We start from the raw sequence: 57671 nt of genomic DNA, 5'->3' as shown, positions 1-57671 counted from the left end.
CGGCCCAGCATGGTCGCCGCCTACCGGGCCAATCCCCGGGGCGCGGCACCCGCCGGGTTCGACGCCGGGCGCATGACGCCCCGGTGGCGCTGGGCGGTGATCGGCGCACTGCTCGTCGTCGCCACCGTCGTGGCGGGACTGCTCGTCCGGGTGCCGGTCGGGCCGACCGGGGTGCTCGCCGGGACGACCGGCCGCGAGGCCGTCCTCGCGTTTCCGAGCCTCAAGCCCCCGGCCAAGGGCAGCGACGTGGCGCTGCGGCTCGACGACAGCCGGACGGTCTCGGCACGCGTCAAGGACACACAGGCGGGCCAGGGCGGGAGGCAGGTCACGATGGTGCTGGTCGAACTGCCCGCCTCGTTCGACCTGCGCAGCGTGGAGGAGGGAGCGGAGGCAGTCCTCGACCAGGGCACCCGCCCGCTCCTGCTCGACCTCTGGGAGAGGGGGAACGACCAGTGAGGTTCACCCGCCGTAGGGTTCCCGTACGGCTTCAGTCGACATCGGTCGAATGCGGGGTCGCCGCTCTGGCGATGGTGCTCGGCTACCACGGCCGGGGCACCGCCGTCGCGGAACTGCGCGACCGCATGGTCCTGGCCCGCGACGGAGCGAGCGCCGCCGCCATCGCCCGGCACGCCCGGGAGCTAGGCATGCGGGTGCGTGCGTACCGCGCCGAGCCCGACGCCCTGCCGGACCTGGTGCTGCCGCTGATCGCGCACTGGGGGATGAACCACTTCGTGGTGATCGAGCGCCTCACGAGCCGCGGCGCCGACATCGTCGACCCCGCGTCCGGCCGGCGCCGTGTCACCCACGCGGAGCTGGACGCGTCGTTCACCGGCGTGGTGCTGGAACTGGAGCCCACCGAGACGTTCGAACGGCGCCGTCTCGCCGAGGCCGGCCTGTGGTCGTTCGTCAAGCCGTTCCTGCCCCGCCGCCCCGGCGTCCTGTCGGCCATCGTCGGGGCGTCGGCCGCACTCACCCTGTTCGGACTGATCCCGGCGTTCCTGACCGCCTACGTCGTCGACCAAGTGCTGCCCGGCCGCCGGGAGAACACCCTCCTGATCCTCGCGGCCGGGCTGGTGGCCTACACCGTGAGCCACGCCATGACGACGCTGGCACGGGCCGAGCTGCTGCTGTGGCTCCAGACCCGCATCGACTGGTCGATGATGGGCTCGTTCCTCTGGCATCTGATGTCGTTGCCGTACAAGTTCTTCCAACTGCGCACCGGCGGTGACCTGCTCGTCCGGGTGTCGAGCATGACGTACGTCCGCGACGCCGTGTCCAGCCAGCTCCTCGCGGTTCTCCTCGACACGGCGCTGCTGGGCGTCTACCTCGTGGTCATCGGCACGAAGTCGCTGCTGTTCGTCGCGGCGATCCTCGCCATCGCCCTGGCGCAGCTCGCCCTCATGCTCTTCTCGGCGCCGGCCGCCCAGCGGCTCACCGAGCGTGAACTCCAGGCCCTCGGGGAGGCGCAGAGCACCCTGCTGGAGGCGGTGACCGGTGCCGAGACGGTGAAGGCGTCGGGCGCCGAGCACGTCGTCGTGAGCCGGTGGTCGCGGAAGTTCTCGGAGCAGCTGGAATCGTCGGTGCGGCGCAGCAGGCTCGACAACGTCATCGACAGCCTGCTCGGCATGCTGGGCACGGCGTCCCCGCTGATCATGCTCGTCCTCGGCGCGTATCTCGTGTTCAGCGCCGGCCTCTCGCTCGGGACGATGCTCGGCCTGATCTCCCTGGCCGGCGCCGCGCTCTCGCCGGTGGCCCAACTCGGCCGCAGCGTCAAGACGTTCCAGACGATCCGGGTCCATCTCGACCGGCTGCGCGACGTACTCGACGAGCCCGACGAAAGCGTCGGACAGGGCAGCGAGAAGGTGACCCTGGACGAGCCGATCACCCTGGCCGACGTCAGCTTCCGCTACTCCGGAGACGGCCCCGACGCGCTCTCGGGCATCTCCCTGACCGTCGCCCCGGGCGAGAAGATCGCCATCGTCGGGGGCAGCGGCTCGGGGAAGTCCACCCTGGCACGGCTCATCCTCGGCCTCTACGACCCCACCGGCGGCGAGATCAGCTACGGTTCGACGCCGCTGCCCGACATCGACCTGGGGCATCTGCGGCGCCAGTGCGGCGTGGTCACGCAGGACGCCGACATCTTCAGCGGATCGGTGCTGACCAACATCGCCCTGGCGAAGCCCGAGGCGCCCCTGGACGACGTCGTCGCGGCCGCCCGCCTGGCGGCGATCCACGACGACGTCATGCGCATGCCGATGGGGTACGAGACGATCCTCGGCGAAGGCGGCAGCGGCCTGTCCGGGGGCCAGCGGCAGCGCATCGCCCTGGCCCGGGCCGTCGTGCACCGGCCCCGGGTGCTGGTGCTGGACGAGGCCACCAGCCACCTCGACGCGACGACCGAGGCGGTCGTGAACGAGAACCTGTCCGGGCTGGACTGCACGAGGATCGTCATCGCCCACCGGCTCAGCACCGTCCTCGACGCCGACCGGATCCTCGTCCTCGACCACGGCCGCATCGTCGAGGAGGGGGACCACGACCACCTGGTCGCCCGCGGCGGCGCGTACGCCGAACTGGTCGGACAGCAACTCGTACACGACTGACCCGACGGACCGGACCGACACGACTGACCCGACCGACCCGAACGACACACCGACACGAACGACACGACCGAAAGCCGACCGCGTCCCTGCGACGCGGTCGTGCCCGTACCCGATGCTCGGGGGCATGACGTCCGTGAAGCACCGTCCACGCCACGCGCTCACCGCCCGTCTGCGTACCCTCGCCGTGCTGGAGGCGGCGAACACCGTCTGGATCGCCTGGGTGGTGTTCGCCGCCTTCGACGCGCCCCGGAGCGCCGCGAACACCACGGGGTACGCCCTGCTGGCGGTGCTGCTCCTCACCGGCTCCGCGTACTGGGCGGTCAAGCTTCGCCAACTGCGGCTGAGGCTGCCGAGTCCGCCGCTGATCGGACTGTTCCGACGGCTGCGACCCGCGTGCGCGGCGGCCCTGGCCGCCGGCGCCGTGGTGCTGGGCGCGGCCGTCGCGCGCCGGCCGGAGGCGGCCGAGGTCACGCCGGGCCTGCTCCTGTACGGGCTGGCCTGGGCCGAGTACGTCAACTACTTCCACCGGCAGTTGATGCACGACACCCGTGCGGACTGGCGCAGGCTGCTGGCCACCCGGCGCCCGCACCGCTCCCACCTGCACGAGGACCTGAGGGCCCACCGGGACAGCACGAGGGACCCTTAGGGAGCCTTCCCCATGACGTCGGCCCGGGCAGGCCGGGTGTCCCGGAACACCTTCCGGAACACCCGGCCGTGCCCTGTCCGCTCAGACTGACGGGTGCTCCCTCCTGCTCGGCGGGCCGACCTGGTCGCTGCCCGGGACCTGCCGGGCCACCAGGCGCAGTGCCTGCTCCCGATCCCAGTTCAGCGCGGCGGAACGCATGGCCTCCACACTCGGCGGCAGATCCAGCCCCAGGTCGTCGGAGAGCAGTTCCTGGCAGCGTTTGATCACGGTCAGGGCACTCACCGCGTCGCCGTTGACGCAGTGCACGGCGGCGAGCAGCTCCCACAGGCGCTGCCGGTACGGCGCCTCGGCGACGGCACTCTCGATCCGGTACGACAGCATCTCGAGGCGGCCGGCGAGGATGCAGGCGGCGAAGAGATCCTGGCACGCGTCGAGCCGCGCGTTGTTGAGACCGGCCACATGGGCGCTGAACCACCGTGTCGCGGGCAGATCCTGCCCGAACGGACCGCGCCACACGGCGACGGCCTCCTCGAACGAGTCGATCGCCCCGTCGAGTTCGCGGTGCAGGAGCCGGGTCCGTCCACGACACACGGCCGCGGTGAACCGCGACAGGTCGACGTCGACGGGATCGGCGCTGAGCCCGTATCCGCTCTGGGCACCCCTGACGGTTTTCAGCCGGTCGCTGAGCCCCGGTTCGGCCCGGTCGAGATCACGACGCAGACCGGCCAGGTGGGTGCGGATATTCGCGGTGGCCGAGCGGGGCGGCTCGTCCCACAGTAATTCCGAGAGTTCGGCCGCTCCTATTGCCCGGCCGTCCATCAGCAGAAATGCCGTGAGAAGCGCACGCCGAAAGGGTGAGGCTATCTCGACTCCGCCGCAGACCTGCAACGGGCCGAGAATCTTGAAACGCATGGTCTGACCCGTGGCCACGGCAAGGTACCGGGAGGACGAGAGGGCATGCGGTGTCCGGGTCAGCAAGCCCGGTCCAACGAGACGGTGCGAGCGGAGCGGCTCAGGACCGAGCCGAGCGGGCGGATAGCGGATCTTCTCTTTTCGGCCGTAGTGGTCCCGCGGTCCGCGGTCTGTGAGCGGTGGATCTTCGACACGATTCTCCTCCTGCGCGGTGACGGCAGGGGGGACGGCAGGTCGACTGCCTATTCCTTACTCCCCCGTTACAAATCAGTCTTTACGTTTCCATGGGGGTGAGATAAGTGTCAATGATGATACAGGAATGGCCTGAAGTATGTGTTTCGAAGAAGAAGGAATGATGTATTCCGCTTATCCGTTGGCCTCGGCGCCCGGGGAACCCACACGAGCGCCGCCGCACCCGGCCCCGGTCTACTCGGTGGAGCAGCAGGCGGGCCAGGATGCGGCGGCACCGTCGAACACCGTCGTGTCAGATGTCCCGGAAGATCTCGATCTGCGCCCCGATCGAGTTCAGCCGCTCGGCCAGGTCCTCGTAGCCGCGGTTGATGACGTACACGTTGCGCAGGACCGACGTGCCCTCGGCGGCCATCATCGCCAGGAGGACGACCACGGCGGGGCGCAGGGCCGGCGGGCACATCATCTCGGCGGCGCGCCAGCGGGTGGGGCCCTCGACCAGGACGCGGTGCGGGTCCAGGAGCTGGAGGCGGCCGCCGAGGCGGTTCAGGTCCGTGAGGTAGATGGCGCGGTTGTCGTAGACCCAGTCGTGGATGAGGGTCTGGCCCTGGGCCGAGGCCGCGATGGCCGCGAAGAAGGGCACGTTGTCGATGTTCAGGCCCGGGAAGGGCATGGGGTGGATCTTGTCGATCGGGGCTTCGAGCTTGGAGGGGCGGACGGTGAGGTCCACCAGGCGGGTGCGGCCGTTGTCGGCGAAGTACTCCGGCGTGCGGTCGTGGTCGAGGCCCATCTCCTCCAGGACCGCCAGCTCGATCTCCAGGAACTCGATCGGCACCCGGCGGACCGTCAGCTCCGACTCCGTGACCACGGCGGCGGCCAGCAGGCTCATCGCCTCCACCGGGTCCTCGGAGGGGGAGTAGTCCACGTCGGCGTCGATGACCGGCATACCGTGCACGGTGAGGGTGGTGGTGCCGATGCCCTCGACCCGCACGCCCAGGGCCTCGAGGAAGAAGCAGAGGTCCTGGACCATGTAGTTGGAGGAGGCGTTGCGGATGACGGTGACGCCGTCGTGCCGGGCGGCCGCCAGCAGCGCGTTCTCCGTGACCGTGTCGCCCCGTTCGGTCAGGACGATGGGGCGGTCCGGGCGGACGGCGCGGTCGACCACCGCGTGGTAGTGGCCCTCGGTCGCGGCGACGTCCAGGCCGAAGCGGCGCAGCGCGATCATGTGCGGCTCGATGGTCCGGGTGCCGAGGTCGCAGCCGCCGGCGTAGGGCAGCCGGAAGCGTTCCATGCGGTGCAGCAGCGGGCCGAGGAACATGATGATGGAGCGGGTGCGGACGGCGGCCTCGGCGTCGATGGCCTCCATGTCCAGCTCGGCCGGCGGCACGATCTCCAGGTCGGTGCCGTCGTTGATCCAGCGGGTGCGCACGCCGATGGAGTTGAGCACCTCCAGGAGGCGGTAGACCTCCTCGATGCGGGCGACCCGGCGCAGCACCGTGCGCCCCTTGTTGAGCAGCGAGGCGCACAGCAGGGCCACGCAGGCGTTCTTGCTGGTCTTGACGTCGATGGCGCCGGACAGGCGACGGCCGCCGACCACGCGCAGGTGCATCGGACCCGCGTAGCCCAGGGAGACGATTTCGCTGTCCAGCGCTTCGCCGATCCGGGCGATCATCTCAAGGCTGATGTTCTGGTTGCCGCGCTCGATCCGGTTGACGGCGCTCTGACTGGTGTTGAGCGCCTCCGCAAGCTGTGACTGCGTCCAGCCGCGGTGCTGCCGGGCGTCACGGATGAGCCTGCCGATGCGTACGAGGTAGTCGTCTGCCATGGGGTTGAGGCTATCTCAGATATGAGATCGCGCCTCTCGGGGGGTCTGTTCGGGTGACGTGACGTCAAGAAACCCCTGGTGACGGCTCAGCCGCGCCTGCTCCTCGTCGTGCGGCGCCAGCCGAAAGGTCCCGGCAAGTCCATCGATGTCGTACGACGTCCGGTGCTGCTGCGGGTGTGGCGCGGACCGCTCTTGCCGCCGGTCGTGATGGACCACGAACGTTTGTTGATGTTCAGCCGCACTCCGGGGAGGATCCGGAAGCTCTTGCGGAACGTGAGTGGCATCGTGCCCCCTTCCGAGTCGTGCCGGGTCGGTCCGGCACGCATCGGATACCCCCGTTCGGCGTACTGATGGCCGCACGGGTCACCCGGGATGGGGCGTACGCCACACGGCGCCCGGACATGACCGGGCCGCCCCCATGTACTAGAGTTATCTCGACATCGAGATATCTGCCGAGGCGTACCGCAGCCGCACGCCGCTGCCGAGTCTGGCGGTAAGGGTTACCTAACTTAGCCTTACCTTAGCGGATCGGCCAAGCGGGCGTGGCGGCAGGATGCGGTGGTACGCGCACATAAATGAAGGAGACTGTCGTGTCGGCGAACAGCTTCGACGCCCGCAGCACACTGCAGGTGGGCGACGAGTCTTACGAGATCTTCCGGCTGGACAAGGTCGAGGGCTCCGCGCGCCTTCCCTACAGCCTGAAGGTGCTGCTGGAGAACCTGCTCCGCACCGAGGACGGCGCGAACATCACCGCCGACCACATCCGCGCCCTCGGCGGCTGGGACTCGCAGGCCCAGCCGTCGCAGGAGATCCAGTTCACGCCGGCCCGCGTGATCATGCAGGACTTCACCGGCGTGCCCTGTGTCGTCGACCTCGCCACCATGCGGGAGGCCGTCAAGGAGCTGGGCGGCGACGCGGCGAAGATCAACCCGCTGGCCCCGGCCGAGCTGGTCATCGACCACTCCGTCATCGCCGACAAGTTCGGCACCAACGACGCCTTCAAGCAGAACGTCGACCTGGAGTACGGCCGCAACAAGGAGCGCTACCAGTTCCTGCGCTGGGGCCAGACCGCCTTCGACGAGTTCAAGGTCGTCCCGCCCGGCACCGGCATCGTCCACCAGGTGAACATCGAGCACCTGGCCCGCGTCGTCATGACCCGCGACGGCAAGGCCTACCCGGACACCCTGGTCGGCACCGACTCGCACACCACCATGGTCAACGGCCTCGGCGTCCTCGGCTGGGGCGTCGGCGGCATCGAGGCCGAGGCCGCCATGCTCGGCCAGCCGGTCTCCATGCTCATCCCGCGCGTCGTCGGCTTCAAGCTCACCGGTGAGCTGACCCCCGGCACCACCGCCACCGACCTGGTCCTCACGATCACCGAGATGCTGCGCAAGCACGGCGTCGTCGGCAAGTTCGTCGAGTTCTACGGCGAGGGCGTCGCCGCCACGTCGCTGGCCAACCGCGCCACCATCGGCAACATGTCGCCGGAGTTCGGCTCCACCGCCGCGATCTTCCCGATCGACGACGAGACGCTGAACTACATGCGCCTGACCGGCCGCTCGGACCAGCAGGTCGCGCTCGTCGAGGCGTACGCCAAGGAGCAGGGCCTCTGGCTGGACCCGAAGGCCGAGCCGGACTTCTCCGAGAAGCTGGAGCTCGACCTCTCCACGGTCGTGCCCTCCATCGCCGGCCCGAAGCGCCCGCAGGACCGCATCGTCCTCGCGAACGCCGCCGAGCAGTTCAAGCAGGACGTGCGCAACTACGTCGACAGCGTGGACGAGGCGGGCCAGGAGTCCTTCCCGGCCTCCGACGCCCCCGCCGTCACCAACGGCGTGCCGTCCAACCCGGTCCCGGTCACCGCCCCCGACGGCACCACCTACGAGCTGGACCACGGTGCGGTGACGGTCGCGGCCATCACCTCCTGCACCAACACCTCCAACCCGTACGTCATGGTCGCCGCCGCCCTGGTGGCCAAGAAGGCGGTCGAGAAGGGCCTGACCCGCAAGCCGTGGGTCAAGACCACCCTCGCCCCGGGCTCCAAGGTCGTCACCGACTACTTCGAGAAGGCGGGCCTGACCCCCTACCTCGACAAGGTCGGCTTCAACCTCGTCGGCTACGGCTGCACCACCTGCATCGGCAACTCCGGCCCGCTGCCGGACGAGGTCTCCAAGGCCGTCAACGACCACGACCTCGCCGTCACCTCGGTCCTCTCCGGCAACCGCAACTTCGAGGGCCGCATCAACCCCGACGTCAAGATGAACTACCTGGCGTCCCCGCCGCTGGTGGTCGCCTACGCGCTCGCGGGCTCCATGAAGGTGGACATCACCAAGGAGGCCCTGGGCGCCGACCAGGACGGCAACCCGGTCTACCTCAAGGACATCTGGCCCACCGAGGCCGAGGTCAACGAGGTCGTCGCCAGCGCCATCGGCGAGGACATGTTCTCCAAGTCCTACAGCGACGTCTTCGCGGGCGACGCCCAGTGGCAGGCGCTGCCGATCCCGACCGGCGACACCTTCGAGTGGGACACCGAGTCCACCTACGTGCGCAAGCCCCCGTACTTCGAGGGCATGGGCATGGAGCCGGCCCCGGTCGAGGACATCTCCGGCGCCCGGGTGCTCGCCAAGCTGGGCGACTCGGTCACCACCGACCACATCTCCCCGGCCGGCGCGATCAAGGCCGACACCCCGGCCGGCAAGTACCTGACGGAGCACGGCGTCGAGCGCCGCGACTTCAACAGCTACGGCTCGCGCCGCGGCAACCACGAGATCATGATCCGCGGCACCTTCGCCAACATCCGTCTGCGCAACCAGATCGCGCCGGGCACCGAGGGCGGCTACACCCGCGACTTCACCCAGGACGGCGGTCCGGTGGCGTTCATCTACGACGCCTCCCGGAACTACATCGAGCAGAACATCCCGCTCGTCGTCCTGGCCGGCAAGGAGTACGGCTCCGGCTCGTCCCGCGACTGGGCCGCCAAGGGCACCGCGCTCCTCGGCGTCAAGGCCGTCATCGCCGAGTCCTACGAGCGCATCCACCGCTCGAACCTCATCGGCATGGGCGTCCTGCCGCTCCAGTTCCCGGAGGGCCAGACCGCGGCCTCCCTCGGTCTGACCGGCGAGGAGTCCTTCTCCGTCTCCGGCGTGACCGAGCTGAACGACGGCACCACCCCGCGCACGGTGAAGGTGACCACCGACACCGGCGTCGAGTTCGACGCGGTCGTCCGCATCGACACCCCGGGTGAGGCGGACTACTACCGCAACGGCGGCATCCTGCAGTACGTGCTGCGCAGCCTGATCCGCAAGTAGGCGGCGGCGCGCACAAGCCGAGGGCCGCACTCCCGTCGCCGGGAGTGCGGCCCTCGCGTCCGTTCGCCTCAGAACATCAGGCGGTACGTGTTCCAGCCACCGCTGCCGATCTTCACGCGGGACTTGAACGGGGAAGCGGCGTTGCCGGTGCCCTTGTACAGGTACAGCGCACCGTTCTTGTCGCGCGCGACCAGGTCGGTGATGCCGTCGATGTCGATGTCGCCGACGGAGACGATGTTGTTGTACGTGTTCCAGCCACCGCCGACGCGGGTGCGGGACGTGAACGGCGCCTTGTAGTTGCCGGTGCCCTTGTAGAGCCACAGCACGCCGGACTTGTCCTTGGCGACGATGTCGGCCTTGCCGTCACCGGTCAGGTCGCCCTTGCCGGTGATGTGGGTGTAGGCGTTCCACCCGCCGCCGACCTTGTAGCGCTGGGTCAGCTTCCCGTTGCCGTAGCCCAGGTACAGGTACAGGTTGCCGGAGCTGTCGCGGGCGAGCAGGTCGTCGGCGCCGGCGCCGGCCAGGTTGGCGCCGGAGAACAGCTGGTTGTAGATCTTCCAGCCGTTGCCGACGAGGGTGTGCTCCTCGCTGTTCCAGGGGGCCCAGTAGAGCTGGCCCCCGGACGTGACGTGCCAGATGCCGTCCGAGAATCCGTCGGCGTCCTGGTCGACCTGCGTCATGGCGCGGGCCGTCTGCCAGCCGTATCCGGCGTCCCAGCGAGCGTCCAGCCCGCCCTCGAAGTCGGGGTCGTAGCTCCACAGCTCACCCGCGCTGTCCACGCCGAACAGCGGGTTGATCGGCGCGTCTCCGGGTGCGGCGGAGGTGCCGTACTTCTCGGCACCCGACGGCTTCACGTCGAGGTGCGACCGGGAAGCGCTGGCTCCCGGTTCGTCGGCGGCGACGGCGCTGCTCGCACCCGTCGCCACCAGTGCGGCAGTGAGCGCCGCAGCCGTGGCACGCGCCAGCGTGCGACGCGTGTTCAGGCCAGAGCTTTTGACCACGTGGGTCCTCCATTTGGTCATGCGGAAGGGACCACGGACGGGTGTGTCCGCAGGATCCCGGGAGACTTCGTGATCCTTACACATGACATTCACAGGTCAATCAGTTTTACGGCCGGGGACGAGAGCGGTACAGAACAGGTACGCAAGCGCAACGTGGGGCGTACAACCTTTTGCGGGGTACGCCGGTCACCCGGCGTACCCCGCAGCGTCATTCCACGCTCACCTTCGGGTTCAGGCCAGCAACTCCACCTCCGCCAGCGTGTGCTCGCCGTCCAGGACCAGCCGGTACTTCGCGTACGTGCCCGGCGACTTCACCGAGAACGCGCGCGTCTGCCGGTCCCAGGCGAAGGACTCGCCGGAGCGCTCGTCCAGCGTCCGCCAGGTGGTGCCGTCGGCCGAGCCCTGGAGCTTCCAGCCGGCCGGGGCCTTGGTGCGGTCCGCGGACGAGGTGAGCGTGTACTGGACCGCCTTGGCGCCCTCGCCGGACACGGGCAGGTCCACCGACGTCACGCTCGCGTCGGTCGCCGAGGTGTTGTCGAACAGCGCGCCCCGGCCCGTGATCGCGTCGGTGCGCGGGGTCGGCACCTCGTCGTCCTGGGTGATCGACGGCGGCGCCGCCTTCTCGCCCGTGCCCCACGAGGAGGGCTTCGGGCCCATGTCGAACTCCAGGACGCCGCCCTTCGCGATCAGCGCGTGGGGGAGCGAAGTGGAGTTCCAGCGCTTGCCGTTGACCTTCAGACCCTGCACGTAGACGTTCTTCGTGCTGTTCTTCGGCGCCTTGACGACGAGCTTGCGGCCGTTCTCCAGGTGCACCGTCGCCTTGGTGAACAACGGGGACCCGATGGCGTACTCGCCGCTGCCCATCACCAGGGGGTAGAAGCCGAGCGAGGAGAAGAGGAACCAGGCCGACTGCTCGCCGTTGTCCTCGTCACCGTGGTAGCCCTGGCCGATGTCGCTGCCGGTGTACAGCCGCTGGAGCACCTCGCGGATGTTCTTCTGCGTCTTGTACGGCTGCCCGGCCGCGTCGTACATGTACAGCGCGTGGTGGGCGACCTGGTTGGAGTGCCCGTACATGCCCATGCGGACGTCCCGCGCCTCGACCATCTCGTGGATGACCCCGCCGTAGGAGCCCTTCAGGTCCGGGGAGGCCGTCTCCGGGGTGGAGAGGTACGCGTCGAGCTTGTCGCCGAGGCCGCGTCGGCCGCCGTAGAGGTTGGCCAGGCCCCGGCTGTCCTGCGGGGCGGTGAAGGCGTAGCCCCAGCCGTTGGTCTCCGTGTAGTCGTAGCCCCACACGCGCGGGTCGTACTTCTCGGAGTCCACGCGCCAGTTGCCCTGGTTGTCCTTGCCCTGGAAGAAGCCGGCCTTGGCGTCGAAGAGGTTGACGTAGTCCCGGGCGCGGTTGAGGAAGTACGCGGACTCGTCCTTGTACCGCTTCTTGCCGGTCTCCTTGTAGAGTTTCTCGCCCATCTTCGCGATGCCGTAGTCGTTGAGGTAGCCCTCCAGCGACCAGGACAGGCCCTCGTGCGTCTCGGTACCGGCGTAGCCGAGGAACGGCGAGGTCGCCATGCCCTTGCGGCCCACGCCCGAGGACGGCGGCACCACGGTGGCGTTCTTGACCGCCGCGTCGTACGCCGCCTTCGCGTCGAAGTCGACGCCCTTGACGTAGGCGTCGGCGAAGGCCACGTCGGAGGAGGTGCCGGTCATCAGGTCCGCGTAGCCGGGGGAGGACCAGCGCGAGGTCCAGCCGCCGTCCTTGTACTGCTGCACGAAGCCGTCGACCAGCTCACCGGCCTGGGAGGGGGTGAGGAAGGAGTACGCGGGCCAGGCGGTCCGGTACGTGTCCCAGAAGCCGTTGTTGACGTAGACCTTGCCGTCCACGATCTTGGCGCCGGTCTCGGTCGGCGTGTTCTCCTTGACCGCCTTGGAGAACGGGGAGGCGTACTTGTACTTGCCGCCGACCTTCTCGTGGCCCGCGTTCGGGTACAGGTACAGCCGGTAGAGGCCGGAGTACAGCGTGGTCAGCTGGTCCTGCGTGGCGCCCTCGACCTCGACCTTGCCGAGGATCTCGTCCCACTGCTTCTGGGCGTCCCGCTTGACCTTGTCGAAGGAGGCTCGCTTCGGGAGCTCCTGGCGCAGGTTGTCCTTGGCCTGGTCGACGCTGATCAGCGAGGTGGCGATGCGCAGCGTCACCGCGCGGTCCCGGCCGGCGTCGAAGCGCAGGTGGCCCTTGACGCCGCTGGAGTCGCCGCCGGTGACCAAGCTGTCGAACTCGCCGTAGACGAAGAGGCGGGTGGCACCGGCGGAGCCGCCGGACTTGACGTCCGAGTAGCCGGTGAAGGTGCCGTTCTCCTTGTCCAGCGTCAGGCCGGCGTTGTCCTCGACGTTGTCGAAGATCACGCTCGCGTCGTCACCGGGGTAGGTGAAGCGCATCATCGCCGCGTGGTCGGTCGGCGTCATCTCGGCCTTGACGCCGTTCTCGAACCGCACCCCGTAGTAGTACGGCCTGGCCGTCTCGTTCTCGTGCCGGAAGGCCAGCTCGCGGGCGTCGCGGCCGGTGTCCGGGGTGCCGGAGGCGGCCGAGGGCATCACCTGGAAGGTCTGCCGGTCGCCCATCCAGGGGCTCGGCTCGTGGCTCGCGGAGAACGCCTGCACGGTGGGCAGGTTGTTGTCGTTGTTGCCGCTCGCGTACTCGTAGATCCAGCTGAGCGAACCGGCGTTGGTCACCGGCGTCCAGAAGTTGAAGCCGTGCGGCACGGCGGTCGCGGGGAAGTTGTTGCCGCGCGAGAAGCTGCCGCTGGAGTTGGTGCCGCGGGTGGTGAGCGCGTAGTCCGACAGGTGCGCCTTGGGACGCTCGGGCGCGGCCCGCTCGATCTCCACGTCGTCCAGCCAGCCGCGGAACTTCGCCGGGCCCTTGGGGGAGTCGTACGCCACCAGGATCCGGTCGACGGTCTTGCCGGCCGCGACCGAACCGATCCCGGACTTCACGCTGTTCCACTGGTTCACGTAGAGGACCTTGGCGTCGCCCTGACCGCGCGGCGTCAGCGGGAACCCGTGCTGGTCGGTGGCCTTGAGGTCGCTCAGGTAGGTGCCGTCGGTGAAGGCGAGGTCGACGGAGACGTTCGTGGCGTCGTAGTCGAGGTCGCCGTCCGCCATCGACGGGAAGATCTTGTACGACAGCTCGGTGCGCCGGTCGACCTCGACGTTCACGTCGAAGACCTTGTTGTACGAGTACGCCCGGCCGTCCGCGGTGTGCCGGCCCGCGTAGCGCAGCGCGTGGGTCCCGGTGAACCCGGCGTTCGCCTTCGCGGTCGGCGAGCCCACCGGGCCCTCGTCGACGAAGGAGAGCATGTCCTCGGGCGTGGGGACCTCGGTGGCGCTGGTGGCCAGCTGCACGTCGGCGAGCTGGAGTGCGTCGCCGGCCCCGTTGTTCTTGGTGATCTCCAGCCGGAAGTGCCGGAACTCGGCGCTCTCGGCGAGTTCGTACGTTTTCGTCTGGAAGCGCTCGGCGAAGTGCTCGCCGGAACGGGTGTCCAGCGTCTGCCAGTTCTCGCCGTCGGCCGACCCCTTCAGGGTCCAGTCCAGCGGGTCGCGTTCGTCGTGGTCGTTGGCCGAGGTGAGGGCGTACTTGGCGATCTTCGTCGGCGCGTCGAGGTCGAACTCGACCCAGCCGGTCGGCGCGAAGGTGAGCCACTTGGTGGCCGGCTCGTTGTCGACGAGGTTCTCCTTCACCTCCCGGCCGCCCGTGTTCTCGGCGCTGGCACGCACGCCGGTGACGTGCTCGGTGACGTTGCCGGGTATGCCGGTGCTGTAGCCGCCGTCCACGCCGGAGGCCCGCTTGCCGCCGTCCGCGCCGGTGTCCACGGTGTCGGTCCAGTCCGGAGCCGGGTCGTCGCTCTCGAAGGACGACGCGAACTCCCGGTCGGCCTTGGCGGGCGCGTCGGGCAGTGCGACCGCCGCCCCCTGGGACCCCACCGCCAAGGCGAAGGCGGTCGTCATGACGACCGCCGGACCCCATCTGTGCCGAACTCTGTACTGCATGTCCTGGCCACCCTCCCTGCGCGTGGGACAACGTTGTCAAATCAACTGCGCAAGGACCAGTAGGGGTCAAGTGGCATGTGATGTCAAGGGTGTTGGATGTGGCGTTCGGGGCTTATGGCAGGGATTCCTACGGCACGCGGCACACCGGCCGCTCATATTTCCGGGAGGTCTCAACTCGGAAAAGACGTACCGCCAACCTTGCATTCGATCTTGCTCCGCCGACGGAAAGTGGACTATACCTGTCGGCCACCGGGGGATACGGGGGGAACCGCGACGAGGAACCGTCCAAGGCGCCCGAACAGCGGTGACAGTATCTGTGACCGCACAGCAGTACCCGCATTTCCTGCACGACCCAGCGTGACCCGATCGCGGTGCCGGGAGGATCCGGTTCACCGCCTGAGTCCTGGAGAAGGCGAGGACTTGAGCATGGGATCCACTTCCGCCGAGAACAACGGTACGGGCGTCGGCCGCCGCGATCTGATCAAGCGGTCCGCCGCGCTCGGCCTGATCTCCGTACCCACGATGAGCTTCCTGTCCGCCTGCGCGAGCGGCGGCGGGGACGACCAGGAGAAGGCCGAGGCGGGCGAGAAGTCCGCCAAGAACCCGCTCGCGGTCAACGACAGCGCCCAGATGGAATTCGTCCTCTTCGACGGGGGCTTCGGCAAGGAGTACGCCGAGGACGCCGTGAAGCTGTACGAGAAGGCCTTCCCGAAGGCCAAGGTGAAGTTCGCCGCCACCCAGAAGATCCAGTCCACCCTCCAGCCGCGCTTCAACGGCGGCAACCCGCCCGACCTCGTCGACAACTCCGGCGCCGAGCAGATGGACATGGGCGTCCTGGTCGGCAAGAAGCAGCTCGCCGACCTCACCCCGCTGCTCGACGCACCGTCCTACGACGACCCGAACAAGAAGGTCCGCGACACGCTGCGCCCCGGCATCGTGGAGATGGGCCAGTTCGACGGCGACCCGGTCTGGATCATGTACTACGCGTACACGGTGTACGGCAACTGGTACTCCCGCAAGGCCCTGGACTCCCTGGACGCGGAGTACCCCAAGACCTGGGACGAGATGCTCGCGGTCTGCGAGAAGGCCAAGAAGAAGGGCATGGCCGGCTGGACCTACGCCGGCAAGTACCCGTACTACATCCCCTTCTCGATGTCCCCGATGATCGCCAAGGTCGGCGGCCGCGAGGTGCTCGACGCGATCGACAACCTGGAGCCGAACGCCTGGAAGCACCCGGCGGTCAAGACGGTCTTCGAGGCCTGGTACGAGCTGTACAAGAAGGGCTACATCCTCAAGGGCACCCCGGGCCTGGACCACATCCAGTCGCAGACCGCGTGGGCCAAGGGCAAGGCCCTGTTCCTCCCCAACGGCTCCTGGGTGGAGAACGAGTCGGCCAAGGTCATCCCCGCCGACTTCGACCTCGCCGTCTCCGCGCCGCCCGGCATCGACGACTCCGACAAGATGCCCTTCGGCACCATCTGGGCGTCCGGCGGTGAGCCCTTCATCGTCCCGGCCAAGGCGGCCAACGGCGCCGGCGGCATGGAGCAGCTGCGCATCATGCTCAGCGAGGCGTCCTCCAAGAACTTCACCAGCAAGGTGAAGTCCCTGAGCGCCTACAACGGCGGCACCGACGGCATCGAGCTGACCCCGGGCCTCAAGTCCGGTGTCGAGGCGCTGGAACTGGCCGGCGACAACGTGGTGAACCCGCGCATGCAGGACTGGTACGTGCAGCTCCAGAAGGAGAAGATCGGCGTCTCCTGCCTGGGCGAGATGATGGCGGGCCGGATGACCCCGGCCGAGACCATCAAGAAGATCCAGGGCTACGCCGACGAAGCCGCCAAGGACTCGTCGATCAAGCACTACAAGCACCAGTGAGGACGCGTCACCAGGGCCTGTCCGGCGCCACCGCGCCGGGCGGGCCCTGGCGGCGCCACCCGCGCGCAGATCGGGGTCGGTAGCAATGCAGCACGGCAAGTACCGGTTCATCGTGGGGTTCCTGGCGGTTCCCCTGGGACTGTACGCGCTCTTCGTCGTCTGGCCGTTCATCCAGTCCATCTACTACTCGTTCACGGACTGGACGGGGCTGAGTCCCGAGTTCAAGATGGTCGGCTTCGACAACTACTCGCGGATGCTCGACGACGACATCTTCTGGAAGTCGTTGCAACACAGCGTGATGTTCGCGCTGCTGGTGCCGCTGGTGACACTTGGCCTGGCGCTCTTCTTCGCCTTCATGATCAACGTGGGCGGACGGCGCCGCCGCGGCGGCCCGGCGATCACCGGTGTGCGCGGCTCCGCCTTCTACAAGATCGTCTACTTCTTCCCGCAGGTGCTGTCGATCGCGATCGTCGCCCTGCTGTTCCAGTTCGCGTACAACCCGGACAGCGGCGCGATCAACTCGCTGCTGCGCGGGATCGGCCTGGGCTCCGTCCAGCCGCTGTGGCTCGGCGACCCCGACATCGCCCTGTGGTGCGTGATGGCGGTGCTCGTCTGGTCGACGGTCGGCTTCTTCGTGGTGCTCTTCTCCGCGGGCATGGCCTCCATCCCGGCGGAGCTGTACGAGGCCGCGCTGCTGGACGGCGCGAACCGCGCCGCCACCTTCTTCAAGGTGACCCTGCCGCTGCTGTGGGACACCGTGCAGTCCGGCTGGGTCTACATGGGCATCCTCGCGCTGGGCGCCGAGTCGTTCGCGGTCGTGCAGATCATGACGACCGGCCCCGGCGGACCCGACTACTCGACCACCGTCATGGTCCTGTACGTGTACCAGAAGGCGTTCCGTGACGGTCAGGCCGCCTACGCCACCACCATCGGCGTCGCCCTGCTCCTCGTCACGCTGGCCTTCGCCGCCGTCGTGCTGCGGCTGGGCCGGCGCGAGCGGCTGGAGTACTGATCAATGAAGACGACCGAGACCCCCGCCCCCGTACCGGCCGAACCCGGTACGCCCGTCATCAAGGCCCAGGCCGCCCCCGGCGGACTGAAGGAGGGGAAGAAGGAGGGCACCGCCCTCAACGTCTTCTCCCACGGCGTCCTCGTCATCTGGGCGATCATGGTCAGCCTGCCGCTGGTGTGGGCGGTGATGACCTCCTTCAAGGACGACGCCTCCATCTTCGGCTCGCCCTGGGCGCTGCCCGACAAGCTGCACTTCGACAACTGGTCGCGGGCCTGGTCCCAGGCGCACATGAGCGACTATTTCCTCAACACCGTGCTGGTGGTCGGCGGTTCGCTCGTCGGCACCCTGGTGCTGGGGTCCATGGCGGCCTATGTGCTGGCCCGGTTCGACTTTCCGGGCAACCGGTTCATCTATTACTTGTTCATCGCCGGCATGAGTTTCCCGATCATGCTCGCCCTGGTCCCGTTGTTCTACGTGGTGGACAACATGGGACTGCTGAACACCATCCACGGGCTGATCCTGGTCTACATCGCCTATTCGCTGCCCTTCACGGTGTTCTTCCTGACCGGGTTCTTCCGCACCTTGCCCACGTCGGTGGCGGAGGCCGCTTTCGTGGACGGCGCCTCCCATTCGAGGACCTTCTTCCAGGTCATGCTGCCGATGGCCAAGCCCGGTCTGATCAGCGTGGGAATCTTCAACTTCCTAGGCCAGTGGAACCAGTACATGCTGCCGACCGTGCTGAACACGGACCCGGACAAGCACGTCCTCACCCAGGGCCTGGTGCAGCTGGCGGTCAGCCAGGGGTACAAGGGCGACTGGTCGGGCCTGTTCGCCGGCCTGGTCATGGCGATGCTGCCGGTGCTGGCCGCGTACATCATCTTCCAGCGCCAGGTGGTCCAGGGCCTCACGGCGGGCGCCCTGAAGTAGCGCACCGGACACCGCACGCATGCCGCTCCCGACGACCGGGGGCGGCATGCTCGTCTGGGCGGGGACGACCCCGGAGGAGACCCGGATGCGGTTCAACCTCTTGACGGGAGGTGACCCGAACGGCTCAGCTTAGAGTTCACTAGTTGGACATGGAAGGGGCCTCATCGAAGCGGCCCCGCGCGCAGGAGGTCGTCGTGGAGACTCCGGGGTCGCAGTCGTCGCTGCACCGAGCCAACCTGGAACGCGTCGTACGGGCGGTACGGCTCGCCGGTTCGCTCACGCAGGCGGAGATCGCGAGGACGACGGGCCTGTCCGCGGCCACGGTCTCGAACATCGTCCGGGAACTGAAGGACGGCGGGACCGTCGAGGTCACGCCCACCTCCGCGGGCGGCCGCCGGGCCCGCAGCGTCTCGCTGAGCGGGGACGCCGGCATCGTCATCGGCGTGGACTTCGGTCACACCCACCTGCGCGTCGCCCTGGGCAACCTCGCCCACCAGGTGCTCGCCGAGGAGTCCGAGCCGCTGGACGTCGACGCCTCCTCGGACCAGGGCTTCGACCGGGCGGAACAGCTGGTCAGCCGGCTGATCGCGGCCACCGGCGTGGACCGCGCCAAGATCGCCGGGGTGGGCCTGGGCGTGCCGGGACCGATCGACGTGGAGTCGGGGACGCTCGGCTCGACCGCGATCCTGCCCGGCTGGGGCGGCACCCGGCCCGCCGAGGAGCTGCGGGGGCGGCTCGGCGTGCCGGTGCACGTGGACAACGACGCCAACCTGGGCGCCCTGGGCGAGCTGGTCTGGGGCAGCGGCCGGGGGGTGCGGGACCTGGCGTACATCAAGGTCGCCAGCGGCGTGGGCGCCGGTCTGGTGATCAACGGGAAGATCTACCGCGGACCCGGCGGCACCGCGGGTGAAATCGGGCATATCACCCTCGATGAAGCCGGTCCCGTCTGCCGGTGCGGCAACCGGGGTTGCCTGGAGACCTTCGCGGCAGCACGCTATGTGCTTCCGCTCCTCCAGCCGGGCCACGGCACCGATCTGACGATGGAGGGCGTCGTGCGGCTGGCGCGGGACGGTGACCCGGGCTGCCGTCGGGTGATCGCCGACGTCGGCCGCCACATCGGCAGTGGAGTCGCCAACCTCTGCAATCTGCTCAACCCGAGCCGAGTCGTCCTCGGCGGCGATCTCGCCGAGGCCGGGGAGCTGGTGCTCGGGCCGATAAGGGAGTCCGTCGGGCGTTACGCCATCCCCAGCGCCGCGCGGCAACTCTCGGTGCTTCCCGGGGCACTTGGGGGCCGCGCGGAGGTGCTGGGAGCCCTCGCCCTCGCGCTCAGCGAGATGGGCGATTCGACGCTCTTGGACGGGTCTGCGACCGGCGCCCTGCCGGCGGCCACCCCTGCCTTCACTTAGAGCACGGATGGCACCGTTGTCATCTCGTTAAGGATTTACTTCTTGACGTCGCACGTGTGGCCGAGTTGACTTCCAGCCACCTCGGCCGCAACGACGCGGCCTCGTCAGGGAGGTTTGTGAAGTGAACACGCGTATGCGTCGTGCCGCCGTTGCCATCGCCGCCGGCGCCATGGCCGTCTCGCTCGCCGCCTGTGGCAGTGCCAAGGAATCCGGCGACAGCAACGACTCGTCCGACTCGGCCGCGAAGAAGGGCGACGACATCAAGGTCGGCCTGCTCCTTCCGGAGAACCAGACCGCGCGGTACGAGAAGTTCGACAAGCCCATGATCGAGAAGAAGGTCAAGGAGCTCACGAACAACAAGGGCGAGGTCGTCTACGCCAACGCCAAGCAGGACGCCAGCCTGCAGAACCAGCAGGTCGACACGATGGTGACCAACAAGGTCGACGTGCTGATCGTGGACGCGGTGGACTACAAGGCCATCGCGGGCTCGGTGAAGAAGGCCAAGGACGCCGGCATCAAGGTCGTCGCCTTCGACCGCCTGGCCGAGGGCCCCATCGACGCCTACACCTCGTTCGACAACGTCACCGTCGGCAAGACGCAGGGCGAGGCGCTCCTCGAGGCGCTGGGCGACAAGGCCAAGGACGCCCAGATCGTCATGATGAACGGCTCCTCCACCGACCCGAACGCCGCCCAGTTCAAGCAGGGCGCGCACGCCGCCCTCGACGGCAAGGTGAAGGTCGGCCGCGAGTACGACACCAAGGAGTGGAAGCCGGAGAACGCCAACGCCAACATGGAGGGCGCCATCTCCGCCCTCGGCAAGGGCAAGATCCAGGGCGTCTACTCCGCCAACGACGGCATGGCGGGCGGCATCATCACCGCCCTGAAGGCGGCCGGCATCTCCAACGTCCCGGTCACCGGCCAGGACGCCGAACTCGCGGGTGTGCAGCGCATCGTCACCGGTGAGCAGTACATGAGCGTGTTCAAGTCGTACCCGAAGGAGGCCGAGACCGCGGCCGAGATGGCCGTCGCGCTCGCCAAGGGCGAGTCGCTCGACTCCATCGCCAACGACAAGGTCGACTCCGCCACCGCCAAGGACATCCCCGCGGTGATCGTCCCGGTCGTCTCGCTGACCAAGGACAACATCAAGGAGACCGTCATCAAGGACGGCTTCTACACGGTCGACGAGATCTGCACCGACAAGTACAAGGCCGCCTGCGACAAGATCGGCCTCAAGTAAGCGGACCCGCGTCCAGGGCCGGCTGAGCCGCCCGGGACCGGCCGCCCCAGCTCCTCCGGCGCCCCGCACTCATCAGCCCCGCAAGCTACGCGGGGCGCCGGACGGAACACCCCCCCCATACTTTTCTGCACAACCTCCCGCCGGGTCAGGCGGCGAAGGAGATGGTTCACGTGTCCGCTACGCCCGTGCTGGCGTTGCGCGGGGTCTCCAAGCGATTCGGTGCCGTCCAGGCGCTCACCGAGGTAGAGCTTGAGGTCCACGCCGGTGAGGTGGTCGCCCTGGTGGGCGACAACGGAGCCGGAAAGTCCACGCTGGTCAAGACGATCGCCGGCGTGCACCCCATCGATGAGGGCGCCATCGAGTGGGACGGCAAGGCCGTCTCGATCAACAGGCCGCACGACGCCCAGAACCTCGGCATCGCGACGGTCTACCAGGACCTCGCGCTGTGCGACAACATCGACGTCGTCGGCAACCTCTTCCTGGGCCGGGAGATCCGCCGTCGCGGCGTCCTGGACGAGGTGGAGATGGAGCGCCGCTCCCGCGAGCTCCTCGACACGCTGTCCATCCGCATCCCGAGCGTCCGCATCCCGATCGCCTCCCTCTCCGGCGGTCAGCGCCAGGTCGTGGCGATCGCCCGGTCCATGCTCGGCGAGCCCAAGCTGGTCATCCTGGACGAGCCCACCGCCGCCCTCGGTGTCGAGCAGACCGCGCAGGTCCTCGACCTCGTGGAGCGGCTGCGCGAGCGCGGCCACGCGGTCATCCTCATCAGCCACAACATGGCCGATGTCAAGGCGGTCGCCGACAAGGTCGCCGTCCTGCGCCTCGGGCGCAACAACGGCGTCTTCGAGGTCAAGTCGACCTCGCAGGAAGAGATCATCTCCGCCATCACGGGCGCCACGGAGAACGCCGTGACCCGTCGTGCGGCACGCGCAAATGGGGAGATCAAGAAGTGAGCATCGACAAGACCTCCACCCCCGCCGCGGACAGCGCGGTGGAGAACACCGACGCCGCGGCCGCCGCCGTCACGGCCGTCGACCCCCGGCTGCTGGTGCGTGAGCAGGGCCTCGCCGGTTACGTCGGCGAGTTCAAGCGGAAGATGAAGGCCGGTGACCTCGGGTCCATACCGGTCGTCGTCGGTCTGCTGATCATCTGGGCCATCTTCACCAGCCTGAACTCCAACTTCCTCACCGCCGGCAACTTCTCCGACATGTCGGTCGCCATGGTCGGCACCGGCATGATCGCCGTCGGTATCGTCTTCGTCCTGCTGCTCGGCGAGATCGACCTGTCGGTCGGCTCGGTCAGCGGTGTCGCGGGCGCCACCTTCGCGGTGCTGAGCGTCACGCACGGGATGAACGAGTGGCTCGCCCTGCTGCTGGCGATCCTCACCGGTACCGTCGCCGGTGCCATCCACGGCTTCGTCTTCGCCCGCATCGGTGTCCCGGCCTTCGCCGTGACGCTCGCCGGACTGCTGTTCTGGCAGGGCTTCATGCTCCAGATCCTGGGCGACAACGGCACGATCAACCTCGACTCCGAGGGCGTCGTCGTCAAGCTGACGAGCTACTACTTCAGCGACGTGGCCGCCGCCTACGGCCTGGCGGTCGTGGTGACCGCGGGGTACTTCCTCGCCGCGTTCTTCGACAACCGCCGCCGCGAGGCCGCCGGGGTGCCGTCCCGGCCGCTGAACGAGATCATCGTGCGCACGGTGCTGCTCGCGGTCCTGGCCTTCGCCGTGGCGATCGTCTTCAACCAGTACAAGGGCCTGCCGCTGGCCGTGGTGATCTTCCTGGCGTTCCTGCTGCTCACGGACTTCGTGCTGCGCCGCACCGCCTACGGTCGCAAGATCTTCGCGCTCGGTGGCAGCGTCGAGGCCTCCCGCCGTGCCGGTATCAACGTGGAGCTGGTCCGGATCTCGGTCTTCGCGATCGCCGGCGGTTTCGCGGCGATCGGCGGCCTCTTCGTGGCGTCGAAGATCGCCTCCGCCAACCAGGGCGCGGGCACCGGTGAGTTCCTGATGAACGTCATCGCCGCGGCCGTGATCGGCGGCACGTCCCTGTTCGGCGGCCGCGGCCGCACCTGGGACGCGCTGCTCGGTGTGATGGTCATCGTCTCGATCCAGTACGGCCTGGCCCTGGAGGGCATCGCCTCGCCGGTCCAGTACATGATCACCGGTGGCGTGCTGCTGGCGACCGTCGTCATCGACGCGATCACCCGCAAGACGCAGAAGACGGCCGGCCGCGCCTAGGGGGTGTCGTCTGGATCAGGCCGGCTCCGGTTGTCGGCGCCTTGTTGCCGACCCGAGTGGGGTCTGGTGTGCGTGCCAGACCCCGCGACCCCGGCAAGATCCGAACGACGTCCCCTGGCGTCCCGCACGGCCGACGACGGTCCGCCCGCCCGCCCAGCTGAGCCCTGGGCCGGCGGGCGGACCGCTTTCGTCGTACGGGTCCTTCTCCGTGGCTGTCAGCAGGCGCCGAGGTCCTGCCAGACGCCCCACTGGCCGGTGGTCCCGGGCTCCTCGCCGGTCGTCCACCACTTGGCCTTCCAGGTGTGCCCCTTGTGGGAGACCTGCTGCCCGCCGGTGTAGACCGTCCCCGACTTCCACGGGGCGGCGGTGCACTGGCCGCCGTTGCCGCCGGTGACGGTCAGCGCGTACGTGGTGCTGTGGCTGCCGGACGGGCTGGTGCCCGTGACGGTGACGGTGTAGGTCCCCGAGGCGGCCTGGCCGGTGGTGGCGAGGGTGAGCGTCGACTGGCCGCCCGCCGTGACCGAGCCGGGGCTGAACGACGCGGTGACTCCCGCCGGGACCCCGCTCGCCTTGAGCTGCACCGTCTCCGCCGCACCGGTCTTCACCGCGGTCTTCACCGTGGTGGTGGCCGAGGCGCCCGCGGTCACCGTGCCGGAGGCCGGGGCGGCGGACAGGGAGAAGTCGTTCGCCGGGGTGGTGCCGCCGCTGGTGAAGGGCGCGAAGATGTGCGAGAAGTCCCAGGTGTTCTGCTGGATGCCCGAGCAGTTGTCGGCCGCGGCGCCACCGGCGCAGCCGCCGTTGTCCCGCTGGAGCGCCCAGAAGGACAGCGTGTTGATGCCCTGCTTCAGGGCCCAGTCGTAGACCGTGCGGGCGTTGGCCAGGGTGAAGGTCTCCGCCGGTCCGAAGTCGTCGACGCCGATCATCTCGATGACGCCGATCATGTGCCAGAGGTCGGCCGAGGACGTGCCCGGGTAGAGCCGGGCCAGCACGTCGTGCAGGCCCTGGGTCGCGGTTTGCGTGTCCCGGGCCATGTCGTGCGGCTGGTTGTCGTAGTAGTCGAACGTCATCAGGTTGACGACGTCGACCTTGGTGCCGTTCTTGACGGCGTTCTCGAGCAGGGCGACGCCGTTGCTCGCGAGGCCGCGGGTGGTGGTGGGCAGCGTGTAGGAGATCTCGAGGTCGCGGCCGTTGCCCGCGGCCCAGTCCTGGACCAGCTTGATGGCCTTGTTGCGGCGGTCGATGCCCGCGGTGTTGTCCAGCGCGTCGATCTCGATGTCCATGTCGAGCCGGGAGACGTCGTAGGTCGTGATGACCTTCTCGTAGGCCGCGGCGATCTGCTGGACGTCGGTGCAGCTGTCGGCGATCTCGGTGCCGGTGGTGTCGGCCGTGTAGCCGCCGAACGAGGGGATGACGTCGCCCCCGTTCGCCTGGATGGTGTCGACGTCGGCGCCGAAGGTCGACTGCGCGACCGGCATCGACGTGTCGCCGTTCCAGTACGGCGTGCAGGAGCCCGGGGTCGCCGTCTGGAGGAAGGCCATGGTCAGGTGCTTGGCACCCGACTGCGCGGCCAGCGCGGCCGGGCTCTCGCCGGTCCAGGCCTCGAAGTACGGGGCGAAGACCCGGTCCGGCAGCGGGGTCGCCGCCTGGGCCGGGCCGGTGCCGGACAGGGCGAGGCCCGCGGCGGCCAGGGTGGTGGCGGCCGCGGTGAGGGCCGCGCGAATGGAACGCATGCGTCTCATGTCAGTCCCGGTGTGTGTGGGGTGGAGCGTCGATTCCCGTGCCGTGCTGGGGTGTTGCCGGGTACGGGGATATCGCCGGGGCACCGGGGGACGCAATGGTCTGGACCAGAATGGGACTAGACCAATCGGACGGGCCGGAGACCACCGGGCCTGCACACCGCGCGCCCGGTGGACTGGACCACCCGGGTAAAGGTGTCCCCAAGGCCGGACGGCGGCGTGCCCGAGGACGCCCGCCGGGAAGACGCAGGACGGCCCGCCCCCGGGCACGGCCGACGCGTGACGTACGACGCACCGCCCGGACACGTTCCGCCGGAGCGGAACATTAGACTCGACGAGCCCGGCAACAGCTCTACTGCAAGGAGGCACGGGTGCCGCTGCTGACCCGCATCACGGGACCGCGCGATCTGGACCGGCTCAGCCTGGAAGAGCTGACTCAGCTGGCCGAGGAGATCCGTACCTTCCTCGTCGACGCCGTCTCCAAGACCGGCGGCCACCTCGGCCCCAACCTCGGCGTGGTGGAACTCACCCTCGCCCTGCACCGGGTCTTCGACTCGCCGAAGGACAAGGTGCTCTGGGACACGGGCCACCAGTCCTACGTGCACAAGCTGCTCACCGGCCGCCAGGACTTCTCCAAGCTCAAGATGAAGGGCGGCCTGTCCGGCTACCCCTCGCAGGCCGAGTCCGAGCACGACGTCATCGAGAACAGCCACGCCTCCACGGTCCTCGGCTGGGCCGACGGCATCGCCAAGGCCAACCAGGTCCTGGAGCGCGACGACCACGTCGTCGCCGTCATCGGTGACGGAGCCCTCACCGGCGGCATGGCCTGGGAGGCGCTGAACAACATCGCCGCCGCCAAGGACCGCCCCCTGGTCATCGTCGTCAACGACAACGAGCGCTCCTACGCGCCCACCATCGGCGGCCTCGCCAACCACCTGGCGACCCTGCGTACCACCGACGGCTACGAGCGCTTCCTGGCCCGCACCAAGGAGGTCCTGGAGCGCACCCCGGTCGTCGGGCGCCCCCTCTACGACACCCTGCACGGCGCCAAGAAGGGCCTGAAGGACTTCATCGCCCCGCAGGGCATGTTCGAGGACCTCGGCCTCAAGTACGTCGGCCCGATCGACGGCCACGACCTGGAGGCCCTGGAGTCCGCCCTCACCCGGGCCAAGCGCTTCGGCGGCCCGGTGATCGTGCACTGCCTCACCGAGAAGGGCCGCGGCTACCAGCCCGCGCTCCAGGACGAGGCCGACCGCTTCCACGCCGTCGGCAAGATCCATCCCGACACGGGCCTGCCCATCTCCACCTCCGGCGCCGACTGGACCAGCGTCTTCGGCGACGAGATGCTCGAGCTCGGCAAGGAGCGCGCGGACGTCGTCGCCATCACCGCGGCCATGCTCCAGCCGGTCGGCCTCGACAAGTTCGCCAAGGCCTTCCCGGACCGCGTCTACGACGTCGGCATCGCCGAGCAGCACGGCGCGGTCTCCGCGGCCGGCCTGGCGCACGGCGGCGTCCACCCGGTCTTCGCCGTGTACGCGACCTTCCTGAACCGCGCCTTCGACCAGGTTTTGATGGACGTGGCCCTGCACAAGTGCGGCGTGACCTTCGTGCTGGACCGGGCCGGCGTCACCGGCACCGACGGCGCCTCCCACAACGGCATGTGGGACATGTCGATCCTCCAGGTCGTCCCCGGCCTCAGGCTCGCCGCCCCGCGCGACGCCGACCAGGTCCGCGCCCAGCTGCGCGAGGCCGTCGCGGTGGACGACGCGCCGACCGTGGTCCGCTTCTCCAAGGGCGCCGTCGGCCCCGCCGTCCCCGCCGTCGGCCGCGTCGGCGGCATGGACGTGCTGCGCGCCCCCGGCACCGACACGCCCGACGTGCTCCTGGTCTCCGTCGGCGCCCTCGCGCCGATGTGCCTGGAGGTCGCCGACCTGCTGAACAAGCAGGGCATCTCCACCACCGTGGTCGACCCGCGCTGGGTCAAGCCCGTCGACGAGGCCATGGCCCCGCTCGCCGAGCGTCACCGCGTCGTCGTCACCGTCGAGGACAACTCCCGCGTCGGCGGTGTCGGCTCCGCCGTCGCCCAGGCCCTGCGCGACGCCGGCGTCGACGTACCGCTGCGCGACTTCGGCATCCCGCCGCGCTTCCTCGACCACGCCTCCCGCGCCGAGGTGCTGGCCGAGATCGGGCTCACCGCGCCCGACATCGCGCGCCAGGTGACCGGCCTGGTCGCCAAGCTCGACGGCCGGTACGACCGCGCGGGCGCCGAGGTGGACCAGGTGGAGGCCGCGCGCGACTGACGCCGCGCACTCCGCACTGGGCCGGATGGGCCGGTTCCGCCACTCGTTGCAGGGGCGCAACCGGCCCATCCGCGTGAAATCGCCTACGCCGGGGCACACGCAGTACGCCCCCTCTCGATCATGTCGAGGACGACAAGCGTGGGAGGTCCCCGTGAGCAACACCCTCTTCAGGACCAAGAAGATCGAGCAGTCCATCCGTGACACGGAGGAGCCCGAGCACGCGCTCAAGAAATCCCTGTCGGCGCTGGACCTGACCGTCTTCGGTATCGGCGTCGTCATCGGCACCGGCATCTTCGTACTGACCGGCACGGTCGCCAAGAACAACGCCGGGCCCTCCGTGGCCCTGGCGTTCGTCGTCGCCGGAGTCGTCTGCGCGCTCGCCGCGCTGTGCTACGCCGAGTTCGCCTCCACCGTCCCGGTGGCCGGCTCCGCGTACACCTTCTCCTACGCCTCGCTGGGCGAACTGCCCGCCTGGATCATCGGCTGGGACCTGGTCCTGGAGTTCGCGCTCGGCACGGCGGTGGTGGCCGTCGGCTGGTCGGGCTACATCCGCTCGCTGCTGGACAACGCGGGCTGGCACATGCCCGCGTCGCTCGGCGGCAGGGACGGCGCCGAGGGCTTCGGCTTCGACATCCTCGCCGCGGCCCTGGTGCTGGTGCTCACCGCCATCCTGGTGCTCGGCATGAAGCTGTCGGCGCGGATCACCTCGCTCGTCGTCGCCATCAAGGTGGCGGTCGTCCTCATCGTGATCATCGCGGGCGCCTTCTTCGTCAAGGGCGCCAACTACGACCCCTTCATCCCGAAGTCGCAGCCCGTCGAGGCGGGCGGGGGACTGCACTCACCACTGATCCAGCTGATGTTCGGCTGGGCGCCCGCCAACTTCGGCGTGATGGGCATCTTCACCGCCGCCTCGGTGGTCTTCTTCGCCTTCATCGGCTTCGACATCGTCGCCACCGCCGCCGAGGAGACCAGGAACCCGCAGCGCGACATGCCCCGCGGCATCCTCGGCTCCCTGATCATCTGCACCATCCTGTACGTCGCGGTCTCGATCGTCGTCACCGGCATGCAGCACTACACCAAGCTCTCCGTGGACGCCCCGCTCGCGGACGCGTTCAAGGCCACGGGGCATCCCTTCTTCTCCGGCGTGATCAGCTTCGGCGCCGCCGTCGGCCTGACCACGGTCTGCATGATCCTGCTCCTGGGCCAGAGCCGGGTGTTCTTCGCGATGAGCCGCGACGGACTGCTGCCCCGCTTCTTCTCCCACGTCCACCCGAAGTTCCGCACCCCCTACCGGCCGACCATCCTGCTCGGCGTGGTCATCGCGATCGTCGCCGGTTTCACCAGCCTCAGCGAACTGGCCGAACTGGTGAACATCGGCACGCTCTTCGCCTTCGTCATCGTCGCGATCAGCGTGATCATCCTGCGCCGGACCCGGCCCGACCTGCCCCGCGCCTTCCGCACCCCGCTGGTCCCGCTGCTGCCCATCGTGTCCGTGGCCGCCTCGCTGTGGCTGATGCTGAACCTGCCCGCCGAGACCTGGGTCCGCTTCGCCGTCTGGATGGCGATCGGCTTCGTCGTGTACTTCCTCTACGGCCGCACCCACAGCCGCCTGGCCCGCGGCGAGGAGGCGCCGGCCGAGCCGCCCGCCCCGAAGGGCCCGTAGCCCGGCGCAGGACCGTGTGACGCGGCGGAGCGCGCGCGTCGTCGGCCCGTGTGCGCGCTCCGGCGCGTCACACGGGCCGCACCGTCCTCGGCCCCGCGACCTCCGCGCCCAGCTCCGTCACCCGGCGGCGCAGCCCGCGGTCGGCCGTCACGACCAGGACGGGCCGGCCGCCCGCCGTCCGCGCGACCAGCTCGACGATGTGGTCGTCCCCGCTGCCGGGCGCGGACTCCACCCGGACGCCGGCCACGGACTCCACCCCGCGGGCCGCGCCCTCGACGACGAGCACGACCTCCAGCGGCCCGGCCCGCCCCGGCACCCCGTCCGCCGCCAGCCGGTCCCGCAACCGCTCCGCGGCCCCGCGCCGGTCCCGCCACCAGCCGTCGGGCACCGAACCGACCACGTTCGCGGCGTCGACGACCACGAGCAGGGAAGCGTTGTCTTCCATCCCGCCAGGGTCGCACGGGCCGGCCGCCGCACCGCCGCCCCGGCCCGCCGCCACACCGCCCCGGCCCGTGGACGGGCCGTACCCGACCGACACGGAGCGGACGCCCCCGCTTAGAGTGATGCGGTGAACGGCGACTGGCTTCTCCTCGGCCGCGACGGCCGCCTCAGTGTGTACCTCCCGTCCGACGACGCCGCCCTGTGGCGCGCCGAACGCGCGCCCGCGGGCCCCTGGGAGGCCCCGCGCCGCATCGGCGGCGACCAGGACCTGCACCCGGGCGGCCTCGCGGCCGGCCGGGGCCCCGACGGCTACGCCCACCTGGTCGCCTGGCGCCCGACCGGTGCCGACCGCTGCGCCCTGGTGCACACCACGCACTTCCGGCCCCTGCTCGCCCCCCTCGACTGGCAGCCGGCCGGCCACCCCAACAAGCAGGGCGGCCGCACCGGAACCCCCGCCGTCGCCGTCGACGCGCAGGGACGCGCCCATGTCTTCGTCCGCAACGGCGGCGGCGGCATGAGCATGGTGGCCCAGCAGGAGAAGGGCGGCTGGGAGCCCTGGCGGGACCTGAAGGGCCGCGGCGTCCAGGAGGCGCCCGCCGCCGTGACGGCCGACTCCGGCCTGGTCGCGCTGTACGCGCCCGTCGAGGGCGGCATCCTGCACTGGAGCCAGGACAAACCCGGCGCGCGACCGGTGCTGGGCGAGCGACTCGACGCGGCCGTCCGCCCCGGCACCCTGCGCGCCCTGGCGACCTCCGCGGAGCACACCACGGTCTTCTTCACCGACGCCGGCACGGGTGAGCTGTGCGCCTGGCGCCCCGGCGGGAAACCGGTTCCCCTGCTGCCCGCCGCCGGCCCCGGCCCCGTGTCCGCCGTCCGCACCGTCATAGACGGCCACGACTGCACGCTGCTCGCCCAGCGTGCGGCGGACAGCGGCCGCGTCGCCTTCGCCGCGTACCCCACGGAACTGGAGGAGATGGGCGCGGCCTGGACCGAGTCGGGCCCCGCCCTGCCGTCCGACGCCACCGTCTCCCTGGCCCTGGACGCCGACGGCCGGCTGGTGGCGGCGACCCTGTCCCCGTCGACCGGACAGCTGCTGCTGACCCGCCGGAAGGACGAGGCGGGGCTGGCGCTGGGGGCGTGGGCGGCGGTCTGAGGCCGTCCCGACCGGGGGCGTGAGTCCGGGGCGGTCCGACCGGCGCCGGTCCGGCCGTCTCGCACGGCAAGTCGTGCACGAGGTTGTCACATCATGTTCGTCGAACGTTCGATCTATGATGGTTCGCGCTCAGCCTCCGCACCGGGCAGGTCCTGCGGAGGGGAGCGGGTCAGCCGCATTCGGCGGCGGGAGGGGCAGGTCACGTCATGCGGACCAGATCCGGGCGCGGCGCCGCCCGCGGGAGATCGGTCGTTCGGGTCGTCGAGGCGGGGGCGGAGCACCATGTCGCCGAGAGCTGTCTCGACGGTCGCTGGCTCGTCCTGGGCAAGGACGGCAGGCTGACCGCCTACGCCCGCTCCCGTGCCGGCCTGCTGCGCTGGACGGAGACCAGGCCCGGCGGCCCGCACTGGTCGAAGCCGGAATGCATCCCGGCGCCGGACCTCACACATCTCTCGGTGACCCAGGGGGCGGACACCTACGTCCACTTCCTGGGGCGGCGTGCCCGCGAGGGCGACGAGGGCCTGCCCACCGTGGACATCGTGCACGCCATTCAGTATCAGACCGCCCGCCCGGTCACCGAGTGGAAGTCGTTGGGCAATCCGCATCCGCAGCGGGAGAAGGCCGCCCGACTCGGCGCGCCGGTGGCCGCGGTGAGCACGACCGGACGCGTTCATGTCCTCGTGCGCAACGCGGGAGGCGGGCTGATGCTCCGTCGGGAGGACCCGAGCGGCAAGTGGGACGCCTGGCTGGACCTCAAGGGCAGCGGTGTGCGGGACGGGTTCCCCGCGGCGGTCCACGCCTCCGGACGGATCGAGGTGTTCGCGGGCAACGCGCACCACGTGATGCGGTGGTCCCAGGCCAAGGCCGACGGGGACTTCGAGCGGGAACCGAACATTCCGGTCCGCGTGGCGCCCGCCACCGCCTCGATGCTGGAGACCGCGCCGGGCCGGTCGACCTACTACTGGGCCGACGAGGACACCGGCCAGCTCGTCGCCCACCGTCCCGGCGGCTGGGTGATCCCCCTCGGCGGGGCGGCGACCGGAGACCGGATCGCGGTGCTCCGCACGGTGCTCGACGGCTACGACTGCACGGTGCTGGCCCACCGCGGACTCGACGGCGAGGTGATGGTGGCCGCGTGCGGCACCGAGAACGAGGGCGCGGGCCTCTGGTGGTCGCCCGCAGGGGGAGCGGGAGTGGGCGCGCCCGCGCTGGCCCTGGACGGACACGGCCGGATCGTCCTGGCGTCGATCGGTACCGACGGAACGCTGTGCGTCGCGCGGCAGGGCACCGGGCCGGGGCTGGCACTCGATCCACCGGTACGGGTCTGAGGGAGTCGCCGCGGTCGGCGGCCCGGCACGGTGACGCATCGAGTCGTCGCCGTGCCGGGCTATTTCGGAGGCTCTGCTCCAGAGTTCAGGAGGAGCCGCCGCCCGTGGCGGGGGACTTCTTGGCCGACTCCGGGATGTCCGCGTCCTTGCGGAGCGCCTGCCACAGCTGGTCGGCCTGCGGCTGGGCCGCCACCACCCGGTTGGGGTCCTGGGTGTCGTAGGCGACCGGCAGCATGATGGTCTCCATGCTGGACGGATCGACGCCGTTGAGGCTGCGGCCGAACTCGGCCAGCTTGGTGAGCGAGGCGAGATCGGAGTCCGTGGTGAGCGCCGCGGTGAGCTGGTCGGCGATCTTGTAGGTCTTGGTGGGGCTGCCGAGCAGGTCCTGGCGCTTGATCTCGCTCAGCAGAGCGAGCATGAACTGCTGCTGGAGACCGATCCGGCCGAGGTCGCTGCCGTCACCGACGCCGTGCCGGGTGCGGACGAAGGCGAGGGACTCGGTGCCGTTCAGCTTGTGCTTGCCCGCCGTCAGATCGAGGCCGCTGGACGGGTCGTGGATGTCCTCCTCGACGGTGACCGTGACGCCTCCTATGGCGTCCACCAGGTCCTTGAAGCCGGCGAAGTCGATCTCCACGTAGTGGTCCATGCGGATGCCCGACAGCTGCTCCACCGTCTTGACCACGCAGGCCGGACCGACCTGCGAGTAGATGGAGTTGAACATCACGCGCTTCGCCGAGGCGACGTCGGCGCCGTCCTGCTTCTTGCACGCGGGACGGGTGACCAGGGTGTCCCGCGGAATGCTCACGGCCACGGCCTCCGTGCGGCCCTCCGGGATGTGCATCACCATCGCGGTGTCCGAGCGTGCCCCGGCGACCTTGCCGGTGTTCAGCTCGGCGTTGTCCCCGGCGCGCGAGTCGGACCCGAGGACCAGGATGTTCTGGCCGGAGGTGGGCAGCTTCTCCGGGCGGTCGCCGCCTATCGCCTCGTTGATGTCGACGCCCTTGAGGTTGCCGTTGAGGTCGCTGTACAACCAGTACCCGACACCGGCCACGATCAGGAGCAGCAGGACGAGGCTCAGCCCGACCCAGCGCCAGACGCGGCGCCGTTTCGGTGGCCGGGCAGACCGGCGGCCGGTGGGCGCACGCCTGGACCGGCGGGGGCTCGTCTCCGTCGGGGCGTGCGTCATGGACCACGGTCCTCTCTTGTCAACCGGCTCGCTTGTCCGGACGTGAATGCAGGGCACGAGTGGGGGGAGAGGCCGGGCCCCGCCGCGGCGGTGGTCGCCGAAGCGTTTCCGAACTATAGACCGATTGCCGGACCAGTCGGACGCTGGCACCGGACATCCACGTGATGTCCGATGTTCAAGTGCATGTCGGAGAGCAGTGTATTTTCTGTCATAAGTGACTGCTGTTGACAGCTATCAGGACCCTTGGCGAAGATGTGCCGGTCCTGTGAACGTTAAAGTTTCGGTGTGGATGGCATCGGCCGGTCGGTCGGTGCCAGGTGTGGCCGTGCATCGAGCCCGGGGGGGCGCGAGGGCTCACGGTCACTGATGACTCACTCCGGCATGGCTCGAGTGAGGAGAGGGTGGATGGCTGTGCCGCTGCGTGCGTCGTCCCTTGAGGGGCAGTGGCGTGACGACCGTATCTGACTTCACGGCGCATCAGGCCGCTACGACCGTCGCCGCCCAGCGGGACATCGCCGCCGTACCGCGGCGCCCCGCCGCGAGCAGGCCGACCACGCTCACCGACGAGCACGGCGACGTCTACGTCGAGCCGGGACTCACCCCGCTGGCCGCCCGTGAGGCCAACCGCTCGGCGCTCGTCGCCCTGCTCGACGAGGCTGGCGTCGGCCACTTCGCCGTACGCGGCACGGTCGACCACGGCACGGTCGTGGGCGTCGCCGAGGAGGACCGGGAGCGTGTGCTCCAGGCGGTGTTCCGCGGCCTCGGCCGGTACCCGGGGCACCTGACCGTGGTGGACCCGGACGCGCCCCGGCCCGCCAAGCCGGTCTCCTCGCGCGACCCCCGGGCCTGGCGCGATGTCGCCGGTGCCCGGGTCCTCCAGGTCAGCTGGTACCGCACCGACCCCGGCCGGCACCTGCTGCTCGGGCACGAGTACGGCTGCGCCGTGGAGTTCTGGCAGCGGCAGGGCACGCATCTCGTCGCTCCGCGCGCCAACCGCGCCACCTGGGCGGTGGCCACCGCGGGGCAGAACGTCCTGGGCGCCGCCCGGTTGTTCAGCCGCTTCGTGTCGGACTGGACCCCGGCCCACCTCGCGCCGGCGCTGCCGACCCGGCCCGAGTTCCTGGTGAACTGCGCCGACGACATCGCCTTTCCCGTCGACGCCGTCTACACCTGGGTCGACGGCAACGACCCGGCCTGGAAGCAGCGCAAGGCGCAGGCCAAGGGTGAGGTCTACCACGCCGAGTCGGCGAGCGACGCCCGGTTCATCAGCCGTGACGAGCTGCGGTACTCGATACGTTCGCTGTACCTGTTCGCGCCGTGGATCCGGAACATCTACGTCGTCACCGACGACCAGGTTCCGGAGTGGATGCGCGAGGACGTGCCCGGGGCCCGTATCGCCACCCACCGGGAGATCTTCCGCAACCCGGAGGACCTTCCCACCTTCAACTCGCACTCGATCGAGAGTCAGCTCCATCACATCGAGGGGCTCGCCGAGCACTTCCTGTACTTCAACGACGACATGTTCATGGGGCGCCCGGTCGCCCCCCACGCGTTCTTCACCCCGAGCGGGACGGCACGCTACTTCCCCTCGCGCAATCGCATCCCGCAGGGACCGGTCGCCGAGACCGACACCCCGGTGGACGCGGCGTGCAAGAACAACAGGGCGCTCCTGCACGAACGTTTCGGCAAGGTCATCACCCAGCCCATGGAGCACATCCCCTACGCCTTGCGGCGCTCGGCGATGGAAGAGGCCGAACGGGAGTTCTCCGAGGCGTGGGCGCGTACCTCGGCCAGCAGGTTCCGGGCGATGACGGACCTCTCGCCCACCTCGTCGTTCGCCCTGTACTACGCGGCGCTGACCGGCCGGGCGCAGCCGGGCTCGATGCCCTTCACCTACATCCAGTTGGCCGTGCCCGACCTGGCGGACCGGTTGCAACGGCTGCTCGACGGCCGGGACCGGGACTCCTTCTGCCTCAACGACGCCTTCTCGACGCCCGAGGACACAGAGGCCCAGCAGGAACTGCTGGACGACTTCTTCACCTCGTACTTCCCCACCCCCAGCCCCTTCGAAAGATGAGACGGAGTTCATGACGTGTCCCATCCGACGTCGATGAGTTCCGCGGTTCACGTCTACCGAAGGTTCGTCCCCCAGCCGGTGCGCTCCGCGGCGGCCACGACGGTGCCCGCAGGCGTGCGGCGCAAGGTGAAGGGCGGCCTCGCGCGCACCCTGAGCCGCCGCGAGGCCCGCCTGCACCGCAGGGCCCTGCGCCGGGTCCGCCGCGCGAGCCTCGGACAGTCCGAGCGCCGTACCCACGCGCCCGACGGCCGGATCGGCCACGTGCACACCGGGCTGACCGTCGACCTCGCCCGCCGGCTCGACCACGACCTGGTCACGCACGCGCTGGACACCGCCGAAGTGCCCTGGTTCGCGGTGCCCGCCCTCGACGACCGCCGTCTGTGCATCGCCGTGGAGGTGCGCGACAAGGGCACCGTGCGCCGGGTGCTGCGCGCTCTGCTGGAGGAGCACACCGGCTACGTCGTCTCCGTGTCCCCGTCCGCGGCCGACACCCGGGAGATTCCGGGCAGTCACATGAAGGCGTGGAAGCACTACGGCAAGGCCAAGGTGATCCGCCTCACCTGGCTCCGTACCGATCCCACGGAGCACCTGTGGGTGGGGGAGGACCAGGGCATCGAGATCGAGTTCTGGACCGCCAACACCGACCTGCCCCACGAACGGCTCATCGGCCCGCGCCCCAACCGGGTGCAGCGCGCCGTGCCCGCCGAGGCACCCGGCATCGAGATCGGCCTCGACCGGCTGTCCGGCTACTGCGACATCGACGGCGACATGGAACCGACGATCACCCTTGAGAACTTCGACGTCGTACGGCTGGAGGAGATCTCCTTCCCCGTGGACGCGGTGCTGCTGTGGCAGCACCCCACCCCGTGGGGTGAGGAACTGCTGCGCGCGGCCCTGCGCTCCGTGCATCAGTACGCGCCGTGGACCGACGTCGTGCACGTGGTGGCCCAGGCGGAACCGCCGGCCTGGCTGACGACGGACGAGCGGATCAGCGTCGTTCGCGCCGGGCCGGAGGCGGAGTGGCGGCTCGACCAGCTGCCCGACGTCGCCGAACACTTCCTGCTCCTGCGCCCCGGCGCCCTGCTCGGCCGACCGGTGCGTCCCTTCGACTACTTCACCCCGAGTGGCGGAACACGTCCGCGGCGCGGCCCCTGGAACGCGTCGGAGTCCTTCGCGGAGTGGGTCCGTGCGGCCTATTCCGTCACAGGCCGGGCCACCGCGCACGGCTACGCGGCGGGGCCCCAGCCGTACCGGGCCGACACCTTGACCCGGCTCGGAGAAGCAGGAGCGCGACCCCTGCCCCTGGCGAACGACCAGACGCTGGCCCGCGTGCCGGGGACCCACCCCATGGACGGCATGGTCCACCACTTCGGCTACGTCGCCGGTCTCGCCGATCCGTCGGGGGAGGCATCAGTGGCGCTGCACGCGGCACTGCCCGGCATCGGAACCCACCTGGAGCGGCTGCTCGTCAGGCGTGACACGCAGCAGATCCAGTTCTTCGGTCTCGGCACCGAGGAGGCGAGGTCCCGAGGAGGGACCGACGCCGTCGTGCGCTTCCTGCGCCAGTACTACCCCGTCCCCAGCGTCTTCGAGGACGACCGCCCGCAGACCGACACAGAGCCGGACAGACATTCGTGAGCACAGGCAACCCCGAGGCTTCCGCCGCGGTAGGGGCGTACCGCAGCCTGGTCCCGGCCGGCCTCCGACGCCGTATCGCACGTCGGGTCCCTATTCGGCTGCGCATGGTGCTCAAGCACGTGCTTCGCCGACTGCACGCCCTCTCCCTGGCTTCCCGGCTGTTCCGCGGCTTCCGGGCCCGCCGCCGCTGGCCGCACCTCTTCCGCGAGGGGGAGCGGCTTGCCGCACTCGCCGGACACGGGGACCGGATCGCTCTGGTCCGGCCCACCGTCTCGCCGCTCGGTCTGCGTGAGGCCAACCTCGAACTGGTCGTGACCGCGTTGGAGGACGCGGGGGTCGACTACTTCGCCATCCGCGGAACGTCCGACTTCCGTTCCGCCCTCGCCGTCTCCGAGTCCGACCGCGAGCAGGTGACCAGGGCGCTCGAACGCTGCGCCGGTCAGAGCCCCCTCTACGTGCGCGTGTGCCGGGGCGAGACACCGCAGGCCCGAGCGATGCTGGCGGGCTCACGCGGTGGCCGGCAGCAGGCCCGGCACGCCGCGGTGCTCCAGATCGGCATGGTCTGGAGCGACCCCACGGGCTCTCTGGTCCTCGGTCTCGAGCACAGCTGCGACATCGAGTTCTGGAAGCCCGAGGCCGGACGTCTGGTGGCGCCGCGCCCCAACCGCGTCACGGACGACGTGTCGCTCCGCGAGGCCCGCGTCACCGTGCCGGTCAGCCGGCTGACCGGCTTCGCCGCGCTGCACACCCGGCGGACCCGCTCGGTGCGCACCGTGCAGGCGTGCGCCGACGCGCTGCCCGAGGACGTGCGCTTCCCCATCGACGTCGTCTACACGTGGGTCGACGGCAACGACCCCGCGTGGCAGCGGCGCCGCAGCGCCTACGACGGTGGATACCACACCGAGTCGGCGAACGCGGCCCGCTACATCAGCCGCGACGAACTGCGCTATTCCCTGCGGGCTCTGGAACAGAACGCCCCCTGGGTCAGGCACGTCTACCTGGTCACGGACGGGCAGCGTCCGGCCTGGCTCAATGACGGCCATCCCCGTCTGACCGTCGTCGACCACTCCGAGATCTTCGACGATCCGGCCGCGCTGCCCACCTTCAACTCGCATGCCATCGAGAGCCGGCTGCACCACATCAAGGGCCTGTCCGAGCACTTCCTCTACCTCAACGACGACATGTTCCTGGGCTGCCCCGTCACGCCGCAGGACTTCTTCCTGTCGAACGGCATGACCCGGACCTTCTTCTCGCCGTCCCAGGTGCCCCGCTGGGGTCCCAGCCCCGTGGACCGTCCGGTCGACGCGGCCGGCAAGAACAACCGGCGGCTCCTCATGGAGAACTTCGGTTCGGTCATCGTCCAGAAACTCCGGCACGCGCCCTACGCACTGCGGCGCAGTGTGCTCGACGAGATAGAACGCGAGTACTCCGAAGCGCACTGGCAGACCTCGCACAGCCGGTTCCGCAGCGCCACCGACATCTCCATCCCGTCGTCGCTGTACCACTACTACGCGTACTTCACCGGCCGTGCCGTGCCGTCCAACATCCGGTTCGCCTACCTGGACCTCGCCAGGCCGGAGGTCGCCCGGCGGCTGGGCATCCTGCTGGCCCGCCGCGACCGGCAGGCGTTCTGCATCAACGACACACTCTCCGACGGTCACGACGTCGACCGGCAGACGGAGATGCTCGGCACGTTCCTGCGCGCCTACTACCCGGTACCCAGTCCCTTCGAGCGGAAGGAGCACGAGGCCCGGTGAAGATCTCCTTCCTGATCAACAACATCTACGGCATCGGCGGCACCAACAGGACCGTCATCAACCTCGCCGAGGCCCTGGCCGTACATCACGACGTGGAGATCGTCTCGGTCTTCCGGCGCGCGAACACCACCAAGTTCGAGATCTCCCCGCGCATCACCGTCCGGGCCCTCGTGGACCTGCGTCCCGGCTCGTCCGACCGGGGCGCCGCCGGCACCGATGAACCGAGCGAAGTGGTGCCGCGCCAGGAGGAGTTCTTCGCCCAGTACAGCCGGTTCACCGACGAACGCATCATCCGGGAACTGCGCAGGACCGACGCCGACGTGGTGGTCGGCACCCGGCCCAGCCTCAACCTCTTCGTCGCCGCCCACACCAAGGAGGGCGCCCTGCGCGTCGCCCAGGAGCACATGACGCACCTCGCCATCCCGCCGGCGGTGCGCGCCGAGATGGCCCGGGTCTACCCGCGGCTGGACGCGATCACGACGGTCACCGAGGCAGACGCCAAGTCCTTCATGGAGAACACCCCGATCCCCGGCATCACCGTGGTCGGCATTCCCAACAGCGTGCCCCAGCCCTCCGTGCAGCCCTCCGACGGCACCCGCAAGATCGTGGTCAGTGCCGGCCGCATGCACCACATCAAGCGCTACGACCTGCTGATCCGCGCCTTCGGCAGCCTGGCCGACGAATTTCCCGACTGGCAGCTGCGCATCTACGGCGACGGTGGCGAGGCCGGAAAGCTGCGCGCGCTCGTCACCGAACTCCACCTGGCCGGCCGGGTGCTGCTGATGGGCGGCTTCTCGCCGATCGACTCCGAGTGGGCGAAGGGCTCCATCGCCGCGGTCACCTCCAGCGCGGAGTCCTTCGGCATGACCCTGGTGGAGGCGATGCGGTGCGGACTGCCCGTGGTTTCCACCGACTGCCCGGTCGGGCCCCGGGAGATCCTCCGCGACGGCGAGGACGGGTTCCTGGTGCCCAACGGCGAGGTGGCGGGGATCGCTTGGGGCCTGCGGCGTCTCATGGCCGACGAGGTGCTGCGGCGCGACATGGGCGAGGCGGCGCTGCGCAACGCCGCCCGCTACGATCCGGCGGCCGTCGCGGACCGCTATGTGAAGCTCTTCGAGGACGCCGCCCGCCGCCGGGCCGCCGCCGTCCGCGGATACCGCGCGCCGGCCGGAGCCCGCCGGACGGCGGCCCCGGCCACCGTTCCTCCCGTGAGCATCGGCGCGGCGACCGTGGACGTCGTCGCCGACGGCGCGGGCTGGCTGCGCTTCACCGCCGAAGGCCCGGGGGACGGCCGCCACCGCTGGCAGTTCGTGCTGCGGCACAAGCCGTCCGACGGCGATCGGCGTCCTGACGTACCCGTACGAACCTCCCGCACCAGCCTCGACAACGGTGGCACCCGGTACACCGCGGCGTTGGGCCCCTCGGCGCTGGAGGAACTGGGCGACGGACGCTGGCAGGTGACGATGCGTTCGGCCAAGTCGAAGACGGTGCACATGAAGGCGGGCATCCGGGACACCCGGGCGCTGATCGACGCGCGCGCCGAATGGGTGGACCGCCCCCCGGCCGGCCCGGTCGCCTGGAACCTCCCCTACGCCCAGCCCAACGGCCGGCTCATGCTGCGCACGGTGCTGCGCGAGGAGCACGCCGAGTGCGCCTCCGTCGAGTTGGGGGACGGCGCCATCACGCTGCGGGGCGTCCTGTGCGGGGGCCGCCGGATCGAGCCGGGGGCGCTGTTCGTCGTGAGCCGCCGTGGCGCGCACGGAAAGAACTTCACCGTGCCCGTGCAGGTTCTCGGCCGCCATGCGTTCCGCGCGGACGTGCCGGTGCGACGCGTCGTCGACCACCGGCTGGAGCGCTGGGAGGACTGGGACTGGTGGCTGCAACCCGACCCGCACGACCGGCGCAAGGTGCGGGTGTGCCACTTGCTCGAGGACTTCCCGGACGTCAAGGGCGCCTACGCGTACCCGTCAGTGCCGCTGGCAGGGGACGGGGCCTCGGAGCTCGCCGTGGTGCATCCGGCCCGGCCGGTGTGGGTGCGGCCCTACTGCTCCGCTTCGGGAGCCATGGCCATGAACGTGGTCGACCGCTAGGAATGGGAATTCAGTGAACCGAACCATCTTCGTCCTCGGGGACTCCGTACCCGCCCCGCGGACGGACCAAGAGGCCCCGATGGCGGGCTGGGGACAGAAGATCGAGGACCTCCTGGTGGGGCCGGTCGGCGTGGCCAACTACGCCCGAAGCGCCATGACCACACGGAAGTACTTCACCGAGCGTCTTCCGGCGATGCTGAACCGCATGCGGCGCGGCGACGTGGTGCTCATCGGCTTCGGCTGTGTGGACCACATGATCCACAACGGCACGCGCTATGTGCCGATACCCGAGTACCAGGAGTTCCTGCGGTTGTTCGTCCAGTACGTCCACACGGAGGGCGGGATGCCCGTCCTGGTCACTCCGTGTGCGCGGTACGCCTTCTCCAGCGCGGGAGAGGTACTCAACACCCTGGGGTCGTACCCGCAGGCCATGCTGGAGGTCGCCCGGGAGCTCGGGGCGCCGGTGGTCGATCTGACGAGTCGCACCATGGAGCTGTGGGCCGAGCTGGGTCCCACGCGTCTGCGTCACTACTTCTGCTGGGCCGACGCGGGCGAGCATCCGCTGCATCCCGAGGGTGTCATCGACTCGACCCACCTGAATCACACCGGCGCCTACGAAGTCGCCCGTATCGTGGTCGCCGGGTTGTGCAATCTCGGCGTCCTCGACAAGGCGGATGTGGACGTCACGGCGCTCATGACTCCGCCGACCCTGCCGCCGGTCTCGACCGAGTTCACCATTCAGTCCCCCGAGTCGGCGCTGCACTACGCCCAGCCGGTGGGCGAGCCGCCCGCCATCTCCAAGCCCGTGGCCCACGGGCTCGCCGGTCCCATGGTGAAGTTCTCCGGTGTGGCCTCGCCCGGTACCGACTACGTTCTCTTCTTCGAGCAGGGGCAGTACCTGGGAGGCGCTCAGGTGGGCGGCACCGGCCAGTGGACCTGGCGCCGCTCCGTCAACTGGGAGGCCGGGGAGCGCGTCATCCACTGTGTCGGACTGCGGGGCGACGGGTGTTCTCCCGTGCTGGAACACCGCTTCACCGTGCAGACGGAGGTGGCGCCGCCGGTCGTCTCGTCTCCCACCGACGGAGCCTTCTCGGGGCCCCGGCCACGCTTCTCGGGGAAGGTCCAGCCCGGCACCACCAAGGTGGTGCTGATGGAGCACGGGGTCCTCGTCGGAGCGACCGGCGTCAACGAGAAGGGGGAATGGGCGTTCAGCCACGCGCATCCCTGGCGCTCCGGTACCCACACGGTGGATGTCATCGCGTTGTTCGGCGCGACGGAGTCGGCACCGGCCAGCACGACCTTCAAGGTCGTCGGCATCCCGGAGGGGAGCCCCATCCGGTCCCTCGGCGCGTCGAGGCACGCGTGCGGCGACGTCTGCGAGCACCGGCCCTTCACGGGTGACTGGTAGCCGGCCGTCCACCCCGCGCGCGGGGCCGGAAAGGCCGACGGGCCGCACAGGCAGTACCTGTGCGGCCCGTCCGCCGTCGCGGGAGACGTCACGCCGGAACCGACGCCACCCCCGCCGCCAGGAACCGCTTCCCGTTCACCCGCTCCGAGACGCCCTCGCGGTCCAGGTACGGCGTGATGCCGCCCAGGTGGAAGGGCCAGCCGGCGCCGGTGATCAGGCACAGGTCGATGTCCTGGGCCTCGGCGACGACGCCCTCGTCGAGCATCAGGCCGATCTCCTGGGCCACCGCGTCCAGGACGCGGGCGCGGACCTGCTCCTCCGTGAGGACCGTGTCGCCCTGCTTCAGCAGCGCGGCGACCTCCGGGTCCAGCTCGGGCTTGCCGCTGTCGTAGACGTAGAAGCCGCGCTTGCCCGCCTCGACGACCGCCTTCAGGTTCGGGGAGACCGTGAAGCGCTCGGGGAAGGCCCGGTTGAGGGTCTCCGAGACGTGCAGGCCGATCGCGGGGCCGACCAGCTCCAGCAGGACCAGCGGGGACATCGGCAGGCCGAGGGGCTCCACCGCCTTCTCCGCCACCGGCACCGGGGTGCCCTCGTCGATGACGTTCTGGATCTCGCCCATGAAGCGGGTCAGGATGCGGTTGACCACGAACGCCGGGGCGTCCTTGACCAGGACCGCGGTCTTCTTCAGCTTCTTGGCGACGCCGAACGCCGTGGCCAGCGAGGCCTCGTCGGTCTGCTCGCCGCGGACGATCTCCAGCAGGGGGAGGATCGCGACCGGGTTGAAGAAGTGGAAGCCGACGACCCGCTCGGGGTGCTTGAGCTTGGAGGCCATCTCCGAGACGGAGAGGGAGGAGGTGTTCGTGGCGAGGATCGCGTGCGCCGGGGCGACCGCCTCGACCTCCGCGAACACCTTCTGCTTGACGCCCATCTCCTCGAAGACCGCTTCGATGATGAAGTCGGCGTCCGCGAAGCCCTCGGCCTTGTCCAGGACGCCGGTCACCAGGGCCTTGAGGCGGTTGGCCTTGTCCTGGTTGACGCGGCCCTTGCCGAGCAGCTTGTCGATCTCGGCGTGGACGTAGCCCACGCCCTTGTCGACGCGCTCCTGGTCGATGTCGGTCAGGACGACCGGGACCTCCAGGCGGCGCAGGAAGAGCAGCGCGAGCTGGGAGGCCATCAGGCCGGCGCCGACGACGCCCACCTTGGTGACCGGGCGGGCCAGCGACTTGTCCGGGGCGCCCGCGGGGCGCTTGCCGCGCTTCTGCACCAGGTTGAAGGCGTAGATGCCGGAGCGCAGTTCGCCGCCCATGATGAGGTCGGCGAGGGCCTGGTCCTCGGCGTCGTAGCCCTGCTGGAGGTCGCCGTTCTTGGCGGCGGCGACGATGTCCAGGGCGCGGTAGGCGGCCGGGGCCGCGCCGTGCACCTTGGAGTCCGCGATGAACCGGCCGCGCGCGACGGCCTGGTCCCAGGCCTCGCCGCGGTCGATCGCCGGACGCTCGACGGTGATCTCGCCCTTGAGGACGGACGCGGTCCAGATCAGCGACTGCTCCAGGAAGTCCGCGCCCTCGAAGATCGCGTCCGCGATGCCGAGTGCGTAGACCTGCTCGCCCTTGAGCTGCTTGTTCTGGTTCAGGCTGTTCTCGATGATCACCGAGACGGCCTTGTCGGCGCCGATCAGGTTCGGCAGCAGCGTGCAGCCGCCCCAGCCGGGGACCAGGCCGAGGAAGACCTCGGGGAGGGAGAAGGCCGGGAGGGCCGCCGACACCGTGCGGTAGGTGCAGTGCAGGCCGATCTCCACGCCGCCGCCCATGGCCGCGCCGTTGTAGTACGCGAAGGTCGGCACGGCCAGCTGGGACAGGCGCTTGAGGACGTCGTGGCCGCCCTTGCCGATGGCCAGCGCGTCCTCGTGCCGCTTCAGCAGCTCGACGCCCTTGAGGTCGGCGCCGACGGCGAAGATGAACGGCTTGCCGGTGACGCCGACACCGACGATGTCGCCGTCCGCGGCCTCCTTCTCGACCTGGTCGAGGGCGGCGTCGATGTTCGCCAGCGACTGCGGGCCGAGCGTGGTCGGCTTGGTGTGGTCGTGGCCGTTGTCCAGGGTGATGAGGGCGAAACGGCCGACACCCGACGGCAGGTCGAAGTGGCGTACGTGCGCCTGCGTGACGACCTCGCCGGGGAACAGCTCGGCCGCACCCTTCAGCAGCTCTGCGGTGGTGCTCACTTGTCCCCCTCGAAGTGCGGGTTCTCCCAGATGACCGTCGCGCCCATGCCGAAGCCGACGCACATGGTGGTCAGGCCGTAGCGGACGTGCGGCTGTTCCTCGAACTGGCGGGCCAGCTGCGTCATCAGGCGGACGCCCGACGAGGCCAGCGGGTGGCCGAAGGCGATGGCGCCGCCGTACTGGTTGACGCGCGCGTCGTCGTCGGCGATGCCGTAGTGCTCCAGGAAGGCGAGGACCTGGACGGCGAAGGCCTCGTTGATCTCGAACAGGCCGATGTCGTCGATGGACAGGCCGGCCTGGGCCAGGGCCTTCTCCGTGGCCGGGATCGGGCCGTAGCCCATGACCTCCGGCTCGACGCCCGCGAAGGAGTACGCGACCAGGCGCATCTTGACCGGCAGGCCGTTCTCCCGGGCGAAGTCCTCGCTCGCGATGAGGGAGGCGGTCGCACCGTCGTTCAGACCGGCCGCGTTGCCCGCGGTGACCCGGCCGTGCACGCGGAACGGCGTCTTCAGGCCCGCCAGGTTCTCCAGCGTGGTGCCCGGGCGCATCGGCTCGTCGGCGGTGACCAGGCCCCAGCCCGTCTCGCCGGCCTCCTCGTTGGTGCGGCGCACCGAGACCGGCACCAGGTCGGCCTGGATCTGGCCGTTGGCGTACGCCTTGGCGGCCTTCTCCTGCGAGCGCACGGCGTACTCGTCGGCGCGTCGCTTGGTGATGCTCGGGTAGCGGTCGTGCAGGTTCTCCGCGGTCATGCCCATGAACAGGGCGGACTCGTCGACCAGCTTCTCGCTGACGAACCGCGGGTTCGGGTCCACGCCCTCGCCCATCGGGTGGCGGCCCATGTGCTCGACACCGCCCGCGATCGCGACGTCGTACGCGCCGAAGGCGACCGAGCCGGCCACCGTGGTGACGGCGGTCAGGGCGCCCGCGCACATGCGGTCGATGGAGTAGCCGGGGACCGAGGTGGGCAGGCCCGCCAGGATGCCGGCGGTGCGGCCGATGGTCAGGCCCTGGTCACCGATCTGCGTGGTCGCGGCGACGGCGACCTCGTCGATCTTCTTGGGGTCGAGACCGGGGTTGCGGCGCAGCAGCTCCCGGATCGCCTTCACGACCAGGTCGTCGGCGCGGGTCTCGTGGTAGATGCCCTTCGGGCCCGCCTTGCCGAACGGGGTGCGGACGCCGTCGACGAAGACGACGTCCCTGACGGTACGAGGCACGATGGCTCTCCTCCAGGGTGCGGGATGGCACTGCTGCGGCACGCAAGTACTGAGCGCGCGCTCAGCCCCCATGCTACTTATGAGTAACGTAGCTGCCCAGTCCCCCCGGCGGGAGCGGCGAAGGTCACACCGCCCGTCACACCACCGGAGGACCGCATCACCCGGGCACCCGCTCCGGGAGCCCGCTCCGGGAGCCCCGGGATCTTGGCCGGAATCCGCCGCTCCCGCTACACCGTGTTCCCCCACGGATGTCCCGCTACGGATGTCCCGCTACGACGCGTCCTGGCGCAGCGCCGCCACCAGCACCGGTGTCACCTGCTCCACCTGCCAGGGCCGGGCCCCGTGTCCGGCGAGGGCCGCGCCCACCGACTCGGCGTCGACCGTCGCGGGCGGTTCCCAGCAGACCCGGCGCACCGTGTCCGGCGTGATCAGGTTCTCCTGGGGCATGCCCAGGCGCTCGGCCAGCGCCGTCACCGCCGCGCGCGCCGCGGTCAGCCGGGCCGCGGCGGCCGGGTCCTTGTCGGCCCAGGCCCGCGGCGGCGGAGGGCCGGTCACCGGCTGGCCGGGCTGCGGCAGCTGCGACTCGGACAGCGCCTTGGCCCGGTCGACCGACATCTGCCACTGCTCCAGCTGCCGGCGGTTCACCCGGCCGAACCCGTTCAGCGCGGCCAGCGCGTGCGCGTCGGCCGGCAGCGCGAGCGCGGCCTCGACGATGGCCGCGTCCCCGAGCACCTTGCCGGGGGAGACGTCCCGGCGCTGGGCGATCCGGTCCCGGGCCTGCCACAGCTCCCGCACCACGGCGAGCTGACGGCGCCTGCGCACCTTGTGCATGCCGGACGTACGCCGCCACGGGTCCTTGCGCGGCTCGGCCGGCGGGGCCGAGGCGATCGCGTGGAACTCCTGCCGGGCCCACTCCAGCTTGCCCTGGCGGTCCAGCTCCTTCTCCAGGGCGTCCCGCAGGTCGACCAGCAGCTCCACGTCGAGCGCGGCGTAGCGCAGCCAGGGCTCGGGCAGCGGGCGCGTGGACCAGTCGACGGCCGAGTGGCCCTTCTCCAGGACGAAGCCCAGGACGTTCTCCACCATCGCGCCCAGACCGACGCGCGGGAACCCGGCGAGCCGCCCGGCCAGCTCGGTGTCGAAGAGGAGGGTGGGCACCATCCCTATGTCCCGCAGGCACGGCAGGTCCTGGGTGGCCGCGTGCAGCACCCACTCCGCGTCGGCGATCGCCGCGCCGAGGCCGGAGAGGTCGGGGCAGGCCACCGGGTCGATCAGCGCCGTGCCCGCGCCCGCGCGGCGCAGCTGCACCAGGTACGCGCGCTGGCCGTAGCGGTACCCGGAGGCACGCTCGGCGTCGACGGCGACGGGGCCGCTCCCGGCGGCGAAGGCGGCGGTCACCTCGGCGAGGGCGTCCGCGTCGGCGATCACCGGCGGAATGCCCTCGCGTGGTTCGAGCAAGGGGATCGGCGCCTGACTCGCAGAAGATCCGGCGTCGTCCGGAGGGGCGCCTCCGGTGGTTCGCAGTGGACGGTCTGCTGCGGTTTCGTGGGCGTCGGTCACCTGTCAAGGGTATCGGTGGATCGACCGAGCCCGCCGACGGAACGTTCCGTCGGCGGGCTTCGGGGGGTCGTAAACCAGTCAGGTCGGTGAAAGACCCGCGGTACGGGGCGTCGGTGGGGAGGGGAAACAGGGGGTGTGGGGGAGCGGGCGGGGCGTCGGGAGCGGGGCGGTGGGGGTCAGTGGATGATGCCGGTGCGCAGGGCCACCGCGACCATCCCGGCGCGGTCGCCCGTGCCGAGCTTGCGCGCGATGCGGGCCAGGTGGCTCTTGACGGTCAGGGCGGACAGGCCCATCGAGACGCCGATCGCCTTGTTCGACTGGCCCTCCGCGACCAGCCGCAGCACCTCCACCTCGCGGCCGGAGAGCTCGCGGTAGCCGCCCGGGTGGCTCGGGGCGCCCGGGGGACGGCGGTGCAGGCGGGCGGCGGCGGCGCCGATGGGGGCGGCGCCCGGCCGGGTGGGGAGCCCGACGTTGGTACGGGTGCCGGTGACGACGTAGCCCTTGACGCCGCCGGCCAGGGCGTTGCGGACGGCGCCGATGTCGTCGGCGGCGGACAGGGCGAGCCCGTTGGGCCAGCCCGCGGCACGGGTCTCCGACAGCAGGGTCAGGCCGGAGCCGTCGGGGAGGTGGACTTCCGCGACGCAGATGTCGCGGGGGTTGCCGATGCGGGGACGAGCCTCCGCGACGGACGAGGCCTCGATGACGTCGCGCACACCGAGCGCCCACAAGTGGCGGGTGACGGTGGAACGGACGCGCTGATCGGCCACGACCACCATGGCGGTCGGCTTGTTCGGGCGGTAGGCGACCAGGCTTGCAGGCTGCTCGAGGAGAACGGACACCAGGCCTCCTGGGGTGCGGGGACGGGGCCGGCTCATGGGGGTGAAGCCGGGACGAACCGTGCTTTCAAGGTCACAGTCGTCTTCGGCACCGAACGCGTCCGCCTTTAGAGAATGATCACGATCTGGTGAGTAACAATCCGAGCAATTCGGACACGCTGTCGATCATTCGAAGATCGAACGGTTTCACACTTTGTCGATACAAGCCCGAAAGTGGCCGTATCGACAAAGTGACGGAACCTCCTCCGAGCGTGGGGGCCCCTTCGCCCGGAAGGATGAAAGAGGGTCGGCGGCGTCAGCGCGACTGCGGGCCGCGCCGCTGCGGCAGCGTCACGACCGAGGCGTCGCCCGGCGCCGCCGGCGGCAGGCCCGCGACCTGGGCCAGCAGATCGCACCACGAGGACAGGTGCGCCGCGGTGTCCGGGACGCCGCCCAGTCCCTCGCGCGGCGTCCAGGACGCCCGGATCTCGATCTGCGAGGCGGACGGGCGCGCCGAGAGTCCGCCGAAGTAGTGCGAACTCGCACGTGTGACCGTGCCGCTCGGCTCGCCGTACGTCAGCCCGCGCGCCTGGAGCGCGCCGGTCAGCCAGGACCAGCACACGTCCGGCAGCAGCGGGTCCGCCGCCATCTCCGGTTCCAGCTCGGCACGGACCAGCGTCACCAGGCGGAAGGTCCCGTGCCAGGCGTCGTGCCCGGCCGGGTCGTGCAGCAGCACCAGCCGCCCGTCCGCCAGGTCCTCGTCGCCGTCGACGACCGCGGCCTCCAGCGCGTAGGCGTGCGGGGCGAGCCGCTGCGGTGCGCGGGTCGCCTCCACCTCGATCTGCGGCCGCAGCCGCGCGGCGCGCAGCGCCTCCACGGCGGCCGTGAAGGCCGACGGTGTGGTACTCCCGTTGTGACCCCCCGTGTGCCGGGCCTCTTCCTCGGTCCCCTTCGCGTCGTCCATTCCGCCAGCGCCGTCCGACAGTCGTCCCTGAGCCGCAGCCATGCGGGGAACATTAAGCGGAACGGCGGCCCGGCGCAGGGAGGGACACCCGCGTGCGGGCGCGATGTCCGGATCACGCGGCTCGGCGGGGTGGGCGGTGGCGGCCCCACCCGTGGTCCGGCGCTGTCCGGGAGCCATGCGAAACTTGCCCCTGTGAGTGCCAACCAGAGCCCCGCGGGCCAGCAGCCGACCGCCACGTACGACTCCGCGTTCCTCAAGGCGTGCAGGCGTGAGCCGGTGCCGCACACCCCCGTGTGGTTCATGCGGCAGGCCGGGCGCTCACTGCCGGAGTACCTGAAGGCGCGCGAGGGCATCGGGATGCTGGAGTCCTGCATGCGGCCGGAACTCGCCGCCGAGATCACCCTCCAGCCGGTGCGCCGGCACGGGGTGGACGCGGCGGTCTACTTCAGCGACATCGTGATCCCGCTCAAGGCCATCGGCATCGACCTCGACATCAAGCCAGGCGTCGGCCCGGTCATCGCCAACCCGATCCGCACCCGCGCGGACCTGGCACAGCTGCGCGACCTCACCCCCGAGGACGTCGGCTACGTCACCGAGGCCTTCGGCCTGCTCACCCGCGAGCTGGGCGCCACCCCGCTGATCGGTTTCGCGGGCGCGCCGTTCACCCTCGCGAGCTACCTCGTGGAGGGCGGCCCGTCCCGCAACCACGAGCACACCAAGGCCCTCATGTACGGCGACCCGCAGCTGTGGGCCGACCTCCTGGACCGCCTCGCCGCCATCACGGCCGCCTTCCTCAAGGTGCAGATCGACGCGGGCGCGAGCGCCGTCCAGCTCTTCGACTCCTGGGTCGGCGCGCTGTCCCCCGCGGACTACCGCCGCTCGGTGCTGCCCGCCTCCCGCAAGGTCTTCGAGGCCGTCTCCGGGTACGGCGTGCCGCGCATCCACTTCGGCGTCGGCACCGGCGAGCTGCTCGGGCTGATGGGCGAGGCCGGCGCGGACGTCGTCGGCGTCGACTGGCGCGTCCCGCTGGACGAGGCGGCCCGCCGCGTCGGCCCCGGCAAGGCGCTCCAGGGCAATCTGGACCCGGCGGTCCTCTTCGCCGGCCGGGAGGCGGTCGAGACCAAGACCCGCGAGATCCTGGACGCGGCGGCGGGCCTGGAGGGCCACGTCTTCAACCTCGGCCACGGTGTCCTGCCGACCACCGACCCGGACGCGCTGACCCGCCTCGTGGAGTACGTCCACACCCAGACCGCGGGCTGACGCACTCCCTCGCGGAGGGGGTGGCTCAGAGCGCCGACGCGGCCGTCAGGACCTCCGCCGCGGCCACCCCGGAGGCCGCGCTCGCGCCGTGGGTGAAGATCTGGGCCGCCGCGACGGTGGTGGTGCCCGGCAGGCCCATCTCCACCACGATCGCGTCCGGGCGGGCGGCGGTCAGACCGGTCACGGCGCGGCTCATCCAGGTGTGCCGGGCGGCGTCGCGGGCGACGATCACCAGTGGGCGTCCCACGGCCGGTTCGAGGGCGCAGCGTTCCAGCGCCACCGTCCCCTCCTCCAGTTCCTGCCCGCGCACCCGCACGGAGGTGGTCCCGGGCAGCCGCTCCCGCAGCGGTCTCGCCACGCCCCACGGGGTCTCCCTGCCGATGGCCATGTTGGTCACCGGGGCCAGCTCGACCACGTGCGGCGCGGCGGTCAGCGGCAGCGCGGCCCGCGCCGCGCCGGTGAGCCGCACGGCCCGGCGCGCGGCGACCTGGCCGATGCCGTCCCCGGCCGCGTCCCCCGCGGCCCCGGCCGCCCGCAGCCCGGCCGACCATCGGGCGAACTCCCGTACCCGGCCCGCCGCCTCGGCCAGCCGCTCCCGGGACAGCTCCCCGCCGGTCACCGCGGCGGTCAGCGCCTCGACCAGCTGCGCGACGGTGGCCTCCTCGGCGCTCTCGCCGCCCACGCAGACGGCGTCCACCCCGGCGGCGACCGCCTTCACGGTGGCGCCGTCGATGCCGTACCGGCGGGTGACGGCGCCCATTTCGATGGCGTCGCTGACGACCAGGCCGTCGAAGCCCAGCTCCTCGCGGAGCAGGCCGTGCAGGATGCGCCGGCTCAGCGTGGCCGGCAGGTCGGGGTCGTAGGCGGGCACCAGCAGGTGGCCGCTCATCACCGCGCGCACACCGGCCGCGACGGCGGCCCGGAACGGGGGCAGCGCCTGGGCGGCGATCTCGTCGAGCCCGGCCGGGTACGCGGGCAGGTCGTGGTGGGAGTCGACGGCGACGTCCCCGTGGCCGGGGAAGTGCTTGGCGCAGGCGGCGACGCCGGACGACTGGAGGCCGCGGATCCACGCGGCGGTGTGCCGCGAGACCACCTCGGGGTCCGAGCCGAAGGAGCGCACGCCGATGACCGGGTTGTCCGGGTTGGAGTTGACGTCCGCGCTCGGCGCGTAGTCGAGGCTTACCCCGGCGGTGCGCAGCTGCCGGCCTAGGTCGGCGGCGACGGCCTCGGTCAGCTCCGCGTCGTCGACGGTGCCGAGGGCGAAGTTGCCCGGCCGGGACGACCCGGTGGCGGACTCGATGCGGGTGACGTCGCCCGCCTCCTCGTCGATCGCGACGATCAGGTCGGGGTTCTCGGCGCGCAGCCGCGCGGTCAGCCGGGCGACCTGCTCGACGGAGACGATGTTGCGGGAGAAGAGCACGACGGAGGCCAGCCCGTCGCCGATGTCGCGCAGGAGCCAGTCGGGGGCCTCGGTGCCCACGAAACCCGGTTGCAGAACGGAGAGCGCGAGCCGACGCAACTCGCTGCTGTGCTTGCTCGAGGACATCGGCCGCGCCTTTCGGATGGTGGCTTGGTATAGACCAAGGAGGTGGCGCGTTCAGGTTAACCAGACGTGTCAAGGTGCCCCGCGCCGAACTCGGAAGTAACAACTCGACTGGTCGGAAGGGGTGTTGACACCCCGCCTTGGTCTAGTCCATTGTGAGGCGCAAGTTCGGCGAGGGACGGATGTGACACCAGTTTCCGCGCCGGGCACCTGCCGCGGCCGGACTGCGAAGACCGCCGTCGTGGCACCGACTTCCGTACGACGACTTCCGTGACGACCACCCCGGACCTCGCCCCGCTCCGCCCCGTGCCGCGAGCGGGCCCCGCTGCCACCACCCGACCTCATGTGCGACGGCTCGACCACCGTCGTGCACACCGCCGTTGCCCGCACGGGGCGACGGCGAGGATCTGGAGCACCACATGGCGACGCCTGATTCCTACCTCCACCGAGCCCCGTCCCCCCTGCCCTACTTCAGCGCGGACGCCGACACCTACCTGGCCCGCACCCAGCTGCGCGACCTCGACAAGACCCGCCCGCTGCGGGTGCTGTCCGAGGAGGACTTCGCCCACTGGCAGACGTACGGCTACGTCGTCGTGAAGGAGGCGATACCCGCCGACTCCGCGCGCCGACTGCTCGACTTCGCCTGGGAGTTCCAGGGGCTCGACCCCGAACGCCCCGACACCTGGTACCAGGACCGCGAGTACCGCTCCGACCTGGACCGGGAGCTGCACATCTACGGCTTCGTCGAGGCCTACCACCACCAGCTCATCTGGGACAGCCGCCAGACGCAGCGCGTCTACGACGCCTTCGTCGACGTGTGGGACTGCGAGGAGCTGTGGGTCACCCTGGACCGGCTCAACCTCAACCCGCCCAACGTGGGCAACCGCGACCGCGCCCTGATCGACAAGCCGGACCGCGGCTTCGACATCGAGCTGCACTGGGACGTGGACACCTCCCTCGGCGTCCTGCCGCAGCGCGTCCAGGGCATCATCGCCCTCAACGACACCAAGCCCGACCACGGCGGCTTCCAGTGCTGCCCCGAGCTGTTCCGCCGCTTCGACCGCTGGAAGGCCCTCCAGCCCGACGACCGCGACCCCATCCGGCCCGCGATCGACCGCGCGGACATGCCCGTCGTACGGCCCGACCTGGAGGCCGGCGACCTGCTCATCTGGAACGGCCTGCTGGCCCACGGCGTCGCCCCCAACGTCTCCGGCGAGGGCGTGCGCGCGGTGCAGTACCTGTCGATGATGCCCGCGCTGGAGACCCACCGCACCCTGCGCGACTCCCGGATCGACTCCTGGCGCACCCTCGCCACCCCCGACTGGAACGCCACCCTGCTCGGCGACGCCCACCGGCCCGAGTCCGAGCGCTACGGCCCCGCCGAACTGACCGAACTCGGCGCCAGGCTGCTGGGCCTGAAGTCCTGGCACCCCGGCCCCGGCACCGACGCCAGCGACGAGCACCAGGCCACCGGGGACGGCGCATGCGCAGCATCTGCCTGACCCTCCCCACCAACCGGCACTGCCCGGACACCGTCACGGCCCTCGGCGAGGAAGCCGCCTACGCGGCCGACCACTTCGACATCGATGTCCACCTCCTGGTCCTCGACTCCTGCCCGCCCGCCGACCGCGCCGCCCACGCCGCCGCGCTGCGGCGCCTGCCGGCGCACCCCCGGATCACGGCCCACCACCTCGACGAGGCCGCCCAGCGCGACTTCCTGACCCACGTCACGGCACGCTCCGGCAGCACCAAGCCCGAACTGCTCCTCGACCTGATGCTCCCCGACGGGCTGTCCTACGGCGCCTGCACCAACCGCGCCTTCCTGATCGCCGCCGCGCTCGGCTGCGCGTCCGTCCACCGCCGGGACTCCGACAGCCGCTACCAGCGCGTGGACGGCCGTACGGTCTTCCCCGTCCACCACGAACTGCTGTCGCTGGGCGAACGCGCCGCCGACGCGGTGGCGGCCGTGACCGAGTCGACGCTGCCGGAGCGCCTGCTGGAGCGGCGGGTCGCCATGGTGGGCAGCTCCTTCGTGGGCGAACTCTCCGTCGACATCGCGCAGATACGGGACGCCGACCCCGGTGTCTACCGCGACGTCGTCTCCCTGTGGGCGCCGGAGGGCTGGTCCGCCGAGCGGAAACGCGCCCTGGCCGAGGAGTCCTTCACCGGCGCGGGCACGGAACCCTTCACCGCGGACCACTCGCTGCTGACCGTGGTCGACCCCATGCGCGTGGACATGTGCAACATCGCCTTCCACGGCGCGACGGTCAGCGAACGCGTGCCGCTGCCGCCCGCCCGGGACACCATCGGCAGCGACTACTTCCTCATCCACCTCGTGCACGACGCCCGGCTGCCGGGCGTGCTGCACAACCGCAACATCGTCAACTACTACACCGGCGAACGCCGCACCGGCCCCGGCTTCCTCGCCTACCAGACGCGCTTCGCCAAGTTCCTGCTGTCGATGCTCTACTTCCACCACGTCTACGACCGCATGGCCGAGGCGGGCGACGCACTGCTGGACGAGCGGGGCCGGGCCCGCCCCGCCGCGGTGGCCGCCCTGGCCCGCGAGAGCACCGGCCTCGACCCCGCGGAGAACGTCCGCCGGCTCGACGCCCTCGACGCCGCCTACCGCCGCCTCGGCGGCCGGTACGCCGACTTCGCCGACCTGCTGGCCGGCCGCCGCGCCCGCCTCCTCGACGAGGCACGCGGCGACATGGCGGACTTCGCGTTGCTGACGGAGGCGTGGGAGCCGCTGGTGGCCGCGGCCCGGGCCACCCCCGTCCCGCCGGCCGCGGGACAGCCGCGGTGAGTGCGGTGACGGGCGCGGACCTCGGCGCACCCCTGGCCGCCGCCCTCGCCGCCGCCACCGAGGACCGGCTCGTGTACGACCTGGCCGGCATCGAGGGCCGCCACGACACGCTGCGCCGCGAACTGCCCGGCGTACAGGTGCGGTTCGCCATGAAGGCCTGCCCGGTCGACGAGGTCCTCGCCGTCCTGGCCCGCCGGGGCGCCGGTGCCGACGCGGCGAGCCCCGGCGAGGTCGCGCAGGCGCTGCGGGCCGGGGTGCCGGCCGGCCGCGTGCACTACGGCAACACCGTCAAGTCCGACCGGAACATCGCCGAGGCGTACCGGCTCGGCGTGCGCACCTTCGCCACCGACAGCCTCCAGGACGTGGCCGCCCTCGCCGCCCACGCGCCCGGCGCCCGCGTGTTCTGCCGGGTGGCGACCGGCGGGGCGGGCGCGGTGTGGGGGCTGAGCGACAAGTTCGGCTGCCCGCCCGGCGACGCCGTCCGCGTGCTGGCCGCCGCCCGGGACGCCGGGCTGGTACCGGCGGGCCTGTCCGTGCACGTCGGCTCCCAGCAGATGACGGGCGAGGCGTGGCACGGGGCCCTGGAGGACCTGGGCGAGGTGCTGCGCGCACTCGGCCGGCGCGGCATCCGCGTCGACCACGTCAACCTCGGCGGCGGCCTGCCCGCGCTCGGCTACCGCGACCGGCGCGGCACCCCCCTCGACCCACCGCTGGACAAGATCTTCGCGGTGATCCGGGAGGGCATGGACGAACTGCGCCGGGTCCACGGCGGCCCCCTGGACTTCGTCATCGAACCCGGACGGCACCTCGTCGCCGACCACGGCGCGATCCGCGCCCACGTCGCCCGCCTCACCGAACGCCGGGCGGCGAACGGCGAACGGCGGCACTGGCTCTACCTGAGCTGCGGCAAGTTCAACGGCCTCTACGAGATGGACGCCCTGCAATACCGGCTGGTCTTCCCGGGCCACCCCGACGGCCCGTACGTCCCGGCCGTCGTCGCCGGTCCCACCTGCGACAGCGACGACGCCTACTCCCACGAGGAGGGACTGGTCCCGGTGCCGGCGGCACTGGCCTCGGGCGACCCGGTCTGGGTGCTGTCCAGCGGCGCCTACGCGACCAGCTACACCACCCAGGGCTTCAACGGCTTCGCCCCCCTCCCGTACGCCTTCGCGGGCGGCCCGCGGGGGAGCGGCGCCGATGGCTGAGAGCGTGCGGGTGCGCACCCTCGCCGACGGGGACTGGGACGCGGTCGTGGCACTGGAGCGGGACGCCTACACCGGCCTCGGCCTGTCGGAGGGCCGGGCCGCGCTCCAGTCCAGGGCGGCGGCGTCGCCGGACACCTGCTTCGTCGTGGACGTCGGCGCCCGTACGGCCGGCTATCTGCTCGCGCTGCCCTACCCGCCGCACCGCTACCCGGACCTGACGCGGACGGAGACGGCCCGGGGCGCGGTCGAGTCCGGGAACCTCCACCTCCACGACATCGTCGTCGCACCCGGGCTGCGCCGCAGGGGGCTCGCGCGGCACCTCCTGCACCACCTCACCGCCACCGCACGGGCGCGCGGCGACGAGCGGATCTCGCTGGTCGCCGTGGGCGGCACCGAGCGGTTCTGGTCGGCGCGCGGCTTCGTGGCCGAGCCGGGGGTGGTGCCCACCGGCGCGTACGGCGACGGCGCCGTCTACATGTCCAGGCCGGTCGCGGCCGCCCGGCAGACCCGGGCCCGCCCGTCCCTCCCCCCGCCCGCCCCCACCCTGCGCGAAGTGAGCTGATGGCGCGTGTCCCCTCTCCACGACCCCTTCCGGCGCGGCCAGCTGGCGATCGCCGCGCTGTTCCTGTCCCTCGGCTTCCAGTACGCCACCTGGGCCGCGCGGATCCCCGCCGTCAAGGCCGACCTCGGCCTGAGCGCGGCCCAGGTGGGGGTGCTCCTGATGGCCGCGGGGGTCGGCGCCGCGGTGTCCTTCCCGGCGGTGGCGTGGCTGATGCGCCGGATGGGCTCGCGGCGCCTCGCCCTGCTGTCCCAGCTGGGCCTGGCGTTGCTGCTGCTCGCCCTGGCGGCGGCGCCGAACTACCCGGTGGCCCTGCTGGTGATGTGCGCCGACGGTGTCCTCGTGGGCTGCCTGAACGTGGCCATGAACGCGCAGGGCGCGGCCCTGGAGGCACGGCACGAACGCCACACCATGGCGAAGCTGCACGCCGTCTTCAGCGCCGGATCGCTCCTCGCGGCCCTGCTCGCCTCCGGCATGACCGCCGCCACCGGATCGGTCGCGGCACACTTCGGCGTCGCCGTCGTCCTCCTCGCCGCACTGGGCGCCGCGGCACGCACCGGACTCCTCGACGAGGACGCCGCCCCGGCCGACGCGGGAGCCCCCGCCGACGCACCGGCCCCCGCCGACCCGGCACCGGCGGCCCGCCGCCGCTGGACCGTCCCCTCGCGCCTGACCCTGTGGATGTGCTGCGCCATGGTCTTCGGCACGGTCGCCGAGGGCGCCATGAACGACTGGTCCGCGCTCTACCTGAAGGACGTCGCCGAGGCGTCGGCGGAACTCGCCCCGCTCGGCATCGCCGTGGTGTCCGGGATGATGGTCGTCGCCCGCCTCTTCGCCGACGGCTGGCGCGGCCGCTGGGGCGACGGACGGGTCGTTCTGCTGGGCAGCGCCGTGGCCGGTACCGGTCTCGCCGTCGCCCTGGTCAGCGGCGGCATCGCACCGGCGCTCGCCGGGTTCGCCTGCATGGGCCTGGGCATCGCGGCCGTGACCCCCTGCGTCTACGCCGCCGCCGCCCGGCAGGGCTCGGACGCGCTGACGCTGGTCGCCGCCATGGGCACCACGGGGCTGCTGGCCGGTCCGCCGCTCATCGGCTTCATCGCCGGTGCGAGCAACCTGGCGTGGGGCATGGGCGCCGTGGCCGCGTCGGCGGGCGCCGTCGCCCTGTGCAGCACCCGTATCCGCTGGACCCCGGTCCCCGTCCCGCGGAGCGAGGCGAGCGCGGCCTGAGTGCACAGGAATGGACGTCGCCATGCAGGGTACGCGGCTCTCGTAGCCATCGGCGCCCGACGGGCGTTGACGACTGGGAGGGCACAATCATGACGACCACGGCCGCGCAGACGACGGCACACACCGCGACGGGCATGCCGGAGATCGCGGACCCGTCCAAGGTGGCGCCCAGGGACGCGCGGGAGTTGTCGAAGCTGTTCTTCGAGCAGCTGGCGGTCCTGGAGGAGGGCACGCCCGAGTACCAGTACGCGCGCAACACGCTGATCGAGATGAACATGTCCCTGGTCCGCTTCGCGGCCGGCCGGTTC

At 70.7% G+C, this 57671-nt stretch carries 40 protein-coding genes and 1 pseudogene (1 of these 41 running past the window's edge); 27 read left to right on the top strand and 14 right to left on the bottom strand.

From position 1 onward, the window contains the following. The 3 genes from ACIRGB_RS28205 to ACIRGB_RS28195 form a co-directional block, all read left to right on the top strand. Positions 1–456: the 3' portion of a hypothetical protein gene (locus ACIRGB_RS28205; RefSeq protein ID WP_403870830.1), read on the top strand. 60 nt of this gene lie to the left of the window's left edge; the window shows 456 of its 516 coding nt (coding positions 61–516); the start codon falls outside the window, past its left edge; its stop codon occupies positions 454–456. Then, positions 453–2600, top strand: coding sequence for a peptidase domain-containing ABC transporter (locus ACIRGB_RS28200; protein WP_403870827.1), 2148 nt, complete (start codon positions 453–455; stop codon positions 2598–2600). Before ACIRGB_RS28205 ends, ACIRGB_RS28200 begins: the two co-directional genes overlap by 4 nt. A gap of 124 nt (positions 2601–2724) precedes the next feature. After that, positions 2725–3246 (top strand): multidrug transporter, encoded by a 522-nt coding sequence (locus tag ACIRGB_RS28195; RefSeq protein WP_403870824.1) that lies wholly within the window; start codon positions 2725–2727, stop codon positions 3244–3246. Between the two features lie 81 nt (positions 3247–3327). On the opposite strand, the gene ACIRGB_RS28190 is transcribed toward ACIRGB_RS28195, so the two are convergent. The 3 genes from ACIRGB_RS28190 to ACIRGB_RS28180 all read right to left on the bottom strand — a co-directional run bounded on the left by ACIRGB_RS28190 (position 3328) and on the right by ACIRGB_RS28180 (position 6456). After that, positions 3328–4065: a BTAD domain-containing putative transcriptional regulator gene (locus tag ACIRGB_RS28190; RefSeq protein ID WP_403870821.1), complete on the bottom strand. Its 738-nt coding sequence runs from the start codon at positions 4063–4065 to the stop codon at positions 3328–3330. Positions 4066–4642: 577 nt separating this feature from the next. Continuing rightward, positions 4643–6172 (bottom strand): UDP-N-acetylglucosamine 1-carboxyvinyltransferase, encoded by a 1530-nt coding sequence (locus ACIRGB_RS28185; protein ID WP_052839978.1) that lies wholly within the window; start codon positions 6170–6172, stop codon positions 4643–4645. A gap of 86 nt (positions 6173–6258) precedes the next feature. Next, on the bottom strand, positions 6259–6456 hold the full coding sequence (locus ACIRGB_RS28180; protein ID WP_403870818.1) for a DUF4236 domain-containing protein: 198 nt from the start codon (positions 6454–6456) through the stop codon (positions 6259–6261). A 306-nt stretch (positions 6457–6762) separates the two neighbouring features. Between ACIRGB_RS28180 and acnA the strand changes: the two genes are divergently transcribed. Next, positions 6763–9477, top strand: a complete 2715-nt coding sequence (gene acnA / locus ACIRGB_RS28175) for an aconitate hydratase AcnA (protein ID WP_403870814.1) — start codon at positions 6763–6765, stop codon at positions 9475–9477. Positions 9478–9545: 68 nt separating this feature from the next. Here the strand turns inward: acnA and ACIRGB_RS28170 are convergent, their stop codons facing one another. Together ACIRGB_RS28170 and ACIRGB_RS28165 are read right to left on the bottom strand one after the other, a co-directional pair. Continuing rightward, on the bottom strand, positions 9546–10478 hold the full coding sequence (locus ACIRGB_RS28170; protein ID WP_403870811.1) for an FG-GAP repeat domain-containing protein: 933 nt from the start codon (positions 10476–10478) through the stop codon (positions 9546–9548). A gap of 231 nt (positions 10479–10709) precedes the next feature. After that, complete coding sequence (locus ACIRGB_RS28165) at positions 10710–14516, bottom strand: GH92 family glycosyl hydrolase (protein ID WP_403870808.1); 3807 nt, start codon at positions 14514–14516, stop codon at positions 10710–10712. A gap of 426 nt (positions 14517–14942) precedes the next feature. Here ACIRGB_RS28165 and ngcE point away from each other — a divergent pair, with 426 nt between their 5' ends. The 7 genes from ngcE (at position 14943) to ACIRGB_RS28130 (ending at position 23215) form a co-directional block, all read left to right on the top strand. Continuing rightward, positions 14943–16391 carry an N-acetylglucosamine/diacetylchitobiose ABC transporter substrate-binding protein gene (ngcE, locus tag ACIRGB_RS28160; protein ID WP_403870805.1) on the top strand — a complete coding sequence of 483 codons (1449 nt, stop codon included), beginning with the start codon at positions 14943–14945 and terminating at the stop codon, positions 16389–16391. An 85-nt stretch (positions 16392–16476) separates the two neighbouring features. Beyond that, entirely contained in the window at positions 16477–17403 is a 927-nt protein-coding gene (locus tag ACIRGB_RS28155; RefSeq protein WP_403870801.1) for a carbohydrate ABC transporter permease, read from the top strand. A 3-nt stretch (positions 17404–17406) separates the two neighbouring features. Continuing rightward, entirely contained in the window at positions 17407–18330 is a 924-nt protein-coding gene (locus tag ACIRGB_RS28150; protein WP_403870798.1) for a carbohydrate ABC transporter permease, read from the top strand. A gap of 194 nt (positions 18331–18524) precedes the next feature. Continuing rightward, the gene (locus ACIRGB_RS28145) at positions 18525–19736 is read left to right on the top strand and encodes an ROK family transcriptional regulator (protein WP_059298200.1); all 1212 of its coding nucleotides are present in this window, start codon (positions 18525–18527) and stop codon (positions 19734–19736) included. 133 nt (positions 19737–19869) lie between these two features. Next, a complete protein-coding gene (locus tag ACIRGB_RS28140; protein ID WP_403871374.1) occupies positions 19870–20973 on the top strand; it encodes a sugar ABC transporter substrate-binding protein in 1104 nt (367 codons plus the stop codon). A 161-nt stretch (positions 20974–21134) separates the two neighbouring features. After that, positions 21135–21926, top strand: coding sequence for an ATP-binding cassette domain-containing protein (locus ACIRGB_RS28135; RefSeq protein WP_403870794.1), 792 nt, complete (start codon positions 21135–21137; stop codon positions 21924–21926). After that, positions 21923–23215, top strand: coding sequence for a sugar ABC transporter permease (locus ACIRGB_RS28130; RefSeq protein ID WP_403870791.1), 1293 nt, complete (start codon positions 21923–21925; stop codon positions 23213–23215). Before ACIRGB_RS28135 ends, ACIRGB_RS28130 begins: the two co-directional genes overlap by 4 nt. 215 nt (positions 23216–23430) lie before the next feature. Here ACIRGB_RS28130 and ACIRGB_RS28125 read toward each other — a convergent pair whose 3' ends face one another. Then, the gene (locus tag ACIRGB_RS28125; protein WP_403870788.1) at positions 23431–24954 is read right to left on the bottom strand and encodes a chitinase; all 1524 of its coding nucleotides are present in this window, start codon (positions 24952–24954) and stop codon (positions 23431–23433) included. 368 nt (positions 24955–25322) lie between these two features. Here ACIRGB_RS28125 and dxs point away from each other — a divergent pair, with 368 nt between their 5' ends. Both dxs and ACIRGB_RS28115 read left to right on the top strand, forming a co-directional pair. Then, on the top strand, positions 25323–27251 hold the full coding sequence (gene dxs, locus ACIRGB_RS28120) for a 1-deoxy-D-xylulose-5-phosphate synthase (protein ID WP_403870785.1): 1929 nt from the start codon (positions 25323–25325) through the stop codon (positions 27249–27251). A gap of 151 nt (positions 27252–27402) precedes the next feature. Beyond that, positions 27403–28914 (top strand): amino acid permease, encoded by a 1512-nt coding sequence (locus ACIRGB_RS28115; protein WP_403870782.1) that lies wholly within the window; start codon positions 27403–27405, stop codon positions 28912–28914. A gap of 67 nt (positions 28915–28981) precedes the next feature. Here ACIRGB_RS28115 and ACIRGB_RS28110 read toward each other — a convergent pair whose 3' ends face one another. Continuing rightward, on the bottom strand, positions 28982–29359 hold the full coding sequence (locus tag ACIRGB_RS28110) for an NTP pyrophosphohydrolase (RefSeq protein WP_403870779.1): 378 nt from the start codon (positions 29357–29359) through the stop codon (positions 28982–28984). Positions 29360–29482: 123 nt separating this feature from the next. Between ACIRGB_RS28110 and ACIRGB_RS28105 the strand changes: the two genes are divergently transcribed. Further along, positions 29483–30508: a hypothetical protein gene (locus tag ACIRGB_RS28105; RefSeq protein WP_403870777.1), complete on the top strand. Its 1026-nt coding sequence runs from the start codon at positions 29483–29485 to the stop codon at positions 30506–30508. 206 nt (positions 30509–30714) lie between these two features. Further along, the gene (locus tag ACIRGB_RS28100) at positions 30715–31836 is read left to right on the top strand and encodes a hypothetical protein (protein ID WP_403870774.1); all 1122 of its coding nucleotides are present in this window, start codon (positions 30715–30717) and stop codon (positions 31834–31836) included. Between the two features lie 85 nt (positions 31837–31921). On the opposite strand, the gene ACIRGB_RS28095 is transcribed toward ACIRGB_RS28100, so the two are convergent. Beyond that, a complete protein-coding gene (locus ACIRGB_RS28095) occupies positions 31922–33022 on the bottom strand; it encodes an LCP family protein (RefSeq protein ID WP_403870771.1) in 1101 nt (366 codons plus the stop codon). Positions 33023–33470: 448 nt separating this feature from the next. Here ACIRGB_RS28095 and ACIRGB_RS28090 point away from each other — a divergent pair, with 448 nt between their 5' ends. Genes ACIRGB_RS28090 through ACIRGB_RS28070 form a run of 5 tightly spaced genes read left to right on the top strand, consistent with a single transcriptional unit; the run spans position 33471 to position 41992 of the window. Beyond that, complete coding sequence (locus tag ACIRGB_RS28090) at positions 33471–35099, top strand: stealth family protein (protein WP_403870768.1); 1629 nt, start codon at positions 33471–33473, stop codon at positions 35097–35099. 15 nt (positions 35100–35114) lie between these two features. After that, on the top strand, positions 35115–36737 hold the full coding sequence (locus tag ACIRGB_RS28085; protein ID WP_403870766.1) for a sugar phosphotransferase: 1623 nt from the start codon (positions 35115–35117) through the stop codon (positions 36735–36737). After that, positions 36734–38494, top strand: coding sequence for a stealth family protein (locus ACIRGB_RS28080; protein ID WP_403870763.1), 1761 nt, complete (start codon positions 36734–36736; stop codon positions 38492–38494). The genes ACIRGB_RS28085 and ACIRGB_RS28080 overlap by 4 nt, the downstream gene beginning before the upstream one ends. After that, the gene (locus tag ACIRGB_RS28075) at positions 38491–40584 is read left to right on the top strand and encodes a glycosyltransferase family 4 protein (protein WP_403870760.1); all 2094 of its coding nucleotides are present in this window, start codon (positions 38491–38493) and stop codon (positions 40582–40584) included. Before ACIRGB_RS28080 ends, ACIRGB_RS28075 begins: the two co-directional genes overlap by 4 nt. Before the next feature lie 13 nt (positions 40585–40597). Beyond that, on the top strand, positions 40598–41992 hold the full coding sequence (locus ACIRGB_RS28070) for a GDSL-type esterase/lipase family protein (protein ID WP_403870757.1): 1395 nt from the start codon (positions 40598–40600) through the stop codon (positions 41990–41992). Between the two features lie 88 nt (positions 41993–42080). On the opposite strand, the gene ACIRGB_RS28065 is transcribed toward ACIRGB_RS28070, so the two are convergent. From ACIRGB_RS28065 to ACIRGB_RS28045, 5 genes are all read right to left on the bottom strand, one after another. Then, positions 42081–44210, bottom strand: a complete 2130-nt coding sequence (locus tag ACIRGB_RS28065; protein ID WP_403870754.1) for a 3-hydroxyacyl-CoA dehydrogenase NAD-binding domain-containing protein — start codon at positions 44208–44210, stop codon at positions 42081–42083. Next, positions 44207–45424 carry a thiolase family protein gene (locus tag ACIRGB_RS28060; RefSeq protein WP_403870751.1) on the bottom strand — a complete coding sequence of 406 codons (1218 nt, stop codon included), beginning with the start codon at positions 45422–45424 and terminating at the stop codon, positions 44207–44209. Before ACIRGB_RS28060 ends, ACIRGB_RS28065 begins: the two co-directional genes overlap by 4 nt. A 270-nt stretch (positions 45425–45694) precedes the next feature. Then, the gene (locus ACIRGB_RS28055) at positions 45695–46981 is read right to left on the bottom strand and encodes an HRDC domain-containing protein (RefSeq protein ID WP_403870749.1); all 1287 of its coding nucleotides are present in this window, start codon (positions 46979–46981) and stop codon (positions 45695–45697) included. Between the two features lie 176 nt (positions 46982–47157). Further along, complete coding sequence (locus tag ACIRGB_RS28050; RefSeq protein WP_059298226.1) at positions 47158–47820, bottom strand: response regulator transcription factor; 663 nt, start codon at positions 47818–47820, stop codon at positions 47158–47160. Positions 47821–48112: 292 nt separating this feature from the next. Continuing rightward, the gene (locus tag ACIRGB_RS28045) at positions 48113–48802 is read right to left on the bottom strand and encodes a DUF3000 domain-containing protein (RefSeq protein WP_403870746.1); all 690 of its coding nucleotides are present in this window, start codon (positions 48800–48802) and stop codon (positions 48113–48115) included. Between the two features lie 150 nt (positions 48803–48952). On the opposite strand from ACIRGB_RS28045, the gene hemE reads away from it, so the two are divergent. Continuing rightward, on the top strand, positions 48953–50020 hold the full coding sequence (gene hemE, locus ACIRGB_RS28040) for a uroporphyrinogen decarboxylase (RefSeq protein ID WP_403870743.1): 1068 nt from the start codon (positions 48953–48955) through the stop codon (positions 50018–50020). A gap of 25 nt (positions 50021–50045) precedes the next feature. Here hemE and ACIRGB_RS28035 read toward each other — a convergent pair whose 3' ends face one another. Next, entirely contained in the window at positions 50046–51566 is a 1521-nt protein-coding gene (locus ACIRGB_RS28035; protein ID WP_403870740.1) for a glycoside hydrolase family 3 protein, read from the bottom strand. A 416-nt stretch (positions 51567–51982) separates the two neighbouring features. On the opposite strand from ACIRGB_RS28035, the gene ACIRGB_RS28030 reads away from it, so the two are divergent. The 6 genes and pseudogenes from ACIRGB_RS28030 to ACIRGB_RS28005 form a co-directional block, all read left to right on the top strand. Then, a complete protein-coding gene (locus ACIRGB_RS28030) occupies positions 51983–53065 on the top strand; it encodes a phytanoyl-CoA dioxygenase family protein (RefSeq protein WP_403870738.1) in 1083 nt (360 codons plus the stop codon). After that, positions 53047–54372, top strand: a complete 1326-nt coding sequence (locus ACIRGB_RS28025; protein ID WP_403870735.1) for a DUF6271 family protein — start codon at positions 53047–53049, stop codon at positions 54370–54372. Before ACIRGB_RS28030 ends, ACIRGB_RS28025 begins: the two co-directional genes overlap by 19 nt. Next, positions 54369–55577, top strand: coding sequence for a type III PLP-dependent enzyme (locus ACIRGB_RS28020; RefSeq protein ID WP_403870733.1), 1209 nt, complete (start codon positions 54369–54371; stop codon positions 55575–55577). The genes ACIRGB_RS28025 and ACIRGB_RS28020 overlap by 4 nt, the downstream gene beginning before the upstream one ends. Further along, on the top strand, positions 55570–56139 hold the full coding sequence (locus ACIRGB_RS28015) for a GNAT family N-acetyltransferase (RefSeq protein ID WP_403870731.1): 570 nt from the start codon (positions 55570–55572) through the stop codon (positions 56137–56139). Before ACIRGB_RS28020 ends, ACIRGB_RS28015 begins: the two co-directional genes overlap by 8 nt. Before the next feature lie 6 nt (positions 56140–56145). Continuing rightward, complete coding sequence (locus tag ACIRGB_RS28010) at positions 56146–57363, top strand: MFS transporter (RefSeq protein WP_403870728.1); 1218 nt, start codon at positions 56146–56148, stop codon at positions 57361–57363. Positions 57364–57449: 86 nt separating this feature from the next. Beyond that, positions 57450–57671, top strand: a pseudogene (locus ACIRGB_RS28005) (RNA polymerase sigma factor SigF); the annotation flags it as partial.

The sequence above is a fragment of the Streptomyces sp. NPDC102490 genome (assembly GCF_044765285.1).
Classification (GTDB): Bacteria; Actinomycetota; Actinomycetes; order Streptomycetales; family Streptomycetaceae; genus Streptomyces.
Note: the sequence above shows the minus strand (reverse complement) of the source record. Positions and strands in the feature narration are given on the sequence as shown.

What these genes read in the sequence shown, in the direction of transcription:
- ACIRGB_RS28195 (WP_403870824.1), top strand. Translation starts at nt 2,725, where the DNA reads ATGACGTCCGTGAAGCACCGTCCACGCCACGCGCTCACCGCCCGTCTG.
- ACIRGB_RS28125 (WP_403870788.1), bottom strand. Translation starts at nt 24,954, where the DNA reads ATGAGACGCATGCGTTCCATTCGCGCGGCCCTCACCGCGGCCGCCACC.
- ACIRGB_RS28165 (WP_403870808.1), bottom strand. Translation starts at nt 14,516, where the DNA reads ATGCAGTACAGAGTTCGGCACAGATGGGGTCCGGCGGTCGTCATGACG.
- ngcE (WP_403870805.1), top strand. Translation starts at nt 14,943, where the DNA reads ATGGGATCCACTTCCGCCGAGAACAACGGTACGGGCGTCGGCCGCCGC.
- ACIRGB_RS28180 (WP_403870818.1), bottom strand. Translation starts at nt 6,456, where the DNA reads ATGCCACTCACGTTCCGCAAGAGCTTCCGGATCCTCCCCGGAGTGCGG.
- ACIRGB_RS28045 (WP_403870746.1), bottom strand. Translation starts at nt 48,802, where the DNA reads ATGGCTGCGGCTCAGGGACGACTGTCGGACGGCGCTGGCGGAATGGAC.
- ACIRGB_RS28100 (WP_403870774.1), top strand. Translation starts at nt 30,715, where the DNA reads ATGCGGACCAGATCCGGGCGCGGCGCCGCCCGCGGGAGATCGGTCGTT.
- ACIRGB_RS28185 (WP_052839978.1), bottom strand. Translation starts at nt 6,172, where the DNA reads ATGGCAGACGACTACCTCGTACGCATCGGCAGGCTCATCCGTGACGCC.
- ACIRGB_RS28030 (WP_403870738.1), top strand. Translation starts at nt 51,983, where the DNA reads ATGGCGACGCCTGATTCCTACCTCCACCGAGCCCCGTCCCCCCTGCCC.
- ACIRGB_RS28140 (WP_403871374.1), top strand. Translation starts at nt 19,870, where the DNA reads ATGCGTCGTGCCGCCGTTGCCATCGCCGCCGGCGCCATGGCCGTCTCG.
- ACIRGB_RS28110 (WP_403870779.1), bottom strand. Translation starts at nt 29,359, where the DNA reads ATGGAAGACAACGCTTCCCTGCTCGTGGTCGTCGACGCCGCGAACGTG.
- ACIRGB_RS28135 (WP_403870794.1), top strand. Translation starts at nt 21,135, where the DNA reads ATGGTTCACGTGTCCGCTACGCCCGTGCTGGCGTTGCGCGGGGTCTCC.
- ACIRGB_RS28035 (WP_403870740.1), bottom strand. Translation starts at nt 51,566, where the DNA reads ATGTCCTCGAGCAAGCACAGCAGCGAGTTGCGTCGGCTCGCGCTCTCC.
- ACIRGB_RS28190 (WP_403870821.1), bottom strand. Translation starts at nt 4,065, where the DNA reads ATGGACGGCCGGGCAATAGGAGCGGCCGAACTCTCGGAATTACTGTGG.
- ACIRGB_RS28095 (WP_403870771.1), bottom strand. Translation starts at nt 33,022, where the DNA reads ATGACGCACGCCCCGACGGAGACGAGCCCCCGCCGGTCCAGGCGTGCG.
- ACIRGB_RS28025 (WP_403870735.1), top strand. Translation starts at nt 53,047, where the DNA reads ATGCGCAGCATCTGCCTGACCCTCCCCACCAACCGGCACTGCCCGGAC.
- ACIRGB_RS28150 (WP_403870798.1), top strand. Translation starts at nt 17,407, where the DNA reads ATGAAGACGACCGAGACCCCCGCCCCCGTACCGGCCGAACCCGGTACG.
- ACIRGB_RS28155 (WP_403870801.1), top strand. Translation starts at nt 16,477, where the DNA reads ATGCAGCACGGCAAGTACCGGTTCATCGTGGGGTTCCTGGCGGTTCCC.
- ACIRGB_RS28015 (WP_403870731.1), top strand. Translation starts at nt 55,570, where the DNA reads ATGGCTGAGAGCGTGCGGGTGCGCACCCTCGCCGACGGGGACTGGGAC.